At 67.3% G+C, this 49,030-nt stretch carries 33 protein-coding genes and 1 pseudogene; 22 read left to right on the plus strand and 12 right to left on the minus strand.

Annotated elements, in window-relative coordinates:
- Positions 1 to 92: 92 nt before the first annotated feature.
- The gene (locus tag ACI48D_RS23730) at positions 93 to 1,169 is read right to left on the minus strand and encodes a tartrate dehydrogenase (RefSeq protein WP_435573703.1); all 1,077 of its coding nucleotides are present in this window, start codon (positions 1,167 to 1,169) and stop codon (positions 93 to 95) included.
- Positions 1,170 to 1,273: 104 nt separating this feature from the next.
- Between ACI48D_RS23730 and ACI48D_RS23735 the strand changes: the two genes are divergently transcribed.
- Positions 1,274 to 2,173, plus strand: a complete 900-nt coding sequence (locus ACI48D_RS23735) for a LysR family transcriptional regulator (protein ID WP_435573704.1) — start codon at positions 1,274 to 1,276, stop codon at positions 2,171 to 2,173.
- An 18-nt stretch (positions 2,174 to 2,191) separates the two neighbouring features.
- Here the strand turns inward: ACI48D_RS23735 and motA are convergent, their stop codons facing one another.
- The 5 genes from motA to ACI48D_RS23760 form a co-directional block, all read right to left on the minus strand.
- Positions 2,192 to 3,052: a flagellar motor stator protein MotA gene (motA, locus tag ACI48D_RS23740; RefSeq protein WP_435573705.1), complete on the minus strand. Its 861-nt coding sequence runs from the start codon at positions 3,050 to 3,052 to the stop codon at positions 2,192 to 2,194.
- 130 nt (positions 3,053 to 3,182) lie between these two features.
- Complete coding sequence (gene recD / locus ACI48D_RS23745; RefSeq protein ID WP_435573706.1) at positions 3,183 to 5,150, minus strand: exodeoxyribonuclease V subunit alpha; 1,968 nt, start codon at positions 5,148 to 5,150, stop codon at positions 3,183 to 3,185.
- Positions 5,143 to 8,817: an exodeoxyribonuclease V subunit beta gene (gene recB / locus ACI48D_RS23750; protein ID WP_435573707.1), complete on the minus strand. Its 3,675-nt coding sequence runs from the start codon at positions 8,815 to 8,817 to the stop codon at positions 5,143 to 5,145. Before recB ends, recD begins: the two co-directional genes overlap by 8 nt.
- Positions 8,814 to 12,245: an exodeoxyribonuclease V subunit gamma gene (gene recC, locus ACI48D_RS23755; RefSeq protein ID WP_435573708.1), complete on the minus strand. Its 3,432-nt coding sequence runs from the start codon at positions 12,243 to 12,245 to the stop codon at positions 8,814 to 8,816. The genes recB and recC overlap by 4 nt, the downstream gene beginning before the upstream one ends.
- A 73-nt stretch (positions 12,246 to 12,318) precedes the next feature.
- Positions 12,319 to 15,381, minus strand: coding sequence for a CHASE domain-containing protein (locus ACI48D_RS23760; protein WP_435573709.1), 3,063 nt, complete (start codon positions 15,379 to 15,381; stop codon positions 12,319 to 12,321).
- Positions 15,382 to 15,471: 90 nt separating this feature from the next.
- On the opposite strand from ACI48D_RS23760, the gene ACI48D_RS23765 reads away from it, so the two are divergent.
- Together ACI48D_RS23765 and ACI48D_RS23770 are read left to right on the plus strand one after the other, a co-directional pair.
- The gene (locus ACI48D_RS23765) at positions 15,472 to 17,535 is read left to right on the plus strand and encodes a prolyl oligopeptidase family serine peptidase (protein WP_435573710.1); all 2,064 of its coding nucleotides are present in this window, start codon (positions 15,472 to 15,474) and stop codon (positions 17,533 to 17,535) included.
- A 140-nt stretch (positions 17,536 to 17,675) separates the two neighbouring features.
- A complete protein-coding gene (locus tag ACI48D_RS23770) occupies positions 17,676 to 17,948 on the plus strand; it encodes a helix-turn-helix domain-containing protein (protein WP_435573711.1) in 273 nt (90 codons plus the stop codon).
- Here ACI48D_RS23770 and ACI48D_RS23775 read toward each other — a convergent pair.
- The gene (locus tag ACI48D_RS23775) at positions 17,923 to 18,669 is read right to left on the minus strand and encodes a helix-turn-helix transcriptional regulator (protein WP_435573712.1); all 747 of its coding nucleotides are present in this window, start codon (positions 18,667 to 18,669) and stop codon (positions 17,923 to 17,925) included. The genes ACI48D_RS23770 and ACI48D_RS23775 overlap by 26 nt on opposite strands.
- 381 nt (positions 18,670 to 19,050) lie before the next feature.
- On the opposite strand from ACI48D_RS23775, the gene ACI48D_RS23780 reads away from it, so the two are divergent.
- From ACI48D_RS23780 to ACI48D_RS23795, 4 genes are all read left to right on the plus strand, one after another.
- Positions 19,051 to 23,979: a HAMP domain-containing protein gene (locus tag ACI48D_RS23780; protein ID WP_435573713.1), complete on the plus strand. Its 4,929-nt coding sequence runs from the start codon at positions 19,051 to 19,053 to the stop codon at positions 23,977 to 23,979.
- Positions 23,980 to 23,989: 10 nt separating this feature from the next.
- A complete protein-coding gene (locus tag ACI48D_RS23785; RefSeq protein ID WP_435573714.1) occupies positions 23,990 to 24,844 on the plus strand; it encodes a CheR family methyltransferase in 855 nt (284 codons plus the stop codon).
- Between the two features lie 350 nt (positions 24,845 to 25,194).
- Positions 25,195 to 25,602: a hypothetical protein gene (locus ACI48D_RS23790; protein WP_435573715.1), complete on the plus strand. Its 408-nt coding sequence runs from the start codon at positions 25,195 to 25,197 to the stop codon at positions 25,600 to 25,602.
- On the plus strand, positions 25,599 to 26,051 hold the full coding sequence (locus ACI48D_RS23795; RefSeq protein WP_435573716.1) for a hypothetical protein: 453 nt from the start codon (positions 25,599 to 25,601) through the stop codon (positions 26,049 to 26,051). The genes ACI48D_RS23790 and ACI48D_RS23795 overlap by 4 nt, the downstream gene beginning before the upstream one ends.
- 153 nt (positions 26,052 to 26,204) lie before the next feature.
- Here ACI48D_RS23795 and ACI48D_RS23800 read toward each other — a convergent pair whose 3' ends face one another.
- A complete protein-coding gene (locus ACI48D_RS23800; RefSeq protein WP_435573717.1) occupies positions 26,205 to 26,828 on the minus strand; it encodes a glutathione S-transferase family protein in 624 nt (207 codons plus the stop codon).
- 137 nt (positions 26,829 to 26,965) lie between these two features.
- Between ACI48D_RS23800 and ACI48D_RS23805 the strand changes: the two genes are divergently transcribed.
- The gene (locus tag ACI48D_RS23805; RefSeq protein WP_435573718.1) at positions 26,966 to 29,647 is read left to right on the plus strand and encodes a M1 family metallopeptidase; all 2,682 of its coding nucleotides are present in this window, start codon (positions 26,966 to 26,968) and stop codon (positions 29,645 to 29,647) included.
- A gap of 11 nt (positions 29,648 to 29,658) precedes the next feature.
- Here ACI48D_RS23805 and glpD read toward each other — a convergent pair.
- Positions 29,659 to 31,269, minus strand: a pseudogene (gene glpD, locus ACI48D_RS23810) (glycerol-3-phosphate dehydrogenase).
- A gap of 106 nt (positions 31,270 to 31,375) precedes the next feature.
- Here glpD and ACI48D_RS23815 point away from each other — a divergent pair.
- Both ACI48D_RS23815 and ACI48D_RS23820 read left to right on the plus strand, forming a co-directional pair.
- A complete protein-coding gene (locus ACI48D_RS23815; protein ID WP_435573719.1) occupies positions 31,376 to 32,011 on the plus strand; it encodes a phosphohydrolase in 636 nt (211 codons plus the stop codon).
- Positions 32,004 to 32,831: an SIR2 family NAD-dependent protein deacylase gene (locus ACI48D_RS23820; protein WP_435573720.1), complete on the plus strand. Its 828-nt coding sequence runs from the start codon at positions 32,004 to 32,006 to the stop codon at positions 32,829 to 32,831. Before ACI48D_RS23815 ends, ACI48D_RS23820 begins: the two co-directional genes overlap by 8 nt.
- Before the next feature lie 383 nt (positions 32,832 to 33,214).
- Here the strand turns inward: ACI48D_RS23820 and ACI48D_RS23825 are convergent, their stop codons facing one another.
- Positions 33,215 to 35,335, minus strand: a complete 2,121-nt coding sequence (locus ACI48D_RS23825) for an ATP-dependent helicase (protein ID WP_435573721.1) — start codon at positions 35,333 to 35,335, stop codon at positions 33,215 to 33,217.
- A 305-nt stretch (positions 35,336 to 35,640) separates the two neighbouring features.
- Positions 35,641 to 35,829, minus strand: coding sequence for a hypothetical protein (locus ACI48D_RS23830; protein ID WP_435573722.1), 189 nt, complete (start codon positions 35,827 to 35,829; stop codon positions 35,641 to 35,643).
- A gap of 192 nt (positions 35,830 to 36,021) precedes the next feature.
- Between ACI48D_RS23830 and ACI48D_RS23835 the strand changes: the two genes are divergently transcribed.
- The 9 genes from ACI48D_RS23835 to ACI48D_RS23875 all read left to right on the plus strand — a co-directional run bounded on the left by ACI48D_RS23835 (position 36,022) and on the right by ACI48D_RS23875 (position 42,664).
- Positions 36,022 to 36,198 carry a hypothetical protein gene (locus tag ACI48D_RS23835; protein WP_435573723.1) on the plus strand — a complete coding sequence of 59 codons (177 nt, stop codon included), beginning with the start codon at positions 36,022 to 36,024 and terminating at the stop codon, positions 36,196 to 36,198.
- A gap of 49 nt (positions 36,199 to 36,247) precedes the next feature.
- Entirely contained in the window at positions 36,248 to 36,841 is a 594-nt protein-coding gene (locus tag ACI48D_RS23840; RefSeq protein ID WP_435573724.1) for a chromate transporter, read from the plus strand.
- On the plus strand, positions 36,838 to 37,425 hold the full coding sequence (locus ACI48D_RS23845; RefSeq protein WP_435573725.1) for a chromate transporter: 588 nt from the start codon (positions 36,838 to 36,840) through the stop codon (positions 37,423 to 37,425). The genes ACI48D_RS23840 and ACI48D_RS23845 overlap by 4 nt, the downstream gene beginning before the upstream one ends.
- Positions 37,426 to 37,500: 75 nt before the next feature.
- Positions 37,501 to 38,358 (plus strand): S-formylglutathione hydrolase, encoded by an 858-nt coding sequence (fghA, locus tag ACI48D_RS23850; protein ID WP_435573726.1) that lies wholly within the window; start codon positions 37,501 to 37,503, stop codon positions 38,356 to 38,358.
- A gap of 121 nt (positions 38,359 to 38,479) precedes the next feature.
- Positions 38,480 to 38,950, plus strand: a complete 471-nt coding sequence (locus ACI48D_RS23855; RefSeq protein WP_435573727.1) for an Hsp20/alpha crystallin family protein — start codon at positions 38,480 to 38,482, stop codon at positions 38,948 to 38,950.
- Positions 38,951 to 38,991: 41 nt separating this feature from the next.
- A complete protein-coding gene (locus ACI48D_RS23860; protein WP_435573728.1) occupies positions 38,992 to 39,732 on the plus strand; it encodes a phosphoribosyltransferase in 741 nt (246 codons plus the stop codon).
- Positions 39,683 to 40,948: an SRPBCC family protein gene (locus tag ACI48D_RS23865; RefSeq protein ID WP_435573729.1), complete on the plus strand. Its 1,266-nt coding sequence runs from the start codon at positions 39,683 to 39,685 to the stop codon at positions 40,946 to 40,948. Before ACI48D_RS23860 ends, ACI48D_RS23865 begins: the two co-directional genes overlap by 50 nt.
- 6 nt (positions 40,949 to 40,954) lie before the next feature.
- Positions 40,955 to 42,295: an erythromycin esterase family protein gene (locus ACI48D_RS23870; RefSeq protein ID WP_435573730.1), complete on the plus strand. Its 1,341-nt coding sequence runs from the start codon at positions 40,955 to 40,957 to the stop codon at positions 42,293 to 42,295.
- Between the two features lie 51 nt (positions 42,296 to 42,346).
- Entirely contained in the window at positions 42,347 to 42,664 is a 318-nt protein-coding gene (locus ACI48D_RS23875; protein WP_435573731.1) for a hypothetical protein, read from the plus strand.
- Positions 42,665 to 42,667: 3 nt separating this feature from the next.
- Here ACI48D_RS23875 and ACI48D_RS23880 read toward each other — a convergent pair whose 3' ends face one another.
- On the minus strand, positions 42,668 to 44,173 hold the full coding sequence (locus ACI48D_RS23880; protein ID WP_435573732.1) for a hypothetical protein: 1,506 nt from the start codon (positions 44,171 to 44,173) through the stop codon (positions 42,668 to 42,670).
- 412 nt (positions 44,174 to 44,585) lie between these two features.
- On the opposite strand from ACI48D_RS23880, the gene ACI48D_RS23885 reads away from it, so the two are divergent.
- The 3 genes from ACI48D_RS23885 to ACI48D_RS23895 are packed head-to-tail and all read left to right on the plus strand — an operon-like array spanning position 44,586 to position 48,881.
- Positions 44,586 to 45,065, plus strand: coding sequence for a (2Fe-2S)-binding protein (locus tag ACI48D_RS23885; protein ID WP_435573733.1), 480 nt, complete (start codon positions 44,586 to 44,588; stop codon positions 45,063 to 45,065).
- Positions 45,062 to 47,365 carry a molybdopterin cofactor-binding domain-containing protein gene (locus ACI48D_RS23890; protein WP_435573734.1) on the plus strand — a complete coding sequence of 768 codons (2,304 nt, stop codon included), beginning with the start codon at positions 45,062 to 45,064 and terminating at the stop codon, positions 47,363 to 47,365. Before ACI48D_RS23885 ends, ACI48D_RS23890 begins: the two co-directional genes overlap by 4 nt.
- A 4-nt stretch (positions 47,366 to 47,369) precedes the next feature.
- The gene (locus tag ACI48D_RS23895) at positions 47,370 to 48,881 is read left to right on the plus strand and encodes a tetratricopeptide repeat protein (protein WP_435573735.1); all 1,512 of its coding nucleotides are present in this window, start codon (positions 47,370 to 47,372) and stop codon (positions 48,879 to 48,881) included.
- Positions 48,882 to 49,030 lie beyond the last annotated feature (149 nt).

The raw sequence follows: 49,030 nt of genomic DNA on the forward strand, positions 1-49,030 counted from the left end.
TGCACCCACAGGAGTGCGCCCATGCTGGGCGCACCCAATACAAAAGGCCGCAGCGGGAAACCGCTGCGGCCTTTTTCACGTCCGGCTCAAGCTCAGATCGCCGCGGCGATCGCCTTGCCGCATTCGGTGGTATTCGCGCTACCGCCGAGGTCCGGCGTTTTCGGTCCTTCCGCCAGCACCTGCTCGATCGCCTTCATGATGGCGTCGCTGGCGGCCTGGTAGGTGGCGTCGCCATTGCCGAGGAAATCGAGCATCATCGCGCCGGACCAGATCATGCCGATCGGATTGGCGATGTTCTTGCCGAAGATGTCGGGCGCCGAACCGTGCACCGGCTCGAACAGCGAGGGGAAGTTGCGCTCCGGGTTCAGGTTGGCCGAGGGCGCGATGCCGATCGTGCCGGTGCAGGCCGGGCCGAGATCGGACAGGATGTCGCCGAACAGGTTGGACGCCACCACCACGTCGAAACGTTCCGGCGACAGCACGAAGCGCGCGCACAGGATGTCGATGTGGTACTTGTCCCACTTGACGTCGGCATACGAGGGCGCCATTTCCTCGACCCGTTGGTCCCAGTACGGCATGCTGATCGAGATGCCGTTCGACTTGGTGGCCGAGGTCAGGTGCTTCTTCGGACGGCTCTGGGCCAGGTCGAAGGCGTACTTCAGGATCCGGTCGGTGCCCTTGCGCGTGAAGATCGCATCCTGCACCACGAACTCGCGGTCGGTGCCTTCGAACATCTTGCCGCCCACCGACGAGTATTCGCCTTCGGTGTTTTCACGGACGACGTAGAAGTCGATGTCGCCGGGCTTGCGGTTGGCCAGCGGGCTGGGCACGCCGGGCATCAGGCGCACCGGGCGCAGGTTGACGTACTGGTCGAAGTCGCGGCGGAACTTCAGCAGCGAGCCCCACAGCGAGATATGGTCCGGCACCAGGTGCGGCATGCCGACCGCGCCGAAATAGATGGCGTCAAAGCCTTCCAACTGCTGGCGCCAGTCGTCCGGCATCATCTGGCCATGCTTGAGGTAATACTCGCAGTTGGCCCACTCGAGGGTGGTGAATTCCAGGCCGAGGCCGAAGCGGCGGTCGGCGGCTTCGAGCGCGCGCAAACCTTCCGGCATCACCTCATTGCCGATGCCGTCGCCGGCGATGACTGCGATCTTGTGTTTTTTCATGGCGGTACACTTTCCTGTGAAGAAATGTTGACGTTACAGGCACATCTTACCGAATACGGACTGACGTATAATCACCAAAATCGTGAATCCATAGAACACAAAGCGTGAATAATCAGAAACCTCTGCTGGACGACCTGAACCTCTTTTGCGCGGTCGTGCGCAAGCAGAGTTTCGCCGCGACGGCGCAGGAGCTCGGGGTATCGAATGCCTTCGTCAGCAAGCGCATCGCCGTGCTGGAACAGACGCTCGGGGTGCGCCTGTTGCACCGGACCACCCGCAAGGTGGCGCTGACCGATCATGGCACGGTCGTCCACCAATGGGCGCAGCGGATCCGCGAAGACGTCGACCAACTGGGCGAGGCGATCTCGCAGAAAGGTGCCGCCCCGCGCGGGCTGCTGCGCCTGTGCACCAGCTCGGGCTTCGGCCGCAACCGGGTCGCCCCGGCGATCTCGAAGCTGGCGCTGGAATATCCGGAACTGGAACTGCAGCTGGAGCTGCTGGACCGGCCGGTCGACCTGATCGCCGAAGGCTTCCACCTCGACATCCGCGTCGGCCAGGTCCAGGAGCCGCACCTGATCGCGCGCCGCATCGCCGCCAACCAGCGCGTGCTGTGCGCGGCGCCGGCCTACCTGGAGCAGCACGGCACGCCGCGCCGGCTGGCGGAGCTGGCGCAACACCGCTGCATCGCGATCCGCGAGCGCGACCAGGACGTCGGGCGCTGGAAGCTGAGCGGCCCGGCCGGCGAGGAAGCGGTACGCGTGCGCGGCCCGCTGTCGACGAATAACGGCGAACTGGTGCACCAGTGGGCCATCGACGGCCATGGCATCATCCTGCGCTCGATCTGGGATGTGGGCCGCAGCCTGGCCGACGGCAGCCTGGTGAGGGTGCTGCCGGAATACCAGCAGCAGGCCGACGTCTGGGCCATCTATCCGGCCCGCCTGGGCACGTCCGCGAACGTGCGCGTATGCGTGCAGTTCCTGGAGGCCTGGCTGGCCGGCTTGTGAGCGGCCGGCCGCGCCGGCTCAGCGCGACTTCAGCTGCCGCACATGCCCTTCCAGCTCGGCGAAGCTCGGACGCTCGGTGCTTGATATGACCTTGCGCCCGAACTCGACCGCGATGGTCGGCGCATAGCCGTTCATGCTGGCCAGCAGGGTCACCTTCACGCACTGCAGGGCCTTGACCACTTCCTGGTGGCGGCGGTGCAGCAGGCTGCCCAGCGGCGCCACAAAACCATACGACAGCAGGATGCCGAGGAAGGTGCCGACCAGGGCGGCCGCGATCAGGCTGCCCAGTTCCGCCGGTGGACGCCCGATCGCGCCCATCGTGTGCACCACGCCCATCACCGCGGCGACGATGCCGAAGGCCGGCATGCCGTCGGCCAGCTTGTGGATCGCCTGCACCGGGATGTCCGAGTCTTCCTGATAGGTCTCGATCTCGTTGTCCATCAGGTTCTCGAGCTGGTAGGCATTCATGGTGCCGGACACCAGCAGGCGCAGGTAGTCGGTCATGAAATCGAGCAGGTGCTCGTCCATCAGGACCAGGCGATACTTGCCGAAGATCGGGCTCTCGTAGGGCGAGTCGACGTCGTCCTCGAGCGACATCAGGCCTTCGCGCCGGACCTTGGTGAGCAGGTCGAACATCAGCGCCAACAGCGTCATGTACAGTTCCCGCGTGTAGCGCGAGCCGTGGAACAGCATCGGGATGCTGTGCCAGGTCAGCGAGATCGCCTTGCGGTCGTTGCCGATCACGAAGGCGCCCAGCGCGCCGCCGAAGATCATCAAGAGTTCATAGGGCTGGAACAGCGCGGCCAGGTGGCCGTCCTGGAGCACGAAGCCGCCGAACACGGCCATCAGCACGATGGCGAAACCGACAAGGATCAGCATGGCACAGTCTCCGCTAAGTTACCAAGGTGCAACTTTAACATTGTTGCCACATGGAAAGCAAAGACTGGCGCAAATCAGGCTTGAAAGCTTAACGCCGGGGCCGTCGTTCCCGCGGAGGCGGGAACGACACTTATTTTTCGACCATCCCGCGCAAGCCGCTCGCCCGATGCGTGCGCCGCCCGATCGCCTCGCCCAGCACGCCCGGCACCGGGGTCAGCAGGGTGAATTCGCGGCTCGCGCGCGTGATGCCTGTGTAGACCAGTTCGCGCGCCAGCACCGCCCCGCCCTCCTTCGGCAGCGCCAGCACGGTGTGCGCGAATTCCGAACCCTGCGATTTGTGGACCGTCATCGCATACGCCGTCTCCACATGGCGCAGGCGGGTGGCCAGCACGCTGCGCACCTTGTCGCCTTCGAGGAAGTAGACGCGCAGCGAGCCGGGGCGCGCCGGGTCGGCCAGGGTCAGGCCGATGTCGCCGTTGAATACATTGGTCGCGTAGTCGTTGCGGGTGACCATGACCGGGCGGCCGACATACCAGTCGCCCGAGCGGCGGATCAGGCCCGCATCGCCGAGGCGCTGTTCGATCGCCGTGTTCAGGCCCTCGACGCCCCACTCGCCCTCGCGCACCGCGCACAGGATGCGGAAGCCTTCGAAGCGCTGCAGCACCGCGCGCACCCAGTCCTCGTGCGCGCCGCCCTCAACCCCGTCTTGCGCTTCGCCGAGCAGCCGCAGGTAGGGCCGGTAGCCCTCCAGCGCCAGCCCGATCGCGTGCTGCTGCTGGGCGTGCTCGATCCAGCGCAGCGCGTGGGCCACCTCGACGCCCAGGGCACCCCGGGCCCGCAGCACCGCGGCCGCGGCGTCGACGTCGCCGGCGTTGACGGCGAGCGCCAGTTGGCCGATCGGCCCGCCGAAGCGGCGGCTGTGGCGCAGCATCACGGTCTGCTGGGCCAGCGCGCCTCCCCCGCACACGTAGGCCGGCGGGATTTCCTCGCCGGCGGCGTCGCGCACGTAGGCGGCGGTGGCCTCGTCGTAGTTGCCGGCCTGCGCGTCGTGGCACAGGTCGCCCAGCACCGCGCCCGCCTCCACCGAGGCCAGCTGGTCCTTGTCGCCCAGCAGGACCAGGGTCGCGGTGGGCGGCAGCGCGTCCAGCAGCGAGGCCATCATCTCCAGGTGCACCATCGAGGCTTCGTCGACGATCAGGACGTCGACGTCGAGCGGATTGCCGCGGTGGTGGGCGAAGGCGCGGCTGTCCGGGCGCGCGCCCAGCAGGCTGTGCAAGGTGCGCGCGGCGCCCATGCGCGCGGTCAGCTCGCGCAGCGGCAGCTGCTCGCCGACCCGCTCGGCCAGCTCGTTCAGGGCCTTGTCGATCGACTGCTTCAGGCGCGCGGCCGCCTTGCCGGTCGGCGCCGCCAGGGCGATGCGCTGGCGGGCGGCGTCCGGCGCGGTCGCGAACAGCAGCGCCAGCAGGCGCGCCACCGTGTAGGTCTTGCCGGTGCCGGGACCGCCGGTGATGATCGCCATCTTGCCGCGCAGGGCGATCGCGCAGGCCAGCTTCTGCCAGTCCGGCTTGTCAGCGGCGCGCTGCGATGCGAACAGCAGTTCCAGCCAGGCGCGCACGGCGGGGGCGTCGACCGCCTGGCGCTCGCCCGCGCGGGCGCGCACGCAGGACGCCACCAGGGTTTCGTCGCGCCAGTAGCGGCGCAGGTACAAACGGGAATCGTCGAGCACCAGCGGCTGGCCGTAATCGAATTCGCCGACCTGCCACACCTGCTCGCAGCCGGCCAGCTGGGCGATCCAGCCCTTGGCGTTCTTCGGTAGCGGCTTGATGCCGGCGGCCAGTTCCTTCCACTCCTCCTCGGGCAGGCCGAGCAGCGCGGCCGCGTCCTCGGCCAGGTCGGACAGCAGCAGGCAGCTGTGGCCACGTCCTTCCAGTTCGGACAGCACCAGGGCCGCCAGCAGCAGCGGGCCGGGGGCCGGGCCGAGGCTGGCCATGAAGCGGGCAAAGGCGCCGGACAGGCGGCGCAGCTCGCCGGCCTCGGTGAGGCGCTCCACCTCCGACCAGAAGACGTCGATCTTGTCGGGGTCAATCGGATTATTCATTTTCAAGCAGCTTATCGAGTCCGTCGAGCAGTTCCATGTCCGGCTCGATCAGGTAGCAGCCGCGGGTCTTCTCGTTGCCGATCCCGCGCAGGAACAGGAACACCGCGCCGCCCAGCTGTTCGCGCGGGTCGTAACGCTCGCCCAGGCGCGCGCGCAGCAGGCGGTGCAGGGCAAGCAGGTAGATCGCGCCCTGGATGTCGTAGCGGTGGCCGGCCATCGCGGCCGCCATCGCGGCTGTGGTATAGGCGGCATCGCCGGGGCCGAGCGCGTTGGATTTGTAGTCCAGCACCCAGTAGCGCCCGTGGCATTCGAACACCAGGTCCGTAAAGCCCTTCAGCATGCCGTGCAGCCGGCGCTCCGGCAGGGTCGGGCGCGCGACGTCGCCCAGCAGGCGCCGGCGGCACAGCCGGTCCAGCGCGCCCACGTCCAGGGCGCGGCTGGGGAACCAGAACTCCATCTCCGGCACGACTTCCTCGAGCTCGGCCAGCGCGCAGCCGACCGGAGGCAGCGGCGTGGTCGCCAGCGCGTCCAGCCAGGCCATCGCATCGTCCACGCGATTGCCCCAGCCGGCGCGCTGGATCCGCTGGACCCGGCGGATGTAGAGCTCGTCCTCGTCCATGCGGCCGAAGCCTTCCTGCGCCATCCACTCCAGCTGCTCGTGCAGGAAGTTGCCGGGCGTGGCACCGCGCGGGAAGCGGTGCCAGGGCGTGTCCTCCACCTTCTGCACTTCGACCGTGCCCGGCTCCTCCTCTTCCAGCAGGTTTTCTTCCTGCGGCCGCGTCGGCGGCGCGACCGTATGGCGGGTCAGCGAGGTAAAGGAGCCGACCGCCCAGTTGCGTTCGAACTGGGTGACGTAGGCCGGGGCCTCGACCAGTTCGGGGCGCACGTCGGCGCGCCGCAGCACGGTGCAGCCTTCGGGCGCGTCCAGCGTGTGCAGGTCGATCGCATCGAGGCCGCCGCGGAGCAGCTCCCAGCGTTCGTGCATGGCCGCGGCCCCGATCGGCTCGCCGCCGGTCAGCAGGTAGCCCAGCGCCGATTCGTGCAGCCGGTTCTCGCCCTTGCGGCCGGCGGCCACCGCCGCCACGCCCAGCCACAGGAAGTGGCGCGCGCGGGTCAGCGCCACGTACAGCAGGCGCAGGTCTTCTTCCAGGCGTGCCCGGTCGACGGCTTTCAAGGCATCCTCGCTCAGGGCCAGGTCGATGCGCCGCGCGCCATCTTCATGCACGTAGTCGAAGAAGGCGCGGTTGCGGCGGTCGGTCTTGCGCGCGGTGACGGCGAACGGCAAATACACCAGCGGGTATTCCAGGCCCTTCGACTTGTGCACCGTGACGACCTTGACCAGCTCGGCGTCCGACTCCAGGCGCAGGACCCGTTCGTCGCCACCCTCGCCCAGGCCCTCGACCTGCTCGGCGAACCAGCGGATCAGGGCTTGTTCGCCATCCAGCTCGCGGCTGGCTTCCTGCAGCAGCTCGGCCAGGTGCAGCAAATTGGTGAGCCTGCGCTCGCCGCCGCTGGCACGCAGCAGCTTGGCCGGCAGCCCCAGTTCGTGGATGAAGTGGCGCAGCATCGCCAGCACGCCCTGGCGCTGCCAGGTCTGGTGCAGGTTCTTCAATTGTTCGACCCGCTGTTCCCAGGCCAGTTCGTCGCTCGACAGGCGCGCCAGCTCGGTCAGCGGCAGCGCGCAGGTGGCGGTGGCGAAGGCGGTGCGCGCCAGTACCCCGTCGAGCGGGCTGGCGATCGCCTGCAGCCAGCGCAGCACGTCGAGCGCTTCCTGGCTCTCGACCACCGAATCCTTGTCGGACAGGTAGACGCTCGCGACCTTGCGCTGCACCAGCGCGCGCCGGATCGCCGAGGCTTCGCGGCGGTCGCGCACCAGCACCGCGATATCGGCCGGCATCAGGCGCTTGACGCCGCCGTCGCGGTCGCGGAAGCCCACCTTCGGGTCGTTCAGCAGGGTGACGATGTGCTCGGCGCAGTGGTGGGCGAAGAAATCGCGGTAGTCCTCGGCGCGCAGGTCCTCGCGGGCGCTAAGGGCCACCGCCAGCGCCTGGTAGGGCCCGTCCACGCCGACCAGCTCCTGGCCGCGCCCGAATGCCTCGACCGGCTCGAACGGCAGCGGATTCTCGCCTTCCTTGCGGAAGCGGAAGGCGCCGGCCGCATAGCCCGGATGCGCATGGTCGCCCTCCGCATAAGCGAACAGCCGGTTGACGGCCGCCACCAGCTGTTTCGTGGAGCGGTAGTTGGTGCCGAGCTGGTAATGGCGTCCGGCGGTGGCGCGCCGCGCGGATAAATAACTATGGATGTCGGCGCCGCGGAAGCCGTAGATCGACTGTTTCGGGTCGCCGATCAGGAACAGGCCGTGGGAAGGAATGTTGTCGGCCACGCGGTACAACAGGTCGAAGATGCGGTACTGGTCGGGCGAGGTGTCCTGGAATTCGTCGACCATCGCGACCGGGAACTGGTCGAGGATGCGCTTGCGCAGTGCCTCGCCGTTCGCGCCTTCCAGCGCGGCCTTCAGGCGCGCCAGCATGTCGGCGAAACCGAACTGGCGGTTGCGGCGCTTCAGGTCGATCATGCGGCGCGCGATGTTGCAGGCGGCGTGGCGCAGCAGCGCGTGCGCCATCGGCTCGATCTCGTCCAGCGCTTCCTTCAGCGCCTCAGTATGGTCGAAACACTCCGGCACGTCGGCGCTGAAACCCTTGGCGTAAGCATCGGCGATGCCGTCCGGGGTCAGGCGACGCCAGGCCGTGTCGCCCAGGTCGGGCTGCACCCGCGCCGGATCGAGTGCCCATGCACGCAGGGCCTCGAACCACTTCACCAGCGAGTCGGGCTTCAGCTTGGTGCCGTTGAAGCACTTCGGATTCGCCGCCCTGTGGGAGCCGATCCAGGCTTCCATCGCATCCGCGCGCTCGCGCCAGCCTTCCTTCAGGCGCGCCAGCCCGGCCTGCTGGGCGCGCTCGACGCCGGCGATCACGGCACCCAGCGGCGCCATGTCGTTCGGCTTGCCGTTCTCGTCGACGCAGTCGGGGCCCAGCAGTTCGGCGCGCTGCACCAGTTCGCGCGCCGCGCCCTTCAGCGCGCCGACGTCGGGCCAGACGGCCAGCAGCGATGTCAGCGCATGGCCGTTCAGCGGATACACGTGCTGGCGCCAGTAGTCGTTGGCGGCATCCTCGAACAGGGCGCGCTCGTCGCTGACCAGCTCCTCGTCGAACAGGCTGCCGCTGTCGAAGGCATGCTCGCGCAGCATGCGCTGGCACCAGGCATCGATGGTGAAGACGGCCGCCTCGTCCATCGTCTCGGCGGCCAGTACCAGGCGGTGCGCGGCGACCAGGCGCGCGGATTCGTCCGCGTAAGCCTCGGCCAGCGCTTCCAGGTAGGGGTCGTCGGCATCGGCCTCGCCACGGAAATAGCTGGCCGCCTGCACCAGGCGCTCGCGCACCCGGTTCGACAGTTCGCGGGTGGCGGCGCGGGTGAAGGTCATCACCAGGATCTCGGGCGGCAGCAGCGGACGCACGAAGCCATTGTCCTCGCCGCCGGCGTTGCCGTGTCCCAGCACCAGGCGCAAATACAGCGCGGCGATGGTCCAGGTCTTGCCGGTGCCGGCGCTGGCCTCGATCAGGCGCGAGCCGTGCAGCGGGAAAGTCAGGGGATCGAGCAGCTCGCTCATGCGGCTTCCTTCCCTTGTTCGCCGTCGCCGAATTTCGTGACGCTCACGCTGTCGCCCAGCCAGGCGGCCAGCGGTCCGTACAGGGCCTCGGCGGTGCGCGGCCAGTCGCCCGCGGCGCGCAGCACGGCGAACTCCGGCCACAGGCGCGCGAGCACGGGGTCGTCGACCTCGCCGCTGAGCTCGAAGCCGCCGTCATACACCTCGCGCGGATCGCCGCCGGCCAGGTGGGCCAGCGCGGTCTTGCAGGCCACCGCCAGCGGCCGGTCCAGGTTGGCGCGCCACAGCGCCACCAGGTTCTCGAGCACGGCATGCGCGGCGCCGGCATCGAGCGGCGCCATTTGGAGGGTCGCGTCGCGCGCCACCAGGTAGCCGGTCAGGCTGGCGCCGCTGGCCGCGGCGGCCAGCTGGCGCAGCCAGGGGCCGATCAGCTTGTCGCCACGCGGCGCGCCCTTGCGGTCCAGGACCTTGGACGAGATCTGCAGCAGCCACACGGTGTCGCCGTCCTTGCTGCGCAGCTTGTCGATCCAGTCGTCCAGCAGGATCGGTCCGGCGTCCCCGCCCTGCAGTTCCAGGCTCACCGCCAGCTTCGGCGCCGGCGCCGGATAACGGGCTCCCAGCGCCAGCCAGCTGCGCCGCACCGGCACCAGGTCCTCGACCAGCTGCTGCTGCCATTGCCGGCCCACCAGGCCGATCGGCAACCTGCCCTCGCGCACCAGGCGCCCGGCGCGCGCATCCAGCACCTGGCGCACCTCGTCCTGGGGTTCGGGGCTGCCGTTGTCGTCGAGCAGCTCGTCTTCCAGGAAAAAGCGTTCGAGGGCATCGAGCGAGAACGGCTCCTCGTCCTCGCCCACCACCTCGTTGCCGCCGAAATTCACGCCCAGGCGGCGCCGGAAGAAGTAGCGCGCCGGCTGGCGCAGGAAGGAGACCAGTTCGCCCAGCTTGAGGCGGTAGTCGGCTTCCAGCTCGTAGGGCGGCAGCGAATCATCTTCCCCCGCGCCATCATCCTGCTGGTCCCGGTGCGCCGAGCGCCATTCACCGGCATAGGTCAGCAGGCCGCCCCGCTCGAAATAGCGGCGCGAGAACGGCTGCAGCGCGTGCACCGTGGTGCGCTCGTCAAGGTCCAGGTCCCAGCCCGACTTCAGATAGTCGCGCAGCTGCGACACCAGCACCGAGGCCGGCTGTTCAGTGTTGTCGCGCACGTTGCGCCCGACCCAGCTCACGTAGAATTTTTCGCGCGCCGCCAGCAGCGCCTCCAGCATCAGGTAGCGGTCGTCGTCGCGGCGCGAGCGGTCTCCCGGCCGCTGCAGGCCCGGCAGCGCCAGCAGGTCGAAGTCGGACTGGTGGCCGCGGCGCGGGAAGTCGCCGTCGTTCATGCCGAGCAGGCACACGACCTTGAAGGGCACGGCGCGCATCGGCATCAGGGTGCAGAACGTCACGCCGCCGGACACGAACTGGTGGTTCAGGGCCGGCTGGTCGAGTTCCGACAGCCAGGCTTCGCGCATCACGCCAAGCGGCACCGGCTCGTCGAACAGCGCGTTCTCGCAGATCTCCAGCCAGCACTGCAGGGATTCCTCGAGCTGGTTCAGCATCATGCGGTCGTCGTCGTCGCTGGCGCGGAAGAAGCGCGCCATCAGGGCGCGGGCGCGCTCGCCCCATTCCGCCGGCCGCAGCACCGCGTCGAGCAGGTCACGCCAGGCCAGCAGGGACTCGACCAGTTCGGCCAGGGCGCCGGCCAGGGCCGCGTCCAGGCCGCCGACTTCCGCGTACGGCTCGATGTCGCCGAAGCTCGGGCCGGCGCCGGTGGCATAGCCCAGCAGCATGCGCCGGATCCCGAACAGCCAGGAATTCTGCTCGCCGGCCGAACCCAGGCCCAGGCCCGCGCGGTGGCGCTGGTCCAGGCCCCAGCGCACGCTGGCGCCTTCGATCCAGCGGCCCAGGGTCGGCAGGTCGTCTTGTTCCAGGCCGAAGCGTGCGGCCAGCGCCGGCACGTCCAGCAGATCGCGCACCTCGCTCTGGCGGCAGCGCTGCTGCGGCAGGCGCAGCAGCCATTCCATCGCCACCAGCAGCGGGTTCACGCTGCGGTCCTTGACGTCGCCGATCTCGAACGGAATGTAGCGCGGGTCGCTCCGCTTGTGCTGGTCGAACACCGCGTGCACGGCGGCGGAAAACGAGTCGATATCCGGTACCATCACGACGATATCACGAGGTCGAAGCGGCGGCCGCAGATCGTTATCTTGCGCAAACCAGGACAGCAGCTGGTCGTGCAGCACCTCGACCTCGCGCTGGGCGCTGTGGGCGATGTGGAATTCGATCGAGCGATCGCCCGGTTCGGGCGGCACGTGCGGATGTTCGGACAGCGGCAGCAGGTCGCGCACCGCCGCCTGCACCTGCGAGAGCAGCATGCCGTCGTCACCCTCATTGAACAGGTCGACCCGCAGGTTGCCGAACTTCGCGCCCTGGCCGCCGTCGAACTCGTCCAGCATGCGCACGAAGTCGCGTCCCTGGCGCCCCCAGCTGGCCAGCAGCGGGTGGCTGTGCGCATGCAGCTCCTCGACCGGCACCTCGGCCAGGTTGCTGCCCTTGCGCGACTGGTGGCGGCGGTAGGCGGCGGTCAGCAGCTCGCGGCCCTCGATGATGTCGCCCCAGTAGAACTGGCAGGGGTTCGGCACCGCCAGCAGCACCTGGGTGTGGCGCGACAGGCCGGCCATCGCCTCGATGGTCTGGTACGGCAGGGTCGACATCCCGAACAGCACCACGCGGCGCGGCAGGCGCTGGGCCGGCTGGCGGTCTTCCTCGACCGCGGCCATGAACTGCTGGTGGATGGTGGCGCGGCCCGACCAGCGCCGCTCGGGCGGCAGACTTTCGTGGATCTCGCGCCAGAGCTGGGCCTGCCAGCACTGGTCGGGCGCCAGCGGAACGGGGTCGCCGCCGGGCCGGCGCAGCTGGTCCTCGCCCTGGGCCCAGTCGGTCAGCCAGTCGGCGCGGTAGACCTGATACTGGTCGTACAGGTCGGACAGGCGCTCGGCAAGCTGCAGCCGGCGCTCGGGGTCGCCGTCCAGCAGGAAGTGGCGCAGCGGTGCGAATGCTTCCTTGGCCAGCACCTCGGGCAGCAGGCGCATCAGGCGCCAGGTGAGCGCATCCTTGTCGAATGGCGAACGCTTCGGCACCCGTTCCGGCCCCAGCATGCCGCGATACGCCTCCCACAGGAAGCGCGCCGGCAGCGCTACCCGGGTCGCCGCGCACACGCCCAGCTCCTCGGCCAGCGAAATCTTCAGCCATTCGGCGACACCGTTCGACTGCACGAGGATGATTTCCTCTTCGAGCGGGCCGAGCGGATTCGCGCGCAGCCAGTCGAAGACGGCGGCGCGCAGCAATTCCATCTGGTTGCCGTGCAGGATGAGGAGGCCGGGGGAGATCGGGGAGCGCATGGTGGGAATACTTCGCTTGGACCCCCGCAGGATACTACCAAGGAGGTCTACCGGACAAGCCAATGGATGGGTTTTATACCTTTTGATCCTGCTGGCGCGCACCGAGTTCGGCGGCAATGTGGCGTTCCAGCCGCGCCAGCAGCGCGCGCAGCCGCGCCGCCAGCGAGCGCGCCTGCGCGACCGAGCCGCGACCGCGCTGGGCTTCGAGGTCGGCGCAGACGTCGCCGAAGCCGAGCGCCCCCACCGTGCGCGCCGACGACTTGATGCGGTGCGCGACCCCGGCCGCACGCTCGACCTCGCCGGCCGCCAGCGCGCGGTCGATCTCGAGCAGGCCTTCGCGCGCCGTCTCCAGGAACATGAAGGCGTATTTGCGCATCTTGTCCGGGTTGCCGCCGAAGGTATCGGACAGCACGTCGAGGTCGAGCAGCGCCGGCGCGGCCGCGGGCGCCGCCGGCGCGGCCGGCACCATCGGCCGCTGCACGCTGCGCCCGAGCGCGCGGGCGACGGTCGCGACCAGGGTTTCGGGGGCGACCGGCTTGGTCACGAATTCGTCCATCCCGGCCGCCAGGCAGCGCGCCTGGTCCTCGAGGCCGGCGTTGGCCGTCATCGCGATCACGCGCGTGTCCTTGAGCAGCGCGTCGGCGCGGATCCGGCGCGTGGCCTCGAAGCCGTCCATCACCGGCATCTGCACGTCCATCAGCACGCAGCCGAACGGCGCGCCCGGTTCGCGCGCGCGCATCAGCGCCAGGGCTTCGCTGCCGTTGCCGGCCACGACCACGCTGGCGCCGGCGTCTTCGAGCAGCTCGCGCGCCACCTGCTGGTTGAAGGCATTGTCCTCGACCAGCAGGATCGCACTGCCGGCCAGGGCGCCCGGGCCGGCGGGCGGCGCGGAAGGCGCCATTGCCGGCGAAGGCGCGCGCCACGCGGCCGGCGCAGGGTCGGCGGGAGTGGCCAGGCGTGCCGTGAACCAAAAGCTGCTGCCTTCGCCCTGCACGCTATCGACGCCGACCTCGCCGCCCATCAACTCGGCAAGCTGCTTGCTGATCACCAGCCCGAGGCCGGTGCCGCCGTAGCGCCGCGTGGTCGAGGGGTCGGCCTGGTGGAAAGGCGAAAACAGGCGCGGCAGCTCTTCAAGGGCGATGCCGATGCCGCGATCGCGCACCTCGAAACGCACCAGGGTGTCGGCGCCGAGCGTGCGCACGGCCTGCGCCCGCACCACGATCGGCCCGTGCTCGGAAAACTTGATCGCGTTCGAGGTGAAGTTCAGCAGCACCTGCTCCAGCCGCAGCGGGTCGCCGCGCAGCGGGCGATCGAGTTCAGGCGCGATCTCGAACTCCAGCGCCAGGCCCTTTGCGCGGGCCGCCTCGCCGAGCTGGTTGGCGAGGTTGCGCATCAGGGCATCGAGCGTGAAATCGAGCAGTTCCAGCTCGATCCGCCCGGCCTCGATCTTGGAAAAATCGAGGATGTGGTTGATGACCCCCAGCAGGTGCTGGGCCGAGTGGTGGATCTTCTGCAGGTAGTCGCGCTGGCGCGGGTCGGCCGCCTGCTTGAGCGCCAGGTAGGACATGCCGATGATGCTGTTCATCGGCGTGCGGATCTCGTGGCTCATGTTCGACAGGAACTCGGTCTTGGCCCGGCTGGCGGCGTCGGCCCGGGCTTTCAGCTGGTGCAGCTCGGTGACGTCGGTCGATACGCACAGCACCGCCACCACCTCGCCGTCGGCGCGCACCGGCACCTTCACGCTCCACAGCTGGCGCACGCTGCCGTCGGCGATCCGGACCTCGGTCTGCACCGAGCGGCCCTGCCCCGTCTCCAGCACCGGGCGGTCCAGCTCCCACATGGCGTCGGCGCGCTCGGCCGGCATCACGTCGCGGTCGCGCCGGCCGATCATCTCCTCGGCGCGCAGGCCGGCAGCAAGCGCGGTCTTCGCGTTCACGTAGCGGAAGCGCCGCTCATGGTCCTTCATGTCCACGTAGGCGTCGACGTTGTCCAGCACCAGGTCGAGCAGCACGCGCTGTTCCACCGCCGCGCGGCGCGACCAGTACAGCTTGAGGAACAGCGCGTAGATCAGCAGCGTCGCGCAGAAGCCCGCGGCGCAGGCCAGGCGCGGGAACCAGCGCCCGAAGCCGTCGACCAGGCCGGCCCGATCGGCAACGAAGCGCGCCTTCCACAGATTGCCCTGGAAGCGCACCGGCAGTACGGTCTCGAACACCCTGTCCTGCCGGCCGTCGGCGCGCGGCGCCACGGCCTTCCCTTCGGCGCTGTCGTACAGCAGGCTGTCGGCCTGCGTCACGGCCAGCGGGCGGCCAAGCGGCGACCCGGAGCCGGCCGCCAGATACAGTTGCAGCGCAACCGGATGGCCTCCCATGCCTTCCAGCGCGCGCTGCACCAAGCTTGGTATCGAGAAGCCGATGCCGACCGAGCCGATGTAGGCGGCGCGCCGCCCTTCGACGCTGTCCGGCACCAGACCGCCGCGGTAGACCGGGAAGCGCAAGGTCAAGGCGAGGATGTGGCGCGGGATCGCGAGCTTCAGCGGCCGCGCGGATGCCAGCAGCTCCGCGCGGTCGCGCGCCTGGTCCAGCGAGCGCGCCACCTCCGGCCTGTTCGCCAGCATGTCGACCCCAAGCCGGGACGCCATCATTGGCTCCAGATAGGTCAGCACCAGATAGGCCGGGCGGCGGCCGGGCGGCTGGATGTCGAAGTCCGGATAAGCGCGCGGGTCCAGGCTGCGGTCGCCGCGCACCGCGGCCACGAACGCGTCGCGCTGCGCATCAAGGACGTGGGCGCCGTAGTTCAGCGATTCGATCGCCGGGTAGTTCGCGCGCACGTCCAGCGACTCGACATAGCGGTGGAACTGCAGGCGCGAGACTTGGCCGCCGTTCGCGTTGTACAGGGCCGCCAGGTTGCGCACCACCTGGGCATAGGACTGCACGGCGCCGTCCAGGCGCTGGCGGGCACTCTGCGTGATGCCGTCGAAGCGGCGCTGGGCCGCGTCGTCGACGGTACGCGACGCCCCCATGTGCAGGCCGGCCGCCACCAGCAGCGCCAGCCACAGACCGCCGGCCCACAAAGCGATGCGCACCGGGCCGCTGGCGCCGACGGTCTTTCCCATATTCCGCGTACTCGCTTCAGCCATGTTCGTGTCGTCGCAGGCAAAAGTTGAATAATTGCTAGTATTACGCAATCGGCCTCAAATGGCGAGAGCCCGGCAATCAAGGAACAGACGATGCAATCGATGGAACAGGACCCCTATCTCTGGCTGGAAGACGTCGACTCGGAGCGCGCGCTCGCCTGGGTCGGGACGCACAACGCCGGCACGGAAGCCGAGCTGGCGGCGGCGCCCGGCTACGCGGAACTCCGCACGCGCCTGAAGACCATCCTCGATTCGAAGGACCGGATTCCCTACGTCGGCCGGCACGGCGACCGCTTCTACAATTTCTGGCGCGACGCCGATCACGCGCGCGGGATCTGGCGCCGCACTACCCTGGACGAATACCGCAAGCCCGAGCCGCAATGGGAAACCGTGCTCGACCTCGACCGGCTCGCCGCCGACGAAGGCGAGAACTGGGTCTGGGCCGGCGCCAGCTTCCTGAAGCCGCGCGGCGAGCGCTGCCTGGTCTCGCTGTCGCGCGGCGGCGGCGATGCCCGTGTGGTGCGCGAGTTCGACCTGGCGCGCCTGGCCTTCGTCGAGGATGGCTTCGTGCTGCCCGAAGCCAAGGGCAGCGTTGCCTGGATCGACCGCGACACCCTGTTCGTGGCCACCGACTTCGGACCCGGATCGATGACCAGCTCCGGCTATCCGCGCGTGGTCAAGGAGTGGACCCGCGGCACCCCGCTGCCCGACGCGCGTCTGGTCTACGAAGCGCAGGAAGACGACCTGTCGGCGTCCGCCTGGTTCGACTACACGCCCGGCCACGAGCGCCAATTCGTGCAGCGCCAGATCGACTTCTACAGCAGCGAACTGTTCGTGCGCGATCCGGCCGGCGGCGCGCTCACGGCAATCGCCAAACCCGCGGACGCCGACGCCTTCACGGTGCGCGACCAGCTGCTGATCCAGCTGCGCACCGACTGGCAGGTCGAGGGCAGAGTCTTCCCGCAAGGCGCCCTGCTGGCGGTCGGCTTCTCCCGCTTCCTGGACGGCGAGCGCGATTTCAGCACCCTGTTCACTCCGACCGAGACCACCTCGCTGGACGGGATCGCGGCAACCCGCGACGCGATCCTGCTGACGGTGCTGGACAAGGTCAAGAACCGCATCGTCGAACTGCGCCACACGGACGGTAGCTGGCAGCGGCGCGAGCTCGCCTCCCCCGGCATGGGAGCGCTGGGCGTGGCCAGCGTCGACGAGATCGAGTCGAGCGACTACTTCCTGACCGTGACCGACTTCCTGACCCCGAGCTCGCTCTACCTGGCAGGCACCGGCGCCGACCAGCGCACGCTGCTGAAGTCGATGCCGGCCTTCTTCGACGCCAGTCCCTACGCGGTCAGCCAGTTCGAGGCGGTATCGAAAGACGGCACCCGCGTCCCCTATTTCGTCGTGATGCGCAAGGACACCCCGCTGGATGGCGCCAATCCGGCCCTGCTGTACGGCTACGGCGGCTTCGAGGTCTCGCTCACGCCCTTCTACAGCGGGGTCACCGGCGTGGCCTGGCTGGAGCGCGGCGGCGTCTACGTGCTGGCGAACATCCGCGGCGGCGGCGAGTTCGGCCCGCGCTGGCACCAGGCCGCGCTGAAGGACCAGCGCCAGAAGGCCTTCGACGACTTCCTGGCGGTGGCCGAGGACCTCGTCGCGCGCAAGCTCACCAGCCCACGCCACCTCGGCATCATGGGCGGCAGCAATGGCGGGCTGCTGGTGGGCGCCGCGCTGACCCAGCGCCCGGAACTGTTCGGGGCCGTGGTCTGCCAGGTGCCGCTGCTGGACATGCGCCGCTACCACCGGCTGCTGGCCGGCGCGTCCTGGATCGGAGAATACGGCGACCCGGACCAGCCGGAAGAATGGGCCTATATCGGCGAATACTCGCCCTACCACCGGGTGTCGCCGCAGCAGCGCTATCCGCGCGTGCTGTTCACCACCTCCACGCGCGACGACCGCGTCCACCCGGGCCACGCGCGCAAGATGGCGGCCCTGATGGGGGACCAGGGCCACGCCGTGCTGTATTGGGAAAACACGGAGGGGGGCCACGCCGGCGCAGCCAATAACGAACAGACCGCCACGATGTGGGCACTGAGCTATATTTTCCTTTGGCAAGAATTGACGGAAAAATCAAGCCCGAACACAGCAGGTTTGCGGTAGATCAACTAGCGAAACAACACTTTCCCGCTTTCTAGGGTAGTTCCTGCCGGAACTATCAATATTGCTAGGTCGCCAGATGAATGATGCATGGAATACTTGTCTTCCACACATCTTTACAACCTTTCAATGGAGGAGCGGCGATGGCTAATGATTTCGTTACCGAAGCAAGCCTGCGGGAGCCCGAGCTGGGCAATGCGGCAAAATTCCAGGCAGCGCTGGTTCCGACCGTGAGCGAGTTGAAGAAGTACCGCATCAGCAAGCGGGAAAGCCAGGAGAAGTTCTGGGGACGCTTCGGCGTGACGCAGTCGAGCGGTAGCCGGTTCGAAACCGGCCTGGCCATTCCGGCCCCGGTTGCCCTGCTGCTCAAGCTCTACGTGAATGGCAAGCTCAACGATGGTGATCTTCTGGGGTAATCAGCCCTAGCGAGATCGCCCGCACGACCGCCTGCTGCCGGGTGTTGACGTTGAATTTCTGGCGAATATTGCCCATGTGAAAATTCACCGTCGCCTCGGAGCAGCCGGTAATCTTCGAAATCTCCCACGAAGATTTTCCCACCATCACCCAATTCAGCACTTCGAGTTCGCGCGGCGTGAGCCGTGGCACGGCTTCCTGCGTGACCGGCGGACAGAAGCGCACACCGGAAGCGAAGGCATGGTCGCGCACCAGCGCCAGTTCCGGCAGCAGCGGCGACACCTCCTTCGCAAACTCGGACTTGCGCTCCGGGCGCTCGGCGCCCCGGTCGCAGGCGAAGCTGAGCATCCCGAACTCGCCGTTCGGCCCATGGATGGGAAAACTCACGCCGGCGCGGATGCCGTGGCTGCAGCCGTCTTCATACATGGCGCGCTGCGCTGGACTGCGGAAGGTGTCGGCCTGCCATATCAGTGGAAGCGTGCTCGACAGACAGTGGCTGACCGTCGGGTCGACGTAGGCGAGGCGGTCGGCCTCGTAACGTTCGCGCCACTGGCGCGGGTAATTGGTCTGGAAGAATGCGTGCTCGAGGCGCGCATGGCGCGAACCCGAGATCGCAAACAATACTTTTTCGAAACCGTAGTGCCGGCCCAGGGAAAATAGCGCCTCCCCCCAGCTCGACGCTGTGTCGCTATGCATCAGCTCGTCAAGTTCGACGCTCATCATGGCTAACCCCGCGCTGTGGATGGTACCCCCTATGCTAGTTGAGTTGTAACCAAAAAGCACGGGGAATTGTTCTTCTAATCACTTTCATCTTGGCAATTACTCGATATAAGTTGTCGCCTTGCCACAACAGACGATCCGCCTAAGCTGTCAATCGTGCGCCCGTCCTTCCCAAACTTCGTTAAGCTCGCGCGAATTGTCTGCTCAAAATTGCTTGTTCGCAAGTTTATAGTGTCCGCTTGATACTGTTGCCATTTTTACTTGTTGAGTGCTTGACTTGATAAGACACAAGAGTATCTTTACGAATTTCCAATATTTAACAAACCTTGTTGCGATGCCGGCCCGCGCGCTCTGCACCTTCTCTACCTCGAGGAAACCTCGCCAATGAATAACATGACCGACCTGGCTGAACAGCTGGATGTCAAGCTGCTGCTTTCGACGCTGATGGCGCTGAAAAAAGGCGACTTCTCCGTGCGCATGCCCTCCGACTGGACTGGCGTGTCCGGCAAGATTGCCGACACCCTGAACGACATCATCGAGACCAAGCAGAAAATGGTCGAGACGGTGACCGAGGTGTCGCGCGTGGTGGGCCGCGAAGGCCACCTGACCCAGCGCGCCGACGTGCCGGGCGTGGTCGGCGGCTGGTCGACCATCATCAGCTCGGTCAACACCCTGATCGACGACCTGGTGCGTCCGACCACAGAGATGGCGCGCGTCATCGGCGCGGTGGCGAAGGGCGACCTGTCGCAGACGATGGCATTAGAGGTTGATGGGCACCCGCTGAAGGGCCAGTACCTGCGCGCGGCGACCACCGCGAACACGATGGTGGAACAGCTCTCCTCCTTCTCTTCCGAGGTGACCCGTGTGGCGCGTGAGGTGGGTACCGAGGGCAAGCTGGGCGGCCAGGCCTATGTGCCGGGCGTCGCAGGTACCTGGAAGGACCTGACCGACTCGGTGAACTCGATGGCGGGTAACCTGACCTCGCAGGTGCGTAACATCGCCGAAGTGACCACCGCGGTGGCGAACGGCGACCTGTCCAAGAAGATTACCGTGGACGTGCGCGGCGAGATCCTGCAGCTGAAGGACACCATCAACGTGATGGTGGACCAGCTGCGTTCCTTCGCATCGGAGGTGACGCGCGTGGCGCGTGAGGTGGGTACCGAGGGCAAGCTGGGCGGCCAGGCCTACGTGCCGGGCGTGGGCGGCACCTGGAAGGACTTGACGGATAACGTGAACTTCATGGCCTCGAACCTGACGGGCCAGGTGCGTAACATCGCGGCGGTGACGACCGCGGTGGCGAACGGCGACCTGTCCAAGAAAATTACCGTGGACGTGAAGGGCGAGATCCTGGAACTGAAGAACACCATCAACGTGATGGTGGACCAGCTGTCCTCCTTCGCTTCCGAGGTGACGCGCGTCGCCCGTGAGGTGGGTACCGAGGGCAAGCTGGGCGGCCAGGCGCAGGTGAAGGGCGTGGCCGGTACCTGGAAGGACTTGACCGACTCGGTGAACTCGATGGCGGGTAACCTGACCGGCCAGGTGCGTAACATCGCGGACGTGACCACCGCGGTGGCGAACGGCGACCTGTCCAAGAAGATTACCGTGGACGTGAAGGGCGAAATTCTCGAACTGAAGAACACCATCAACGTGATGGTGGACCAGCTGAACTCCTTCGCCTCCGAGGTGACCCGCGTGGCGCGGGAGGTGGGTACCGAAGGCCGCCTGGGCGGCCAGGCGAACGTGCCTGGCGTCGCGGGCACCTGGAAGGACCTGACCGACGGCGTGAACTCGATGGCAGGTAACCTGACCGGCCAGGTGCGTAACATCGCGGACGTGACCACCGCGGTGGCGAACGGCGACCTGTCCAAGAAAATTACCGTGGACGTGAAGGGCGAGATTCTCGAACTGAAGAACACGATCAACGTGATGGTGGACCAGTTGTCCTCCTTCGCTTCCGAGGTGACGCGCGTGGCGCGTGAGGTGGGTACCGAGGGCAAGCTGGGCGGCCAGGCCTACGTGCCGGGCGTGGGCGGCACCTGGAAGGACTTGACGGATAACGTGAACTTCATGGCCTCGAACCTGACGGGCCAGGTGCGTAACATCGCGGCGGTGACGACCGCGGTGGCGCGCGGTGACCTGTCCAAGAAGATTACCGTGGACGTGAAGGGCGAGATCCTGGAACTGAAGGACACCATCAACGTGATGGTGGACCAGCTGTCCTCGTTCGCCTCCGAGGTGACGCGCGTCGCCCGCGAGGTGGGCACCGAGGGCAAGCTGGGCGGCCAGGCAAACGTGTCCGGCGTGGCGGGTACCTGGAAGGACTTGACCGAGAACGTGAACCAGCTGGCGGCGAACCTGACCAACCAGATGCGTGCGATCGGCGAGGTGGCGACGGCGGTGACCCGCGGCGACCTGTCGCGCTCGATCCAGGTGGAAGCGCGCGGCGAGATGTCCTACCTGAAGGACAACATCAACGAGATGATCCGTAACCTGAAGGAGACCACGCAGAAGAACGCGCAGCAGGACTGGCTGAAGACCAACCTGGCGCGCTTCACCCGGCTGCTGCAGGGCCAGCGCGACCTCGGCGCGGTGACCAAGCTGATCCTCTCCGAACTGGCGCCGCTGATCACCGCCCACCACGGCGTGTTCTACATGATGGACTCGGAGGGCAACGATGCGCGCCTGCGCCTGATCGCATCCTACGGCTACCGTTCCAGCCGCAAGCTGCCGACCTCCTTCCTGCCGGGCGAAGGCCTGGTGGGCCAGTGCGCGCTGGAGAAGACCCGCATCTGGCTGACCGACGTCCCGCGCGACTACATCCAGGTCTCGTCCGGCCTGGGCGCGGCGCCGCCGACCAACATCGTGGTGCTGCCGATCCTGTTCGAACAGCAGGTCAAGGCCGTCATCGAGATCGCCTCGCTGGACCGCTTCACGGAAACCCACCTGTCCTTCCTCGACCAGCTGATGGAATCGATCGGCGTGGTGCTCAACACCATCGAGGCGAACAGCCGTACCGAATCGTTGCTGACCCAGTCGCAGTCGCTGGCGCAGGAACTGCAGCAGACCAACCAGGAGCTGGCGGAAAAGGCGCGCCTGCTGTCCGAGCAGAACATCGAGGTGGAGCGCAAGAACCGCGAGGTGGAACAGGCCAAGCTGGCGCTGGAAGAAAAGGCGACCCAGCTGGCGCTGTCCTCGAAGTACAAGTCCGAGTTCCTGGCGAATATGTCGCACGAACTGAGGACGCCCTTGAACTCGCTGCTGATCCTGGCGCAGCAGCTGTCGGATAACCCCGAGGGCAACCTGTCGCCCAAGCAGGTGGAATTCGCGAAGACCATCCACGGCTCCGGCTCCGACCTGCTGACCCTGATTAACGACATTCTCGACCTGTCGAAGATCGAGTCCGGTACCGTCACGCTGGACGTCTCCGAGTACCGCTTCTCGGCCCTGCGCAACTACGTGGACCGCACCTTCCGCCACATGGCCGAAGCGAAGCACCTGGGCTTCCAGGTCGACCTGGCGGACAGCCTGCCGACCGCGCTGATGACCGACACCACGCGCCTGCAGCAGGTGCTCAAGAACCTGCTGTCGAACGCGTTCAAGTTCACCAGCCACGGCCACGTCTCGCTGACCATCAGCCTGGTCACCAGCGGCTGGACCGCCGACCACCCGCACCTGCTGCATGCGGACGCCGTGCTGGCGTTCTCGGTGCGCGACACCGGCGTCGGCATCCCGTCCGACAAGCTGCAGCTGATCTTCGAAGCCTTCCAGCAGGCCGACGGCTCGACCGCCCGCAAGTACGGTGGCACCGGCCTGGGCCTGTCGATCTCGCGCGAACTGGCGCGCCTGCTGGGCGGCGAAATCCGCGTGGAGTCCACCGTGAACATCGGTTCCACGTTCACCCTGTACCTGCCCTACAACCGCGCCGGCTTCATCAACTACGAGCAGACCCGCCAGCCGCAGCCGCCGCGCTTCGCCGCGCCGCAGCCGCAGCCACCGGCGCTGCCGGCCCCGGTGGCCCGCACGGAAGCGGAGTCCGAGGCCGAGACCGTGGTCGCCACGACGCCGATCGCGGTGCCCGACCCGGCCACCGGCCTGGTCGAGTATGCCAGCATGCTGGACGACCGCGGCCTGATCGTGCCGGGCGACCCCTCGGTGCTGATCGTCGAGGATGACGAGCGCTTCGCCAAGACCCTGCTCGACTTCGCCCGCGAGAAGAACTTCAAGGGCATCGTCACCCACCGCGGCGACTCGGCGCTGTCGCTGGCGCGCGATTACCTGCCGTCCGCGATCCTGCTCGACATCGACCTGCCCGACATCGACGGCTTCACGGTGCTCGACCGCCTGAAGCGCGACCCGAGCACCCGCCACATTCCGGTGCACGTGATGTCCTCGCTGCGCGAGCGCGAGCGCGCGCTGCGCCAGGGTGCGATCTCCTACATCAACAAGCCGGTCAGCCGCGAGATGCTGCAGGAGGAATTCACGCGTATCCAGAAGTTCCTGATGGGCGGCAAGCGTTCGCTGCTGGTGGTCGAGGACGACATGGCCCAGCGCGAATCGATCGTTTCGCTGATCGGCGATTCCGACGTGCACATCGTCACCGCGGAAACCGGGGCGGCGGCGCTCGAGGCCCTGGGCGGCCAGCACTTCGACTGCATGGTGCTGGACCTGACCCTGCCCGACATCTCCGGCTTCGACCTGCTCGACCGGATCGGCAAGCAGCCGCTGCTCCGCGACCTGCCGATCGTGATCTACACGGCCGCGGAGCTGGGCCGCAAGGAAGTCACCAAGCTGAAGCGCTACGCCAAGACCATCGTGGTCAAGGACGCCCGCTCGCCGGAGCGCCTGCTGGACGAGACCGCGCTGTTCCTGCACCGCTCGCAGGCCAGCCTGCCCGACGCCCAGCGCCGGATCCTGGAAGAGATCCACGCGCTCGATTCCGGCCTGGCGGGACGCAAGGTGCTGATCGTCGACGACGACCTGCGCAACATCTTCGCGCTGTCCTCGCTGCTGGAGCGCCAGCAGATGCAGGTCTTGTTTGCCGAGAACGGCCGCGACGGCATCGAGGTGCTCGAGAAGGACCCGAGCATCGAGATCGTCCTGATGGACATCATGATGCCGGAGATGGACGGCTACGACACGATGCGGGCGATCCGCCGCATTCCCAAGTTCAAGTCGCTACCGATCATCACCCTGACCGCGAAGGCGATGAAGGGCGACCGCGACAAGTGCATCGCCGCCGGCGCCTCGGACTACATCACCAAGCCGGTCGACGTGGCGCAGCTGCTGTCGATGATGCGCGTTTGGTTGCATTGAGGAGGTCCACATGAACGCGTGGACCGGCCTGGCGGCCGGGCTCGCGGTCGAGGAGCTGGAAACGGAGCTGCTGCTGGAAGCGATCTTCCAGCGCTTCGGCTACGACTTCCGCGCCTACGACCGCACGGCCCTGCGCGCCAAACTGTCCCGGGCGATGCGCGAACTCGGCACATCGACCCTGTCCGGCCTGCAGGAGCGGGCCCTGCACGACAGCGGCGCCGCCTCGACCGTGCTGCGCTCGCTGTCGCCGCCCCCGGCCCCGCTGTTCGACTGCGTCGGCCACGCGGCCAGGCTGCGCGCCGTGCTGGCGCCTTCGCTGCGCGGCTGGGCGGTGCCGCGGGTCTGGCTGGCCGAGTGCGGGGGCGTCGGCGAAGCCTGGACCCTGGCGATCGTGCTGGCCGAGGAAGGCGTGCTGGGCAAGCTCGACATCCACGCCACCCTCGCCAACGAGGAGCTGGTGGCGCAGATGCAGGATGCCTGCCTGCCGCTGGCCGAGCTGGAGGAAGCGCGCCAGCGCCATCTGGACAGCGGCGGGCGCGGCGACCTGGCAGCCTTCTTCGAGATCGAGGACGGCGCCGAGGGGAAATGCGCGCGCCTGCGCGTCGACCTGCGCCGCCGCATCACCTGGTCGCAATACAGCCTGGTGACGGACGCCTCCTTCAACGAGTTCCAGGCAATCGTGTGCTGCCATGCGCTGGGCGACTTCGGCCCGGTGCTGCGCCAGCGCGTGCTGCGCCTGTTCCACGACAGCCTGGCGCGCTTCGGGGTGCTGTGCCTGGACCGCCAGCTGTCGGTGGCGGATGCGTATGCGGGGACCTACCAGGCAATCGAAGGGGATCGGCCCTGGTACAAGCGGGTGGGCTAGAAATCGTCGCCCCTGCCATATGAACGTCGCCCCCCTCGCGGAGGCGGGGGCCCATGCTGCGGCACCGAAGCAGCCCGGCGCGGGTCGGCTTGCCAGGCATCGATCGCGAACTTCCGGCGGCTGATTTTCTGGCAAGAACTACCAGCCTATCTTCCGGAACCGTGGTACAAGCGAATCAGGTAAACGCTTCTTGCGCTTAGGGTGGGCTCTACCGGGGGTGACGCGCTCCCCTTTTGCAACGCAGTGATTGCCAAACTCAACAAGGAGCTTGCGAGCAGTCAGAAGCCGACGAGGCATCTGCTTATATCTTCCAAAGATGCTCTATTCACAGAGCCTAATTGGAGGTACAGATGGAAAGCGAAGCGGATCCCGTCATTGCTGCGTGCGAGGCTGAGTGGGACAAATGGAAAAGTGATTGCAGCGGGTTTGCCAAAGCAGTCGCGCGCCGTCTGGGAATCATTTTAAGCGGGCAGGCCAACTCAATGATCGATTCGCTGGAAGGATCATCGCGCTGGCTTAAGCTGGGCGCTGATAAAAGAGCTGCAATCGGTCACGCAAGGACGGGGTATCTTGTCATCGGCGGCCTGAAGGCACAAGGGCACGGCCATGTCGTCATCGTAGTGAAGACAGCGAATGCGGGAGATCCGATCGGCTACTGGGGCCGTTTTGGCGCAGTCGGGAAAAAGCGCAGCACGATCAACTGGAGCTGGAATAAAACCGATTTGCCCAAAGTACACTTCTACGCGGCCAAGCTATGAAAACCTCTTTGCCTAGCTTGTTTTGTTTTGTGATGACGGCAGCACTCGCGCCAAACTCCCCTGCGGCAGCTCGCTGCACCTTGAAGCCGCTGGCCCCTCACGAGAGTAAGCTCATCGCCGGTACGGCTACAATAAACCTTGGCGACGCCGATGAACCATCAGCGCCAACAGCATGGCAAGGGCCCCTGAAAGCCGGAACATGTAGCTTCGACATCGGCATCATTGAACAACCGATGGCGCTCACGCCCGCCCAGCTCCTGTATGTCACGACTTATTCCGGCAGCATGAGGACAGTCACGCTCTTCGACCTGAACACATGTTCCGTACGTTGGAAAAGTGAGCCGTTCGCCGGGAAGGTCGCTTTGATGGACTCGGCGTTAACGCTCGGTCAGAAGCGTATGGCGCTCAATGACCAGTGTCTTCCCGGAAGCGATAGAAAGCGGAAATAAGTACGACGCATGTTCGCAGGCTGCGTGCCCCCACGGAATCGCCTGGCCTGCGAACGCTTGAACAGAAATACCCAGGGTGTGCACGAGTGCGCACCCTGCCGGTAACTTTAAGCGCTGTTGTGGGCGCCTTGCTCGGCCGCCCACGCAAAGTGGCTAGGACTGCTCCGCGCTCGGCCGCTCCGCAATCCGGTCGCGCCACGCCTGCAGGTGGCCGAAGCCCTCCTCGCCCGGCCGGAACTTCATCAGCCCACGCGCGAACTCCAGCGCGCAGAAGGCGGTGATGTCGGCGATCGTGAAGCGTCCGCCCGCCACGAACTCCTGCTGCGCCAGCACGCCGTCCAGCCAGCGCGCCGTATCGCGCATCTTCCGGCCCTGGGCCGCGCCGAAGTCGGCGAACTGCGGCTGCTCCAGCGGCGCCAGGCCCGGGTGCGTGTGGCGGATGCAGTTGGCGATCTTCAGGAACAGCTGCAACTCGCAGCGCCGGTCCGCCATCTCGATGAAGGCGCGTTCCTCGAAGCCTTCGCCCATCAGGTTGGGTTGCGGGTACACCCCTTCCAGGTAGCTACAGATGGCGCGCGTCTCGGCCAGCTGCCGGCCGTCGTCCAGTTCCAGCACCGGGATCTGCGACATCGGATTCATGCCGGCGAAGCTTTCGCTCCTGTGTTCACCCTTGAACAGGTCGACCGGAACCAGCTCGATCCCGGTGATCCCCTTCTCGGCAATGAACATGAGCACGCGGCGCGGATTCGGGGTGCGGTGGCTGGTGTACAGTTTCATCGGTCTCCTCCAGGTTGTGGTTGTGTCCACGATGATAACGCATCGCGGCATGTACTTTTCTATACAATTGTCCGTTTGACAGCCAAGCGATGTTAGCCGTAGATTCGTGGACTATTCCAGTCCATCATAGGTACAACATGCATCGCAGCCTGATTTCGGCCGCCGTGGCCCTGGCCTTCGCCGCCCTTCCCCTCCACCACGCGGCGGCCGCGCCGAGGTCCTCGTCCATCGCCGCGCAGGCCAGGGAGGCGACCACCCAGCTGCCGCGCGGCGTGATCCCCAGCCATTACGATATCTCGCTGACGCCGGACGCCGCCGGCGGGCGCTTCACGGCCAGGGCCACCATCACCCTCAACGTCACCAAAGCAAGCGACAGCATCACCCTGAACGCGGCCGACCTGAGTTTCAACAGTGCGACCCTGGCCCCGGCCGCCGGCGGCGCCGCGCAGACCGCGAAGGTCGGCGTCGATGCGGCGGCCCAGACCGCCACCTTCGCCTTCGAGCGCCCGCTCGCCCCCGGGCTCTACAAGCTGACGCTCGACTACGGCGGCATCATCGGCACCCAGGCCGTGGGCCTGTTCTCGCTCGATTATCCGGGGCCTGGGGACAAGCAGCAGCGCGCCCTCTACACCCAGTTCGAGAACTCGGACGCGCGCCGCATGATCCCGTCCTGGGACGAGCCGTCCTACAAGGCGAGCTTCTCGCTGGACGTCACGATCCCGGCCGGCCAGATGGCAGTCAGTAACATGCCAGCGTCGAGCACCACGACCCTGCCGGACGGCCGTCGGAAGGTCACGTTCGCGAAGACGCCGAAGATGTCGACCTACCTGCTGTTCTTCGCGCTGGGCGACTTCGAGCGCGCCACCGCGAAGGTCGAGGGCACCGAATTGGGCGTGGTCACGCGCCGCGGCGCCATCGACCAGGCGAAGTTCGCGCTGGACTCGTCGAAGGACATCCTGCGCGAGTACAACGACTACTTCGGCGTGCGCTACCCGCTGCCCAAGCTCGACAACATCGCCGGCGCCGGCCGCAGCCAGTTCTTCGGCGCGATGGAGAACTGGGGCGCGATCTTCACCTTCGAGTACGCGCTGCTGTTCGATCCGGCCAACTCGACCCAGCACGACCGCCAGGAGATCTTCGCCACCGCGGCCCACGAGATGGCGCACCAGTGGTTCGGCGACCTGGTCACGATGGCCTGGTGGGACGACCTGTGGCTGAACGAAGGCTTCGCCTCGTGGATGGAAAGCCGCATGACCGCGCGCCTGCACCCGGAATGGAATACCCGCCTGGGCACGGTGTCCAGCCGCGACGGCGCCATGCAGCGCGACTCGGTCGCCACCACGCACCCGGTGGTACAGCACATCGAGACCGTCGAACAGGCCAACCAGGCCTTCGACGAGATCACCTACCAGAAGGGCGAGGCGGTGATCCGCATGCTGGAAGCCTACGTGGGCGAAAACGCCTGGCGCAGCGGCGTGCGCAGCTACATGAAGGCCCATGCCTACGGCAACACCGTGTCCGACGACCTGTGGAAGCAGATCGAGAAGGCGGCGGGCAAGCCGGTCACGGCGATCGCGCACGACTTCACGCTGCAGCCCGGTGTGCCGCTCATCAAGGTCGGCGAGCCGGTCTGCCGCAATGGGAGCACGACGCTGCCGCTGACCCAGGAGGAATTCTCGCGCGACCGGCCGGACAAGAAGCCTCTGGCCTGGCGCGTGCCCGTGATCGCGCAAGTCGTGGGCAATCCGAAACAGGCCACCACCCTAGTCTCCGGCGGCAAGGGCACGGTCTCCATGCCGGGCTGCGGCGCGGTGATCGTCAACGCCGGCCAGAGCGGCTACTACCGCACCCTGTACGCGCAGAAGGAATTCGCCCAGCTGGCGCAGTCCTTTGCCACGCTGGCGCCGATCGACCAGCTCGGCCTGCTGTCGGACAGCGCGGCGCTGGGCATGGCCGGCCTGCAGCCGGCATCGAGCGCGCTGGAGCTGGTCAAGGCCACGCCGGTGGGGGCCGACCCGCAGGTCTGGATCCGCATCGCCCGCCTGTTCGACGGCCTGCACTGGCGCTATGAGAGCGAACAGGGAGGCGACCAGGCGCGCCGGCAGCGCCTCGACGCCTTCGCGATCGCGCGCCTGGCGCCGCTGATGGCACAGACCGGCTGGGAGGCGCGTAGCGGCGAGGCGCCGGCCATCGCCAACCTGCGCGAGCAGCTGATCGACACCCTGAGCGAACTCGGCGACACCACCGTCATCGCCGACGCGCGCCGCCGCTACGCCGCGATGGACAAGGACCCGTCCGCCGTGCCGGGGCCGCTGCGCAAGACCGTGCTGTCGGTGGTCGCCCAGCATGCCGACGCCGCCACCTGGGACGGCCTGCGTGCCCGCGCCCGCGCCGAGACCAATCCGCTGCTGCGCGACCACCTGTACGCGCTGCTCGCCACCAGCCGCGACCGCGCCCTCGCCGAGCGCGCCCTGCAGCTGGCGCTGACCGACGAGCCTGGCGTCACCAATAGCGCCTCGATGATCTCGGCGGTGGCCCAGCGCTACCCGGACATGGCGGTCGACTTCGCGCTGGCCCACATCGACAAGATCAATGAACGTGTCGACGCCAGCTCGCGCAGCCGCTATTTCGCGCGCCTCGGCAACTCGTCCGCGAACCCGGCCATGATCGACAAGCTGAAGTCCTATGCCCAGGCCAAGCTGGCGCCCACCTCGCGCGGCGACGTCGATGCCGCGATCGCCGCGATCCAGGACCACATCAGGACGAACGCCGCGCGCTTGCCGGAGATCGATGCCTGGCTGAAGCAGAACGGCGGCTAATCTAGTCTAGTCTAGTCGAGCACACGCGACGGCGCGGCCGGCGTCGGGACGCCGCGCCGCGCCGCCAGCCAGCCCTCCAGCCGCCGTGTGCCGCCGGGCCGCAGTTGCGCTGGCAGGTGCAGTCCCAGCTTGGTGCGGCGCCACAGGATGTCGTCGGCCGCCTGCGCCCATTCCTGGCGCACCAGGTAGTCCGCCTCCACCTCGAACAGGCCCGGCACGATCTCCTCGCCGAGGTCGGCGCGGCCGCGGCAATGGCCCAGCATGGCGCCCAGCCGGGTGCCGTAGGCGCGCGCATAGCGGGTCACCAGCTCGGGCGGCAGCCAGGCATATTGCTGCTGGCGGGTGCGGGTCCAGGCCTCGAATTCCAGCACCGAACGCTTGCTGGGCTGGCGCCCGAACAGGTCGCCGCCCGGCAGGCAGGCCTGGTCGGTCCAGCCGGGCACCCGCCGCCCCAGCGCGGGCGCGATCCAGTCCACCGCCTGCTCGGCCAGCCGGCGGAAGGTCGTGACCTTGCCGCCGAACACGGACAGCAGGGGCGCGCCGTCGAGATTCGTCTCCAGCCGGTAGTCGCGGCTCGCGCTGGAGGCGCTCCCGCCCTCCGCCCCGATCAGCGGCCGCACGCCCGAATAACTCCACACCACGTCGTCCGGCCCGAGCTGGCGGGTGAAGACCCGGTTCACCGCCCCGCACAGGTAATCGGTCTCTTCCGCGCAGATGGCGACGCGGTCGAGCTCGCCCTGGAAGTCGAGGTCGGTGGTGCCGACCAGGGTGAACGCAGCTTCGTAGGGAATCGCGAACACCACCCGGCCGTCCGGCTGCTGCAGCAGATAGGCGCTGTCGTGCTCGAACAGGCGCGGCACCACGATGTGGCTGCCCTTTACCAGGCGCAGCGGGCGCGCGGCGGCGGACCCGCCCGCCGCCATGCCGAGAAAGCCGGCCGCTCACGGGCCGGCGGCAGTCACCACGCAGCGCGCATTCACCCGCAGCTCGCCGTCCGGCCCCTGCAGGGTGGCGATCCAGCGCTGCGCCTCGCGCGCGAGCGCGACGCAGCGGGTGCGGGTGAGCACGGCGGCGCCGCGCTCGCGGGCGTCGACGGCGGCCAGTACGACCAGGCGCGCATCGTCGACCCAGGCGTCGGAATAGGCGAAGGCGCGCGCAAAGCGCGGCTGCAGCGGCGCGCCGAACGGGTGGCCGTGCAGGGACAGGACTTCGGACGGCGGCAGGAAATCGCGCCGCGCCAGGTGATCGTAGAGGAACAGGCCGGCGCGGACCAGCCAGGCCGGGCGCTGCCCGGCATGACCGGGCCGGCCGGCGGCGTGCGGCATCACGAAGCGCAGCGGGCGCATGATGTGCGGGCCGCTCTTCAGCAGCGTTTCGCGCTCGGCCAGTGCCTTGCGCACCAGTCCGAAGTGGCATTGCTCGAGGTAGCGCAGCCCACCGTGGATCAGCTTGCTCGAAGCCGAGGACGTGTGCTGGGCCAGGTCGTCCTTTTCGCACAGCAGCACCCGCAGGCCGCGCCCGCTGGCGTCGCGCGCGATGCCGGCGCCGTTGATGCCGCCGCCAACGACCAGTACGTCACAATCGATACGTCGGCCAGCCGCAGCTCGTGAATGTTCGTTCATCCGTCCCCCCGTCGCCTTCGGTCTTGTCTACGCAACAGTTCAGTGTAGGTGCCGGCCCGGCGGCCGGTGTTCGGCCATATCAAGGTGGACAATGTAGAATTCGTCCATGACCAATCGCGCCTGGGTTCGCATGCCGTCCGGCAAGCGCCTCGACCTGCTCAATCCTACCCCTTTCGACTGGGACGATGCCGACCTGGCCCTGGGCCTGGCGCGCACCTACCGCTGGGGCGGCCACTCGGCCTGGCCGCTGCCGCTGTCGGTGGCCCAGCACTCGATCAGCGTGATGCTGCTGCGCCGCACGGCCTCGCCCGTGCCGCTGGCTCCCGTCCTCGAACTGCGCGAACTGCTGCACGACGCCGAGGAAGGGCTGCTCGGCTTCGACGCCGTCTCTCCCCTGAAACCCTTCCTGGGCGACGGCTTCAAGGCCTTGACCGAGCGCCTCGAACAGATGGTATTCCTGCGCTATGGCCTGCCGGCCTGGACGCCGGGCGAGCACGCCAGGCACAAGCAGGCCGACCGCCTGGCGGCCGCCAGCGAAGCCGTGCACGTGGTCGGCTGGAAGGAAGAGGAAGTGCGCACTACGCTGCGCATCCGCGCGGCCGTGCTGGAGGAAGATCCGCTGGCGGCGCGCTACCGCTGCCGTCCCTGGGAACCGTGGGCGCCGGCCATCGCGGCCGAGCGTTTCCTGATCGAGCTCGACCACCTGAAGCAGCGCATCGATGCCGGAGACTCCCATGACTGAACCCATCGACGCCGCCATCGCCCGCGCGGCCGCCCTGCTGGCCGATGCCGACGCCCTGCTGATCGGCGCCGGCGCCGGCATCGGCGTCGATTCCGGCCTGCCCGACTTCCGCGGCGACCACGGCTTCTGGCGCGCCTACCCGCCGCTGGCCAGGCTCGGCATCCGCTTCGTCGAGATCGCCAATCCGCGCAGCTTCGCCCGTCATCCCGCGCTGGCCTGGGGATTTTATGGGCACCGGCTGGCGCTGTACCGGCATACCGTCCCGCACCAAGGTTTCAGCATCCTGCGCGAGTTGGGCGCGCGGCTCGAACACGGTGCCTTTGTCTTTACCAGCAACGTCGACGGCCAGTTCCAGCGCGCCGGTTTCGACGACGATCGGCTGGTCGAATGCCACGGCTCGCTCCATCACCTGCAGTGCAGCCGGCCTTGCCTCGACGCCATCTGGCCGGCCGATGCGGTGCAGCCCGACATCGACCCGGACGACTGCCTGATGCGCCCGCCGCTGCCGGCCTGCCCGCACTGCGGCGGGATGGCCCGGCCAAACGTCCTGATGTTCAACGACGGCCGCTGGCTGGATGGGCGTACCGAAGCCCAGTATGGCCGCTTCGAGGCCTGGCTTGCACGGTCGCGGCGCCTGGTAGTGATCGAGCTCGGGGCCGGCACCGACGTGCCCTCGGTGCGGCGGATGTGCGAAGCCCAGGGTGCGCCGCTGGTCCGCATCAATCCGCGCGAGCCGCAGGTAGCCTCGGCAGGCGATGTCGGTATTGCGGCGGGCGCGCTGGATGCGCTGCGGCGCCTGCGCGAAGCCTTGCCGCAGTGAAATATTATTTCATCCTCTGCACTTGGATGAAATTTTCGATCATCAACAAATTAGTGCGGGACAATAGCCTCTAAAGAGAATTGGCCTTACGAAAATGCTAAGGCATTTCTCAACATCACGTGCTAAATCCTTGATTCCTCAGCTTTTATTTTCATATCCACAGGAAATGTGGATAACTGTGTGGACAAGCCCCTCTTGACAAGCCGGAAGCGCAGTATCGATGCGGGTTTCAACAAATTGCCCGTTCAAGAGGCAAAATTTAATCCCTTATGAATCAATGACTTGTCCAAGCACTGGTTTTGCGCAAAACATGGCTATGGGGCAAATTCCTACAAGGGTAGGACACGGGGGATAACTTTTTCGAACACCCCCTCTTTGCACCCTTATTTCCACGCATTTCGTGCCCGCTCGCGCACCAGCATGCGCACCGCATCGGGCATCGGCTTGCGGCTGTGCGGCGTGTCCGCATTCACCCAGGTGCATTCCTCGTAATGCTTGAGCATGGCCGGGCTGATGAAGCGGGTGCGCTGGGCGTAGACATGACGGTCGCCCATCTGCGCCTGTTGCTTGATGAAGAAGCGGTTCGGCACCACCAGGTGCAGCTGCTCCTTGGCGCGGGTCATCGCGACGTACAGCAGGCGGCGCTCTTCCTCGATATCGTCGGCGCAGCCGGTCGCCATGTCGGACGGGATGCAGCCGTCCACCACGTTCAGCACGTACACCGACTTCCATTCCTGGCCCTTGGCCGAGTGGATGGTCGACAGGATCAGGTAATCCTCGTCGAGCAGCGGCGCACCGGCACGGTCGCTGGTCGCCTCCGGCGGGTCCAGCGTCAGCTCGGTCAGGAAGCTCTCGCGCGAGCCGTAGCCGCCGGCCAGCTGCACCAGCTGGTCGAGGTCGGCCGCGCGCACCGGCGCGTCGTCGTACAGGCGCTCCAGGTGCGGCAGGTACCAGTTGCGCACCAGCTCGACGTCCATCGGCCAGCGCAAACCCGGCGTACGGAGTAGCCGGAACAGCGCCACGAACGCTTCCCAGTCGCCCTGGGCGCGCGCGGGCGCCTCGAAGGCTTCCACCGCCGCCAGCGGCTCGGGCGCCTCCGCCACTGCATCCAGCAGGCGCGCCGCGGTGGCCGGGCCGATCCCGGGAATCAGCTGGGCGACACGGAAGCCCGCCAGCCGCCCGCTCGGATTCTGGGCGAAGCGCAGCACCGCCAGCAAGTCCTTGATGTGGGCCGCTTCCAGGAATTTCAGGCCGCCGAACTTCACGAAGGGGATGTTGCGGCGCACCAGTTCCAGTTCCAGCGCGGCGCTGTGGCTGGCGGCGCGGAACAGCACCGCCTGCTGGGTCAGTGTCGTGCCGGCCTCGCGCTGGGCCAGCACCTGGTTGCAGACCCAGCGCGCCTGCTCGGCCTCGTCCGGAATCAGGACCAGTTGCGGCTTCGCGGTCGATGCCTTATCTGTCCACAGCGTCTTGGCGTGGCGCTCCAGCGCGGCGGCGATCACGGCGTTCGAGGCGTCCAGGATCGGCTCGGTCGAGCGGTAGTTGCGGTCCAGTGTGATGACCCTGGCCGGCTGCGAGAAGGCCTGCGGAAAGTCGAGGATGTTGCGCACCGTGGCGCCGCGGAAGGAATAGATCGACTGCGCATCATCGCCCACTACCATCACGCCCTTCCCGTCCGGCTTCATGCCCAGGATGATGGCGGCCTGCAGGCGGTTCGTGTCCTGGTACTCGTCGACCAGCACGTGGTCGAACAGCGCGCCCAGCTCCGGCCCGAGTTCGGGATCGGCTGCCATCTCGGCCCAGAACAGCAGCAGGTCGTCGTAGTCGAGCACGTTCTGCTCCTGCTTGGCGTCGACGTAGGCGCCGAACAGGCGCTTGAGTTCCGCTTCCCATTCGCTGCACCAGGGGAAGGTCGACTGCAGCACCTCCTTGATGCCGTCGCGGCTGTTGACCACGCGCGAATAGATCGCCAGGCAGGTGCCCTTGAGCGGAAACCGTTTCTGGCCGCCGAGCTGGCCGCCTGGCGTCAGCCCAATCTCCTGGCGCACCATGCCCATCAGGTCTTCCGAATCGCCGCGGTCGTGGATGGTGAACGAGGCTTCGAGGCCGATCCGTCCCGCGTACTCGCGCAGCAGGCGCGCACCGATGCTGTGGAAGGTGCCGGCCCAGGGCAGCCCGGCGCCGGCCTGGCTGGAAGTCTTGAGGATGCGCTGCAGGACGCCGCCGGCGCGCTGCACCATCTCGTTGGCGGCGCGCCGCGAGAACGTCAGCAGCATGATCCGCTGCGGATCGGCGCCGGACTGGATCAGCCGGGCGACGCGGTGCGCCAGCGTGTTGGTCTTGCCCGAACCGGCACCGGCGACGACCAGCAGCGGTCGCGCGGGACCGGCCGGATGCGCGGCGCCGACATCGTGCTCGATGGCCGCGCGCTGTTCGGGATTGAGGGACGCGTAGGGGTCATGCAGCGCGGGTTCGGAAACGCTGGGGTCGGCGGTATCGGGCATAATGCGGCGGGATCTGGAGATGTCGGAACTGTACATTTATCCAGTAGAGTTACGCAAGCGGGATCGTCACCTCCTTGTCATACAGATATCCACAAAATCTGTGAATAACCTTGTGGAAAAGCACCCCCTTGACATGCGGGAAGCAAGAAAGAATGCGGCTTCCAACAAGTTGCCCGTTCCGCGTGCAGCTTGTGAAGTACGCAAAATCAAGGGCTTACGAAGTCAAGTGGCGCACGATTCAAATATTTTTGCAAGATGCGTCGAGGAAATTTTTTGTGTATAAGCGGAGCGCCCACGACACCCGCTCAGGCCGCGGGCGCACGGCGGCGCTCCGGCTCTCCGAGCACCCGTGCGATGACGGCGGCGGCGATATCCCGCGAGCGCAGGAACTCGACCGCCGAGATGGTGCCGTAGAGCTGCTGCAGGGCGACGCCGAGGTCGACGATGTGACGGCGCTGGTCGTCGCGCCGCTGGCCGGTAGAAACTTGATCCATCGGATCTCCTGTCTGGTCGATCGCGGCCGCTTGCCGCAGATGCAGTATCGGCCAGGCAGCGCCTAAGTCAAGAAGAAATGTCTCATCCGCACGTGACGTGCTGATGACGCCAGCGCGCCGCGCGACCGCGTGCGCCGTCTCCGCGCCGCCAGGCCTAGAATGGTCCCGTCATCCACCACCAGCGAGGAAGCCATGAGCATGACTCCCGATCCCGATATGAAACCGGGCGACGAAGCGGAACCGGGCACCCCGGGCGCGGGCGAGGACCTGTGCGAGACCTGCGGCGGCAGCGGCAAGCTGCCCGACGGCAAGACCTGCCCGGAATGCGAAGGCACGGGCCGCGTGATGCGCGGCATCGGCGGCGGCTGAACGCCGTCCACATGGACAGGACGGGGGCGCGGGCGCGATAATTCCGTGCATGACCATCGCGCCCAAGCCCTTGACGGGGGAGCTTGACTCTCCTGCCCGTCCGCAGTCCCTGTCCGATCTCTTCATCTCTTTCACGCTGCTGGCCCTGCAGGGTTTCGGCGGCGTGCTCGCCGTCGTCCAGCGCGAACTCGTCGACCGCAAGCGCTGGCTGACCCAGGAAGAATTCATCGAAGACTGGGCCGTGGCCCAGATCATGCCTGGCCCGAACGTCGTCAACCTGTCGCTGATGATCGGCGGCCGCTGGTTCGGCCTGCCCGGCGCCATGGCCGCGCTGGCCGGACTGCTGGCCGTGCCGCTGGTGCTGGTGCTGGGGCTGGCGGTGCTGCACGACCGCTTCGCCGACAGCCCGCAGGTGGCCGGCGCGTTGCGCGGGATGGCCGCCGTCTCGGCCGGCCTGATCGGCGCCGCCGGCCTGAAGCTGGCGGTGACCCTCAAGCGCAGCCCGCTGCCGATGTCCTGGTGCGTCGCCATCGCGGCGCTCGGCTTCGTGCTGGTGGCGCTGTTGAAATGTCCACTGATCTATGTCCTGGCGGGCTTGGGCGGCCTCGGCTGCGTCCTTACCTGGCACAGGCTGAAGGCATGAGCGCGGCACCCGATACCCTGCACCTGGCGCTGGCCGGGTCCGACTGGCTGAACCTGTTCGGCCATTTCCTGCTGCTGTCGATGATGTCGATCGGCGGCGCGATCTCGACTTCGTCCGAGATGCACCGCTTCCTGGTCGAGCAGCACCACTGGCTGACCCAGGAGCAGTTCAATTCCGCGATCGCCCTGGCCCAGGCCGCGCCCGGCCCCAACGTGCTGTTCGTGGCCCTGATGGGCTGGCATGTCGGCATGAACGCCGGCAGCCTGGGCGCAGCCCTGTTCGGGGTGCTGGTGACGATGGTCGGCATCATGACGCCCTCGACCATCATTACCTACACGGCGGCGCGCTGGGGCCACCGCAACCGCGAGCTGCGCGCCGTGCGCGCCTTCAAGCAGGGCATGGCGCCGGTGGTGATCGCCCTGCTGCTGTCGACCGCCTGGATCCTCGGCAGCTCGGTGGGCGCGGCCGACTGGCGGCTGGTGCTGCTCGCGGTCGGGGCCGGCCTGGTGATCTGGCGTACCCGCCTGCACCTGCTGTGGGTGCTGGCCGCCGGCGCCCTGCTCGGCGCGCTCGGGCTGGTGTAAACATACAGATGAGCGTGCAGGCCCGCCGTGCCGCAGGCATACTTGCGTCATTGCTCACCAGCGCCTGATACCATCATGACCGATTCTTCCGCACTCGAACTCCTCGGCGAACACGCCTGCTTCGGCGGCGTGCAGCGCTTCTACCGCCACGCATCCAGCGCGATCGGCCTGCCGATGCGCTTTTCCGTCTACCTGCCGCCGGACGCCGGCGGCAAGCAGTTGCCGGTGCTGTTCTACCTGGCCGGCCTGACCTGCACCGAAGAGACCTTCATGACCAAGGCCGGCGCCCAGCGTGTCGCCGCCGAACTGGGCCTGATCCTGGTCGCGCCCGACACCAGCCCGCGCGGCGCCGGCGTTCCCGGCGAGGGCGACAGCTGGGACTTCGGCCTGGGGGCCGGCTTCTACGTCGACGCCACCGAGGAAGCCTGGTCCCGCCACTACCGCATGTACAGCTACATCCTGGAGCTGCGCACGCTGGCGCTGGCCACGCTGCCGGCCGATCCGCAGCGGGTCGGCATCTTCGGCCACTCGATGGGCGGGCATGGCGCGCTGACGCTGGCGCTGCGCAACCCGGACCTGTTCCGCTCGGTCTCGGCCTTCGCGCCGATCGCCGCGCCGACGCGCTGCCCGTGGGGCAAGAAAGCCTTCGGCGGCTACCTCGGCCCCGATCAGGCAGCCTGGCGCGGCCATGACGCGACCGAGCTGGTGAAGGATGCCGGGCGCGCCGTTTTCCCGCAGGGGATCCTGGTCGACCAGGGCCTGGCCGACAAATTCCTCGCCGAGCAGCTGTATCCGGAGGACTTCGAAGAAGCCTGCCGCGCCGCCGGCCAGCCGCTTGAACTGCGCCGCCACCCCGGCTACGACCACGGCTATTACTTCATCTCGACCTTCGTCGAAGACCATTTGCGCTTCCACCGTCGGACCCTCGGCTGACGCCGGGAATTCCCTCAAAACGCCCGCCGACTGGCGGGCATCAAAAGTGCTTCCGCACCCCTTGAAATCGATTTTCGACAGCCCTATAAATAATGCGTAGTCATTCCATAGGGAGGTCATCATGAACCTGATCAGAAGAGGCAACGCCCCGCTGTCCACCCTGCGCGGCGGTCCCATCGAAGACCAGTTCGGCCGCATGGTCGAGAACATGTTCCAGGACTTCTTCGCGCCCATGGCCCAGGGCGGGCACTGGCTAGAGGACGGTCTGGCCATGCCGCGCCTGAACGTCAGCGAGAACGAAAAAGCGTTCGAAGTCCAGGCCGAACTGCCGGGCGTCAAGAAGGAAGACGTCAAGGTCTCGATCGACGGCCAGCGCGTCACCATCGAAGGAGAATGCCAGCAGGCAAACGAACAGCGTGAGGGCGAACAGGTGGTGTATTCTGAACGCTCGACGCGTAGGTACCAGCGCAGCTTCACCCTGTCGTCCGAGGTCGACGACGCCGGCGCCCAGGCCCGCCTCGAAAATGGCATCCTGATGCTCACGCTGCCCAAGAAACAGGGTGGCGCGGCAAAGCGGCTGACCATCCAGTAGGCACGGGGCAGGCAGTAATAGCGCAGCGGGAGCAGCACAGCATGACCGAGTTCCGCCGTTTCAAGGACCGCAACCAGGCCGGCAAGCTGCTGGCCCACGAGTTGCGGGAGTTCGCCGGGCGTGCCGACGCGGTCGTGCTGGCGCTGCCGCGCGGCGGCGTGCCGGTTGGGTTCGCCATCGCACAGCGGCTCGGCATCGAACTCGATATCCTCCTCGTACGCAAGCTGGGCATGCCCGGCCACGAGGAATATGCGATGGGTGCGGTCGGCAGCGGCGGCGTGCGCGTGCTGCAGCCGGGCGTGCCCGGCCTGCTGGGCGTGAGCGCCGCGCAGGTCGAGGCGGTGACGGCACGCGAGCTGGCGGAACTGGAGCGGCGCGAGCGCGCCTACCGTGGCGCGCGCGCACCGCTGGCGCTGGCCGGACGCACCGCGATCCTGGTCGACGACGGCGTCGCCACCGGCTCGACCATGCTGGCGGCGATCCGGGTGGCGCGCGGCCTGGGGCCGTCGGCGCTGGTACTGGCGGTGCCGGTGGCGCCGCCGCAAACGCTGGCCGCGCTCGAGGGCGAGGTCGATACCCTGGTCTGCCTGTCGGCGCCGCCGCTGTTCCGCTCCGTGGGCCAGTGGTACGACGCCTTCGACCAGACCAGCGACGAAGAAGTGCAGGATCTGCTGGCCACCGCATGGCACGCGCGGACGGCCGCCCGACAACAACCAAAGGAGGACTCGAATCATGCAACGACTGCCGACGCAAAGCACGACGACGACGGACACCGGGCTTGAACTTGCCAAATGGCTGGGCGGCGCCGCCGCCGGCGCCCTATTGATGTACATGCTCGACCCCGACCGCGGCAGCGCACGCCGCGCCCAGTCGGCCGCCGCCGTGCGCTACGCCGGCTCCCGTACCACCGGCGCCCTCGGCAATGTCTGGCGCGGCGCCGGCGAACGGATCGGCGCGGCGACCGAGGGCGCCCTCGACGCCGTCAAGTCCGATGGGATCGGCTCGACGCTGTCGCGCGTGGGCCGCGCCGCCGGCGACATGCTCGACGGCACTGTCTCGAAGGCGAAAGACGTCATGGGCCGCGCATCCAGCACCGCTGGCGACCTGGCCGACGAGGCGATCTCGAAGGCCAAGAGCGGCATGGGCCAGGCGCAGGACAGCGACGGCTATGCCGGCGCCCGTGGCGCAGTCAGCCGCGCCGCCGATACGGTCTCCGATTTCTACGACGATACCCGCAAGAGCGCCGGCCGCCTCGGCAAGCGCGTGGCGCAGGAAGTCGCCGGCGACAGCGAAGGCGCCTGGAACCCGACGATGCGCAATACCGCCCTGGTCGGCGGCGGCCTGCTGGCCCTGATGGGCCTGATGCGCCGCTCGCCGATGGGCGCGGTGCTGGGCCTCGCGGGCGCCGCCCTGCTGGCGCGCGGCGCCGCCAACCAGCCGCTGCGCAGCCTGGCAGGCCGTGGCGCCGCCGGCCTCGGCCTGGGCAAGGGCCTGCACCTGGGCATGGGCATGGACCAGCCCATCGACTTCGAAAAGACGGTCCACATCGACGCCCCGCCCAACGAGGTCTACGAGCAGTTCGCCAATTACGAGAACTTCCCGCGCTTCATGTCGCATGTGGCCGAAGTGCGCGACCTGGGCCGCCGCCGCTCGCACTGGATCGTGAAGGGTCCGGGCGGTTCGCGCTTCGAATGGAACTCCGTGCTGACCGAACAAAGCCGGCCGAACCGCCTGGCATGGCGCAGCGAACCGGGCGCCGAGATCCCGAACAGCGGCTCGATCCAGTTCGAACGCCACCGCGGCGGCACCCTGGTCACGGTACGCATGTCCTACACGCCGCCGGCTGGCGCCATCGGCCATGCCTTCGCACTGCTGCTCGGCTCGGATCCGAAGTCGCAGATGGACGAGGACCTGGGACGCATGAAGTCCCTCATCGAACGCGGATCGATGCCGCGCGAAGCCGCCCAGTCCAGCTGGGTCAGCCGACTGCTGCACTGAGCCATCATGGCGAGCCTCGACCCCGTTGCCGCCATCCGCGCCGCCGCCGTTCCCCTGGGCGGCGGCGCGCGCGACTATGACGCCCTGCTCGACCTGGTCGGCGACGCGCGCTTCGTGCTGCTGGGCGAAGCCACCCACGGCACCCACGAGTTCTACGAGGAGCGCGCGCGCATCACCCAGCGCCTGATCGAGGAAAAAGGCTTCCATGCCGTCGCCGTCGAGGCCGACTGGCCGGACGCCTACCGGGTCAACCGTTACGTGCGCGGCCAGGGCGAGGACCGGGACGCCGTCGCCGCCCTGTCCGGTTTCGAGCGTTTCCCGAACTGGATGTGGCGGAACACCGACGTGGCCGGTTTCGTCGACTGGCTGCGCGCGCACAATCAACAAGTGGAACAAGGGCAGGCCGGCGGCAGGCAGGTCGGCTTCTACGGCCTCGACCTGTACAGCCTGTTCACCTCGCTGCGCGAAGTGCTGGCCTACCTCGACAAGGTCGATCCGCAGGCGGCCCGGGTGGCGCGCGAGCGCTATGCCTGCTTCGACCACTATTACGAGGATAGCCAGCATTACGGCTACTCGGCCAGCCTCGACCTGTCGGCCTCCTGCGAGGAAGGCGTGATCGAGCAGCTGAACCAGATGCAGCAGCGCGCCTACGAGTACTCGCAGAAGGACGGCAGTGCGGACGCGTTCTTCCACGCCCAGCAGAACGCGCGCCTGGTCAAGAATGCCGAGGAATATTACCGCACCATGTTCCGCGGCCGTGTCTCGTCCTGGAACCTGCGCGACAGCCACATGGCCGAAACGCTGGAAGCGCTGGCCCAGCACCTGTCGAAGGATGGCGAACCGGCCAAGATCGTGGTGTGGGAACATAACTCCCATATTGGCGACGCCCGCGCCACCGAAGTCGGCCAGTTGGGTGAGTGGAACGTGGGCGAACTGGCGCGCAAGGCCTATGACGGCCAGACCCGCCTGATCGGCTTCTCGACCTACCAGGGATTCGTCACGGCGGCCTCCGAATGGGACGGCCCGGCCGAGCACAAGCGGGTGCGCCCCGGCATGCCCGGCAGCTACGAGGAATTGCTGCACAATACCGGCATCGAGCGCTTCCTGTTGCCCCTCCGTGGGGACAATCCCGCCCGCGAAGCCCTGATGCAGCGCCGGCTGGAACGGGCGATCGGCGTCATCTATTTACCGCGCAGCGAGCGCCAGAGCCATTATTTCCAGGCCCAGATGGCGGTCCAGTTCGATGCCGTCATCCACATCGACCGCACCACGGCCGTGACGCCCCTCGATCCGGGCGGCGGCTGGCATTCGGAAGAGCCGCCGGAAACCTATCCTGGCGGGTTCTGATCTGCCTGCGGGCGCGAGGCAAGCGCGGTTCGTCGCTATACTGGATCCATAATGGTTCCTGTCCACGACATGGCAAGCGGTATCGACGGCAAGGTGATCCTGCGGCCGGTGACGCCGGTCGAACAGCCGGGCACGATCAATCAACGTCCGTATGAGGCCATCATCACCGTCGAGACTGCAACGGGGCGCGTCGTGGCCTCGGTCCGCAGTGACAGCGCCGGGCGGTTCCGGATCATTCTCGAACCCGGCACCTATGTCCTGCACCCGGCGTCCGAGGCCATCTATCCGCACGCACCGGCGCAAACGGTCACCGTGACCCAGGACCAGTTCACGCCGGTACGCATCGTCTACGACAGCGGAATCCGCTGAGACTCAAGACGCAAAGCCGATACCGACAATGCGGCTGCCCCAGTCGTGATTGGACAGGATGTCCTCATTGACCAGCCAGGCGCGTCGGCCGTTGCGCGGGTCCAGCGTCACCGCCGAATAGTCGCCCCAGCGGCCTCCCGTGAAGAACGTCGGGCTCGTGTAGGCCGCTATACCCGGGCTCAGCGAGTACGCGGTGCCATTGTTGTGGTCGAACCCCGAGAACCGCACCTGGGCATTGGTGCCGCGCGGCGGATCGGTCATCGTCCAGGTCACGTAGATGTCGTTGGCGCTGTTGGCCGCGATCGAGGCATTGAAATCGAACGAGGTCGAGGTCCCGAAGAAGAACGCGCTTCGCACAAGCGAATTGGTAACCGTATTAATCTGGTAGAACTTGGGCGCGGCATAGCCCACCAGGTTGACGGTATGAACCTGCCACAAAAAATCGCCCGTCTGCGTGCTGGCGTTCACGAAGCGCCCGTCGAGCGTGTCCAGCATGGCGGTAGTACCCGGCTGCGGCGCGTCCGGCGGAGCGGAGTAGGCAGGCACGGGCACATTCACCGGCCCCGTCAGCTGGATGGCGTTTGGCCTGCTCGAATTCGTCAACGTGTACAGGCTCAACACGCTCCCACCCGACGCCGCGATGAGGCAAGTTCGCGCGTTCTGGTCCAGCACGATCGGCGGCGCGAGCGTGGCACGCAGGCCCGTGAAGACAGGAACGGAGAAACCGAGGCCGTTGTACAGGCGGGCTTTCGCCACGGCGAACATGTCCGCGCCCCGGAATCCACCGGACGACGTGAACACGTTGGCCGTGATGATGATCGAGTCCTGGTCCATGCCGAGCTGCGGGTAATCCCAGAAATCGCCGGCGTTGAAGGTGACGTTCAATGCGTAGATGTAATACGAGCCGAGCGGATTGGACGACGTGGAAATCGCGACGAAAAACAGCTGGCGTGTGCTCGACTCCTGGAAGGCGTCGGCCGTTACAATCCAGCGGTTCCACACGCTGTCATACACGGCACGCGGATCGAACAACACGCGCGTCGTATAGCCAAAAAATGCCGCGAGCGAAATGCTGGTGCGCTGGCTCGGATTAGCGCGGACGAAAATGTCGATGTGCGAATTGGTGACTTCGACAAAATGGTCGAGGCCTACGGCGCCGTGCGTGTCCGGTGGCATCAGGCCATCGACGTCTGTCGCGCCCGCGAAATTCGGGCCGACGAGGACAATCGGTGCCCGGGGGAGGGCTTCGACCCCGGCTTCGGCTTCTGCTTCGGCTTCTGCTTCGACGGGTTTGTCAGCTACCTGGCCCTGCGCCCGGAGTTGGGATTTGAGCTCCTGATACTCATCGGCAGGCGTCGTCGGCAGGAAAGGCTTCGACTTTCCTTGTGCGACTGCACGCGCGTTCGGCGCCACGCTCTCCTCCATGTCTTGCAACATGGTCTCCATTGTCCTGAGCTGGGGCGCCGCGGCCTCCAGCTGGGTCCCGATTTCAATTGAAGAATGTTTCATGGCATTACTCCTTTCCAGTTGATTCGTCTCGAGCGCTAAAGAACAAACGCCAGTCTCCCGCCATGTTCACTATCGTGATAAACCGACCGGGCGTTGTTGATAGGAGTCAGGCGATAGAGCTCATGAAGAAGAGCCAACGGGAACTTTTCCTTTTGCAAATTGAAGTCAAATTGGCTTATCAAGGACGCGAAAAAAGGGGGAATTCCTATTTATCGAAGGAATAGTCCGCTGCCAGAAGAGAAAGATCTTCCAGGGAAACGCAGATTAAACTCATCCACGGCTTCAAGCGGCAATGTCACCATTTCGCGTAGAAAGCCGTCTAGCAGACCCGGCAACTCATAAAACCTTGGTCTTAACGCCCCGCTTTGGTTTACGATTGTGTTGTTCTGTTCTGGCAATAACTAAACAACTCATGAGCAAATACACGTTGAACGTCAACGGCAAGGCGCAAGCCGTCGACGTCGAGGCCGACACGCCCCTGCTGTGGGCCCTGCGCGACACTCTGGGCCTGGTCGGCACCAAGTACGGCTGCGGCGTCGGTGCCTGCGGTGCCTGTACCGTACACGTCGACGGCCAACCGGCGCGCGCCTGCCAGTTGCCGGTGGGGAGCCTAGGCAAACGCAAGATCACGACCATCGAGGGACTCGACGCCAAGGCCGCGCACCCGCTGCAGCAGGCCTGGCAGGAGCTCGACGTGCCGCAATGCGGTTATTGCCAGTCCGGACAGATCATGAGCGCCTGCGCCCTGCTCAAGCAGCACCCGCGCCCGAGCGACGCCCAGATCGACGAGGCCATGGCCGGCAACCTGTGCCGCTGCGCGACCTATGTCCGCATCCGCGCCGGCATCCACCGTGCGGCCGAGATCGCCTCGAACGGAAAGGGCAAGAAATGAGCGTCCGCCACGACAGCCCTCGCCGTGATACTCCCGCTTCCGCCTCGCGCCGCAACTTCCTGCGCCAATCCGCAGCCGGCGGTTCGCTGCTGGCCCTCGGCCTGTACGGCGGCGGTGCCATCGCGGCCGTCGCCCATGCCGGCGCCGCCGCCAACGCAGCCGCCACCGAGTTTTCGCCAAACGTCTTCATCCGCATCGCCCAGGACGGCATCGTGACCCTGGTGTCCAAGCAGCCGGAAATCGGCCAGGGCATCAAGACCTCGCTGCCGATGGTGATCGCGGAAGAGCTCGAAGTCGACTGGTCCGATGTGCGTGTGGTCCAGGGCGACCTGAACCCGGCCTACGGTCCGCAGGGCGCCGGCGGCTCGACCTCGACCCCGACCAACTACGAGAACTTCCACCGCCTGGGCGCGACCGCGCGCACGATGCTGGTCCAGGCCGCAGCGCAGACCTGGGGCGTGCAGGCCGGCGAATGCCGCGCCGAACGCGGCGCAGTGCTGCACGACGGGAGCGGCCGCCGCCTCGGCTACGGCGAACTGGTGAAAACCGCGGCCGCGCTGCCGGTACCCGATGCCAAGGGCGTCCAGCTGAAGGATCCGGCCACCTACCGCCTGCTCGGCACCCGCGTGGGCGGGGTCGACAACGACAAGCTCGTGGCCGGCAAGCCGCTGTTCGGCATCGACGTCCGACTGCCCGGCATGCTGTACGCCGTTTACGTCAAGTGCCCGGTACTGGGCGGCCGCCCGGTCTCGGCCAACCTCGACGCCATCAAGGCGATGCCGGGCGTGAAGGATGCCTTCATCGTCGAAGGCACGGAGAACCTGAACGGCCTGCGCCCCGGCGTGGCGATCGTCGCCAACAGTACCTGGAACGCGATCCGCGCGCGCAAGAAGCTGCAGGTGCAATGGGACGAAGGCGAAGGCGCACACCACAGCTGGGCGGGCTTCCTGGCCCAGGCCCAGGCGGCCGGCAAACAGCCGGGCGCGGCCACGATGCGCCGCGACGGCGACGTCGAGACCGCGCTGGCCGGCGCCGCCCGCACGGTGGAGGCGGCCTACACCTACCCCTTCATCTCGCACGCGAGCATGGAGCCGCAAAACTGCACCGCCACGGTCGATCCGAAGGACGGCAGCGTGGAACTGTGGGCGCCGACCCAGAATCCCGGCTCCGGCCAGGCGCTGGTGGCCAGCACCTTCAACATCCCGAAAGAGAAGGTCACGCTGCACATCACGCGCAGCGGCGGCGGCTTCGGGCGGCGCCTGTCGTCCGACTTCATCGTCGACGCGGTCGCTATCGCCCAGAAGCTCAAGGCACCGGTCAAGCTGACCTGGATGCGCGAGGACGACCTGCAGCACGACCATTTCCGCGCCGGCGGCTTCCACTTCCTGCGCGGCGGCGTCGACGCCGGTGGCAAGCTGGTGGCCTGGCACAACCATTTCGTCACCTTCGCCAACCGCGTCGAGATCAAGGAAAGCGACGGCACCAGTGGCAATAGCAACCCCGGCGTGCTGCGGCCGGGCAGCGGCGGCAGCCTGTCGGGCGACGAGTTCCCCGGCCGCTGGGCCGCCAACTGCCTGCTCGAACAGACCCCGTTGGAGTGCCGCATTCCGATGGGTCCGTGGCGCGCGCCGGGTTCCAACGTGTTTGCCTGGGTGTTCCACAGCTTCATCGACGAGCTGGCCCATGCCGCCGGCCGCGATCCGGTCGAATTCCGCCTCGATATCCTGGGCGACCGGGACATGGTGGCCGGCACCGGCGAGCGCGGCGTGCCCTACAACGTGGCGCGCATGCGCAATGTACTGAAGGCGGTGGCCGAGAAGGCCGACTGGGGCAAGCGCAAGTTCGCGCGCGGGCAAGGAGCGGGCGTGGCCTTCCACTTCAGCCACCGCGGCTATGTGGCGGAAGTGGCCGAGGTCACGGTGTCGAAGGAAGGCCAGCTGAAGGTCGACCGCGTGGTGGTGGTGGCCGACATCGGCGCCCAGATCGTCAACCTGTCCGGCGCCGAGAACCAGGTGCAGGGCTCGGTGATCGATGGCCTGTCCACCCTGATGTATCCGGCGCTGGACATCGAGAAGGGCCGCATCGTGCAGAGCAACTTCCACGATTACCCGCTGCTGCGCATGCCGGACACGCCCACCAAAATCGAAGCCCACTTCCTGAAGACCGATTGCCCGGTCACGGGCCTGGGCGAACCGGTGTTCCCGCCACTGGCGCCGGCCGTCTGCAACGCGATCTTCGCCGCCACCGGCAAGCGCGTGCGCGAGCTGCCGCTCGCCAAGGCCGACCTCAGCTGGAGCTGAGCCGGTGTCCGGTTCCGCCCCCAGCGCCCTGCTCGGCCGCGCCGTCGCCCTGCACCAGCAGGGGCTGCTGGAGCAGGCGCAGGCACTATACGAACAGGTGCTGGCGGCCGATCCGCGGCAATTCGACGCCCTGCACCTGAGCGGCGTGATCGCGCGCCAGCGCGGCGATGCGGCGCGCGCGGTCGACCTGATCCGCGCTGCCCTGCAGGTCGACGCCCACCAGGCACGCGCCCACTGCAATCTCGGCGCCGCCCTGCAGGACCTCGGCCAGGCCGACGCGGCGCTCCAGAGCTACGAAACAGCACTGCGCCTCGATCCGCGCTATGCGCTGGCCTGGAACAACCGCGGCAACACGCTGCGCCGCCTCCAGCGCCTGCCCGAGGCATTGGACAGCTACGAGCGCGCGCTGGCGCAGCAATCGAATTATCCGGAAGCCTGGTGCCTCCGCGCCATCGTCCTGAACGACCTCGGACGCCATGCGGATGCAGCGGCCAGCGCAGAACAGGCCCTCGCCGGCCGTCCCGGATATGCGGACGCCCAGCAGGCGCTCGGCAATGCGCTGCAGGCGCTGGAGCGTTTTGCGGAATCCGTGGCGGCCTACGATTGCGCGCTGGCGGGCGCGGCGCCCGGCCACCGGGCCGAGATCTGGTGCGCACGCGGCGCCGCGCTGAAGAAATCCGGCGACCTGGCCAGGGCACTGGACAGCTACGACCACGCCCTGCTCCTGCGTCCCGGCTATGCGCTGGCCGAGCACTACCGCGCCAACGTGCTGCGCGCGCTGGGCCGGCGCGAGGAAGCTGTTCAAGCCTACCGCCGCGCGCGCGAACTCGGTGCGGACCCGGCCGGCATCGGCTTCGCGCTGGCCGCGCTGGGCGAAGGCGAGGCGCCGAAATCCGCCCCGGCCGGCTACGTGAAGGAGCTGTTCGACCAGTACGCCGGCCATTTCGACCGCCACCTGGTCGGCGTACTCGGCTACCGCACGCCCGAGCTGCTGGTGGCGCTGCTGCACGGCGGGCCCGGCGCGCAGGTGGGGTCGGCCCTCGACCTCGGCTGCGGCACCGGCCTATGCGCGCCCCTGCTGCGGCCGCTGGCGCGGCGCCTGGCCGGCGTCGACCTCTCCGAAAAGATGCTGGACAAGGCTCGCGAGTCGGGACTGTACGACGAGCTGGCCTGCGCCGACATCCTGGCCTGGCTGGAAAGCCGGCAGCGCGAATGGGACCTGGTGCTGGCGGCCGACGTGCTGGTCTACTTCGGCGAACTGGCGCCGCTGTTCGCACGGGTGGCGCAGGCCCTGCACCCGGGCGGCCGGTTCGCGTTCTCGGTAGAGGCGCTGGAGAATGAGGCCGGCTATGCGATCACGGCCTCGAACCGCTTCGCCCACGCGCCCGCGTACGTGCGCGCCTGCGCCGCGCAAGCCGGTTTCACGGTGGTGAAGGAGCGCGACGCGGTGCTGCGCAAGGAGCATGGCGCGGACGTCGCCGGCATGCTCTTCCTACTGCATTTCAAGAGCGGCTAACAAAGCCCTCAGGGCAAGGGATACGGCCACCCGGCGCATCGGCGAAGACAGTACGCTGATATGTATTGACCTTGTCAACGACTGCGACAAGAGATTTTGGCTTTTGCAGCGGGTTGGTAGCAGAACGGGCGGCATGCCGACGGTTGATC

The organism is Massilia sp. LXY-6 (assembly GCF_051233485.1).
Lineage (GTDB): Bacteria > Pseudomonadota > Gammaproteobacteria > Burkholderiales > Burkholderiaceae_D > Telluria.

Excerpts from the sequence above, each read along its gene's own strand:
- ACI48D_RS23730 (WP_435573703.1), bottom strand. The coding sequence starts at position 1,169 with ATGAAAAAACACAAGATCGCAGTCATCGCCGGCGACGGCATCGGCAAT.
- motA (WP_435573705.1), bottom strand. The coding sequence starts at position 3,052 with ATGCTGATCCTTGTCGGTTTCGCCATCGTGCTGATGGCCGTGTTCGGC.
- recD (WP_435573706.1), bottom strand. The coding sequence starts at position 5,150 with ATGAATAATCCGATTGACCCCGACAAGATCGACGTCTTCTGGTCGGAG.
- recB (WP_435573707.1), bottom strand. The coding sequence starts at position 8,817 with ATGAGCGAGCTGCTCGATCCCCTGACTTTCCCGCTGCACGGCTCGCGC.
- recC (WP_435573708.1), bottom strand. The coding sequence starts at position 12,245 with ATGCGCTCCCCGATCTCCCCCGGCCTCCTCATCCTGCACGGCAACCAG.
- ACI48D_RS23760 (WP_435573709.1), bottom strand. The coding sequence starts at position 15,381 with ATGGCTGAAGCGAGTACGCGGAATATGGGAAAGACCGTCGGCGCCAGC.
- ACI48D_RS23765 (WP_435573710.1), top strand. The coding sequence starts at position 15,472 with ATGCAATCGATGGAACAGGACCCCTATCTCTGGCTGGAAGACGTCGAC.
- ACI48D_RS23770 (WP_435573711.1), top strand. The coding sequence starts at position 17,676 with ATGGCTAATGATTTCGTTACCGAAGCAAGCCTGCGGGAGCCCGAGCTG.
- ACI48D_RS23775 (WP_435573712.1), bottom strand. The coding sequence starts at position 18,669 with ATGATGAGCGTCGAACTTGACGAGCTGATGCATAGCGACACAGCGTCG.
- ACI48D_RS23780 (WP_435573713.1), top strand. The coding sequence starts at position 19,051 with ATGAATAACATGACCGACCTGGCTGAACAGCTGGATGTCAAGCTGCTG.
- ACI48D_RS23785 (WP_435573714.1), top strand. The coding sequence starts at position 23,990 with ATGAACGCGTGGACCGGCCTGGCGGCCGGGCTCGCGGTCGAGGAGCTG.
- ACI48D_RS23790 (WP_435573715.1), top strand. The coding sequence starts at position 25,195 with ATGGAAAGCGAAGCGGATCCCGTCATTGCTGCGTGCGAGGCTGAGTGG.
- ACI48D_RS23795 (WP_435573716.1), top strand. The coding sequence starts at position 25,599 with ATGAAAACCTCTTTGCCTAGCTTGTTTTGTTTTGTGATGACGGCAGCA.
- ACI48D_RS23800 (WP_435573717.1), bottom strand. The coding sequence starts at position 26,828 with ATGAAACTGTACACCAGCCACCGCACCCCGAATCCGCGCCGCGTGCTC.
- ACI48D_RS23805 (WP_435573718.1), top strand. The coding sequence starts at position 26,966 with ATGCATCGCAGCCTGATTTCGGCCGCCGTGGCCCTGGCCTTCGCCGCC.
- ACI48D_RS23815 (WP_435573719.1), top strand. The coding sequence starts at position 31,376 with ATGACCAATCGCGCCTGGGTTCGCATGCCGTCCGGCAAGCGCCTCGAC.
- ACI48D_RS23820 (WP_435573720.1), top strand. The coding sequence starts at position 32,004 with ATGACTGAACCCATCGACGCCGCCATCGCCCGCGCGGCCGCCCTGCTG.
- ACI48D_RS23825 (WP_435573721.1), bottom strand. The coding sequence starts at position 35,335 with ATGCCCGATACCGCCGACCCCAGCGTTTCCGAACCCGCGCTGCATGAC.
- ACI48D_RS23830 (WP_435573722.1), bottom strand. The coding sequence starts at position 35,829 with ATGGATCAAGTTTCTACCGGCCAGCGGCGCGACGACCAGCGCCGTCAC.
- ACI48D_RS23835 (WP_435573723.1), top strand. The coding sequence starts at position 36,022 with ATGAGCATGACTCCCGATCCCGATATGAAACCGGGCGACGAAGCGGAA.
- ACI48D_RS23840 (WP_435573724.1), top strand. The coding sequence starts at position 36,248 with ATGACCATCGCGCCCAAGCCCTTGACGGGGGAGCTTGACTCTCCTGCC.
- ACI48D_RS23845 (WP_435573725.1), top strand. The coding sequence starts at position 36,838 with ATGAGCGCGGCACCCGATACCCTGCACCTGGCGCTGGCCGGGTCCGAC.
- fghA (WP_435573726.1), top strand. The coding sequence starts at position 37,501 with ATGACCGATTCTTCCGCACTCGAACTCCTCGGCGAACACGCCTGCTTC.
- ACI48D_RS23855 (WP_435573727.1), top strand. The coding sequence starts at position 38,480 with ATGAACCTGATCAGAAGAGGCAACGCCCCGCTGTCCACCCTGCGCGGC.
- ACI48D_RS23860 (WP_435573728.1), top strand. The coding sequence starts at position 38,992 with ATGACCGAGTTCCGCCGTTTCAAGGACCGCAACCAGGCCGGCAAGCTG.
- ACI48D_RS23865 (WP_435573729.1), top strand. The coding sequence starts at position 39,683 with ATGCAACGACTGCCGACGCAAAGCACGACGACGACGGACACCGGGCTT.
- ACI48D_RS23870 (WP_435573730.1), top strand. The coding sequence starts at position 40,955 with ATGGCGAGCCTCGACCCCGTTGCCGCCATCCGCGCCGCCGCCGTTCCC.
- ACI48D_RS23875 (WP_435573731.1), top strand. The coding sequence starts at position 42,347 with ATGGTTCCTGTCCACGACATGGCAAGCGGTATCGACGGCAAGGTGATC.
- ACI48D_RS23880 (WP_435573732.1), bottom strand. The coding sequence starts at position 44,173 with ATGAAACATTCTTCAATTGAAATCGGGACCCAGCTGGAGGCCGCGGCG.
- ACI48D_RS23885 (WP_435573733.1), top strand. The coding sequence starts at position 44,586 with ATGAGCAAATACACGTTGAACGTCAACGGCAAGGCGCAAGCCGTCGAC.
- ACI48D_RS23890 (WP_435573734.1), top strand. The coding sequence starts at position 45,062 with ATGAGCGTCCGCCACGACAGCCCTCGCCGTGATACTCCCGCTTCCGCC.